At 62.1% G+C, this 57,671-nt stretch carries 48 protein-coding genes (1 of these 48 running past the window's edge); 14 read left to right on the plus strand and 34 right to left on the minus strand.

The window, feature by feature from the left end:
• Positions 1–244: 244 nt before the first annotated feature.
• From pssA to FHS09_RS18865, 4 genes are all read right to left on the minus strand, one after another.
• The gene (gene pssA / locus FHS09_RS18850; RefSeq protein WP_183462823.1) at positions 245–1,105 is read right to left on the minus strand and encodes a CDP-diacylglycerol--serine O-phosphatidyltransferase; all 861 of its coding nucleotides are present in this window, start codon (positions 1,103–1,105) and stop codon (positions 245–247) included.
• A gap of 125 nt (positions 1,106–1,230) precedes the next feature.
• Positions 1,231–2,256: a ketol-acid reductoisomerase gene (gene ilvC, locus FHS09_RS18855; RefSeq protein ID WP_183462825.1), complete on the minus strand. Its 1,026-nt coding sequence runs from the start codon at positions 2,254–2,256 to the stop codon at positions 1,231–1,233.
• Between the two features lie 27 nt (positions 2,257–2,283).
• Entirely contained in the window at positions 2,284–2,775 is a 492-nt protein-coding gene (gene ilvN, locus FHS09_RS18860; RefSeq protein ID WP_183462828.1) for an acetolactate synthase small subunit, read from the minus strand.
• Positions 2,776–2,787: 12 nt separating this feature from the next.
• Positions 2,788–4,524, minus strand: coding sequence for an acetolactate synthase 3 large subunit (locus FHS09_RS18865; protein ID WP_183462830.1), 1,737 nt, complete (start codon positions 4,522–4,524; stop codon positions 2,788–2,790).
• Between the two features lie 456 nt (positions 4,525–4,980).
• Here FHS09_RS18865 and FHS09_RS18870 point away from each other — a divergent pair, with 456 nt between their 5' ends.
• Positions 4,981–5,457: a DUF4124 domain-containing protein gene (locus tag FHS09_RS18870; protein ID WP_183462831.1), complete on the plus strand. Its 477-nt coding sequence runs from the start codon at positions 4,981–4,983 to the stop codon at positions 5,455–5,457.
• Positions 5,458–5,475: 18 nt separating this feature from the next.
• On the opposite strand, the gene FHS09_RS18875 is transcribed toward FHS09_RS18870, so the two are convergent.
• From FHS09_RS18875 to rluD, 5 genes are all read right to left on the minus strand, one after another.
• Complete coding sequence (locus tag FHS09_RS18875; RefSeq protein WP_183462834.1) at positions 5,476–8,541, minus strand: efflux RND transporter permease subunit; 3,066 nt, start codon at positions 8,539–8,541, stop codon at positions 5,476–5,478.
• Positions 8,542–8,714: 173 nt separating this feature from the next.
• On the minus strand, positions 8,715–9,848 hold the full coding sequence (locus FHS09_RS18880) for an efflux RND transporter periplasmic adaptor subunit (protein ID WP_343057526.1): 1,134 nt from the start codon (positions 9,846–9,848) through the stop codon (positions 8,715–8,717).
• Positions 9,849–10,115: 267 nt separating this feature from the next.
• Positions 10,116–12,719 carry an ATP-dependent chaperone ClpB gene (clpB, locus tag FHS09_RS18885; RefSeq protein WP_183462836.1) on the minus strand — a complete coding sequence of 868 codons (2,604 nt, stop codon included), beginning with the start codon at positions 12,717–12,719 and terminating at the stop codon, positions 10,116–10,118.
• A gap of 99 nt (positions 12,720–12,818) precedes the next feature.
• The gene (pgeF, locus tag FHS09_RS18890) at positions 12,819–13,592 is read right to left on the minus strand and encodes a peptidoglycan editing factor PgeF (RefSeq protein WP_183462838.1); all 774 of its coding nucleotides are present in this window, start codon (positions 13,590–13,592) and stop codon (positions 12,819–12,821) included.
• Complete coding sequence (gene rluD / locus FHS09_RS18895; protein ID WP_183462840.1) at positions 13,589–14,563, minus strand: 23S rRNA pseudouridine(1911/1915/1917) synthase RluD; 975 nt, start codon at positions 14,561–14,563, stop codon at positions 13,589–13,591. The genes pgeF and rluD overlap by 4 nt, the downstream gene beginning before the upstream one ends.
• 127 nt (positions 14,564–14,690) lie before the next feature.
• On the opposite strand from rluD, the gene FHS09_RS18900 reads away from it, so the two are divergent.
• A complete protein-coding gene (locus tag FHS09_RS18900; RefSeq protein ID WP_183462843.1) occupies positions 14,691–15,632 on the plus strand; it encodes an outer membrane protein assembly factor BamD in 942 nt (313 codons plus the stop codon).
• Positions 15,633–15,677: 45 nt separating this feature from the next.
• On the opposite strand, the gene FHS09_RS18905 is transcribed toward FHS09_RS18900, so the two are convergent.
• On the minus strand, positions 15,678–17,303 hold the full coding sequence (locus tag FHS09_RS18905) for an NAD+ synthase (protein WP_183462845.1): 1,626 nt from the start codon (positions 17,301–17,303) through the stop codon (positions 15,678–15,680).
• A gap of 117 nt (positions 17,304–17,420) precedes the next feature.
• On the opposite strand from FHS09_RS18905, the gene FHS09_RS18910 reads away from it, so the two are divergent.
• A complete protein-coding gene (locus FHS09_RS18910; RefSeq protein ID WP_183462846.1) occupies positions 17,421–19,016 on the plus strand; it encodes a sensor histidine kinase in 1,596 nt (531 codons plus the stop codon).
• 46 nt (positions 19,017–19,062) lie between these two features.
• Positions 19,063–20,487, plus strand: a complete 1,425-nt coding sequence (locus FHS09_RS18915; protein ID WP_183462848.1) for a sigma-54-dependent transcriptional regulator — start codon at positions 19,063–19,065, stop codon at positions 20,485–20,487.
• 94 nt (positions 20,488–20,581) lie between these two features.
• Here FHS09_RS18915 and FHS09_RS23170 read toward each other — a convergent pair whose 3' ends face one another.
• The 6 genes from FHS09_RS23170 to FHS09_RS18945 are packed head-to-tail and all read right to left on the minus strand — an operon-like array spanning position 20,582 to position 27,976.
• Positions 20,582–20,995: a type IV pilin protein gene (locus FHS09_RS23170; RefSeq protein WP_183462850.1), complete on the minus strand. Its 414-nt coding sequence runs from the start codon at positions 20,993–20,995 to the stop codon at positions 20,582–20,584.
• Between the two features lie 15 nt (positions 20,996–21,010).
• Positions 21,011–25,336 (minus strand): pilus assembly protein, encoded by a 4,326-nt coding sequence (locus FHS09_RS18925; protein ID WP_183462852.1) that lies wholly within the window; start codon positions 25,334–25,336, stop codon positions 21,011–21,013.
• A 22-nt stretch (positions 25,337–25,358) separates the two neighbouring features.
• Complete coding sequence (locus FHS09_RS18930) at positions 25,359–25,901, minus strand: pilus assembly PilX family protein (protein WP_183462854.1); 543 nt, start codon at positions 25,899–25,901, stop codon at positions 25,359–25,361.
• 13 nt (positions 25,902–25,914) lie between these two features.
• Positions 25,915–26,988, minus strand: a complete 1,074-nt coding sequence (locus tag FHS09_RS18935; protein ID WP_183462975.1) for a PilW family protein — start codon at positions 26,986–26,988, stop codon at positions 25,915–25,917.
• Positions 26,989–27,000: 12 nt separating this feature from the next.
• Positions 27,001–27,450 (minus strand): type IV pilus modification protein PilV, encoded by a 450-nt coding sequence (gene pilV / locus FHS09_RS18940; protein WP_183462855.1) that lies wholly within the window; start codon positions 27,448–27,450, stop codon positions 27,001–27,003.
• Between the two features lie 10 nt (positions 27,451–27,460).
• Positions 27,461–27,976 carry a GspH/FimT family pseudopilin gene (locus tag FHS09_RS18945; protein WP_183462857.1) on the minus strand — a complete coding sequence of 172 codons (516 nt, stop codon included), beginning with the start codon at positions 27,974–27,976 and terminating at the stop codon, positions 27,461–27,463.
• 199 nt (positions 27,977–28,175) lie between these two features.
• Between FHS09_RS18945 and FHS09_RS18950 the strand changes: the two genes are divergently transcribed.
• Positions 28,176–28,700, plus strand: a complete 525-nt coding sequence (locus FHS09_RS18950; protein ID WP_183462859.1) for a GspH/FimT family pseudopilin — start codon at positions 28,176–28,178, stop codon at positions 28,698–28,700.
• A 51-nt stretch (positions 28,701–28,751) separates the two neighbouring features.
• On the opposite strand, the gene ispH is transcribed toward FHS09_RS18950, so the two are convergent.
• The 6 genes from ispH to murJ form a co-directional block, all read right to left on the minus strand.
• The gene (gene ispH / locus FHS09_RS18955) at positions 28,752–29,684 is read right to left on the minus strand and encodes a 4-hydroxy-3-methylbut-2-enyl diphosphate reductase (protein WP_183462861.1); all 933 of its coding nucleotides are present in this window, start codon (positions 29,682–29,684) and stop codon (positions 28,752–28,754) included.
• Between the two features lie 82 nt (positions 29,685–29,766).
• Complete coding sequence (locus tag FHS09_RS18960; protein WP_183462863.1) at positions 29,767–30,207, minus strand: FKBP-type peptidyl-prolyl cis-trans isomerase; 441 nt, start codon at positions 30,205–30,207, stop codon at positions 29,767–29,769.
• A 1-nt stretch (position 30,208) separates the two neighbouring features.
• A complete protein-coding gene (gene lspA, locus FHS09_RS18965) occupies positions 30,209–30,724 on the minus strand; it encodes a signal peptidase II (protein ID WP_183462865.1) in 516 nt (171 codons plus the stop codon).
• Complete coding sequence (ileS, locus tag FHS09_RS18970) at positions 30,717–33,521, minus strand: isoleucine--tRNA ligase (RefSeq protein ID WP_183462867.1); 2,805 nt, start codon at positions 33,519–33,521, stop codon at positions 30,717–30,719. The genes lspA and ileS overlap by 8 nt, the downstream gene beginning before the upstream one ends.
• 110 nt (positions 33,522–33,631) lie before the next feature.
• Positions 33,632–34,603: a bifunctional riboflavin kinase/FAD synthetase gene (ribF, locus tag FHS09_RS18975; protein WP_183462869.1), complete on the minus strand. Its 972-nt coding sequence runs from the start codon at positions 34,601–34,603 to the stop codon at positions 33,632–33,634.
• Between the two features lie 90 nt (positions 34,604–34,693).
• Positions 34,694–36,307 carry a murein biosynthesis integral membrane protein MurJ gene (gene murJ, locus FHS09_RS18980; protein ID WP_183462872.1) on the minus strand — a complete coding sequence of 538 codons (1,614 nt, stop codon included), beginning with the start codon at positions 36,305–36,307 and terminating at the stop codon, positions 34,694–34,696.
• A gap of 188 nt (positions 36,308–36,495) precedes the next feature.
• On the opposite strand from murJ, the gene FHS09_RS18985 reads away from it, so the two are divergent.
• The 5 genes from FHS09_RS18985 (at position 36,496) to rpsT (ending at position 41,045) form a co-directional block, all read left to right on the plus strand.
• Complete coding sequence (locus FHS09_RS18985; protein ID WP_183462874.1) at positions 36,496–36,636, plus strand: hypothetical protein; 141 nt, start codon at positions 36,496–36,498, stop codon at positions 36,634–36,636.
• A 155-nt stretch (positions 36,637–36,791) separates the two neighbouring features.
• Positions 36,792–37,478, plus strand: coding sequence for an OmpA family protein (locus FHS09_RS18990; protein WP_183462876.1), 687 nt, complete (start codon positions 36,792–36,794; stop codon positions 37,476–37,478).
• 215 nt (positions 37,479–37,693) lie between these two features.
• A complete protein-coding gene (pdsR, locus tag FHS09_RS18995) occupies positions 37,694–38,383 on the plus strand; it encodes a proteobacterial dedicated sortase system response regulator (RefSeq protein ID WP_183462878.1) in 690 nt (229 codons plus the stop codon).
• Between the two features lie 106 nt (positions 38,384–38,489).
• Positions 38,490–40,517 carry an ATP-binding protein gene (locus FHS09_RS19000; protein ID WP_183462880.1) on the plus strand — a complete coding sequence of 676 codons (2,028 nt, stop codon included), beginning with the start codon at positions 38,490–38,492 and terminating at the stop codon, positions 40,515–40,517.
• Between the two features lie 261 nt (positions 40,518–40,778).
• The gene (gene rpsT, locus FHS09_RS19005; RefSeq protein WP_183462882.1) at positions 40,779–41,045 is read left to right on the plus strand and encodes a 30S ribosomal protein S20; all 267 of its coding nucleotides are present in this window, start codon (positions 40,779–40,781) and stop codon (positions 41,043–41,045) included.
• A gap of 100 nt (positions 41,046–41,145) precedes the next feature.
• Here rpsT and FHS09_RS19010 read toward each other — a convergent pair whose 3' ends face one another.
• The 6 genes from FHS09_RS19010 to rplU form a co-directional block, all read right to left on the minus strand.
• The gene (locus tag FHS09_RS19010; RefSeq protein ID WP_183462884.1) at positions 41,146–41,769 is read right to left on the minus strand and encodes a hypothetical protein; all 624 of its coding nucleotides are present in this window, start codon (positions 41,767–41,769) and stop codon (positions 41,146–41,148) included.
• Positions 41,770–41,789: 20 nt separating this feature from the next.
• Positions 41,790–42,425, minus strand: coding sequence for a LysE family translocator (locus FHS09_RS19015; protein WP_183462886.1), 636 nt, complete (start codon positions 42,423–42,425; stop codon positions 41,790–41,792).
• Positions 42,426–42,620: 195 nt separating this feature from the next.
• Positions 42,621–43,754: a glutamate 5-kinase gene (gene proB, locus FHS09_RS19020; RefSeq protein WP_183462888.1), complete on the minus strand. Its 1,134-nt coding sequence runs from the start codon at positions 43,752–43,754 to the stop codon at positions 42,621–42,623.
• A 101-nt stretch (positions 43,755–43,855) separates the two neighbouring features.
• Complete coding sequence (gene cgtA, locus FHS09_RS19025; RefSeq protein ID WP_183462890.1) at positions 43,856–45,052, minus strand: Obg family GTPase CgtA; 1,197 nt, start codon at positions 45,050–45,052, stop codon at positions 43,856–43,858.
• Between the two features lie 83 nt (positions 45,053–45,135).
• Positions 45,136–45,393, minus strand: coding sequence for a 50S ribosomal protein L27 (gene rpmA / locus FHS09_RS19030; protein WP_183462892.1), 258 nt, complete (start codon positions 45,391–45,393; stop codon positions 45,136–45,138).
• A gap of 17 nt (positions 45,394–45,410) precedes the next feature.
• Positions 45,411–45,722 (minus strand): 50S ribosomal protein L21, encoded by a 312-nt coding sequence (gene rplU, locus FHS09_RS19035; protein ID WP_183462894.1) that lies wholly within the window; start codon positions 45,720–45,722, stop codon positions 45,411–45,413.
• A gap of 236 nt (positions 45,723–45,958) precedes the next feature.
• Between rplU and FHS09_RS19040 the strand changes: the two genes are divergently transcribed.
• Complete coding sequence (locus FHS09_RS19040) at positions 45,959–46,921, plus strand: polyprenyl synthetase family protein (RefSeq protein ID WP_183462895.1); 963 nt, start codon at positions 45,959–45,961, stop codon at positions 46,919–46,921.
• Positions 46,922–47,036: 115 nt separating this feature from the next.
• On the opposite strand, the gene FHS09_RS19045 is transcribed toward FHS09_RS19040, so the two are convergent.
• Positions 47,037–48,422, minus strand: coding sequence for a phosphohexomutase domain-containing protein (locus tag FHS09_RS19045; RefSeq protein WP_183462897.1), 1,386 nt, complete (start codon positions 48,420–48,422; stop codon positions 47,037–47,039).
• Complete coding sequence (gene galU, locus FHS09_RS19050) at positions 48,423–49,271, minus strand: UTP--glucose-1-phosphate uridylyltransferase GalU (protein ID WP_183462899.1); 849 nt, start codon at positions 49,269–49,271, stop codon at positions 48,423–48,425. It lies immediately after the preceding gene.
• Between the two features lie 236 nt (positions 49,272–49,507).
• Here galU and fabA point away from each other — a divergent pair, with 236 nt between their 5' ends.
• Both fabA and fabB read left to right on the plus strand, forming a co-directional pair.
• The gene (gene fabA / locus FHS09_RS19055) at positions 49,508–50,032 is read left to right on the plus strand and encodes a 3-hydroxyacyl-[acyl-carrier-protein] dehydratase FabA (protein ID WP_183462901.1); all 525 of its coding nucleotides are present in this window, start codon (positions 49,508–49,510) and stop codon (positions 50,030–50,032) included.
• A gap of 101 nt (positions 50,033–50,133) precedes the next feature.
• Positions 50,134–51,360: a beta-ketoacyl-ACP synthase I gene (gene fabB / locus FHS09_RS19060; protein ID WP_183462903.1), complete on the plus strand. Its 1,227-nt coding sequence runs from the start codon at positions 50,134–50,136 to the stop codon at positions 51,358–51,360.
• Positions 51,361–51,488: 128 nt separating this feature from the next.
• Here the strand turns inward: fabB and FHS09_RS19065 are convergent, their stop codons facing one another.
• From FHS09_RS19065 to FHS09_RS19080, 4 genes are all read right to left on the minus strand, one after another.
• Positions 51,489–52,334 carry a sugar nucleotide-binding protein gene (locus tag FHS09_RS19065; RefSeq protein ID WP_183462905.1) on the minus strand — a complete coding sequence of 282 codons (846 nt, stop codon included), beginning with the start codon at positions 52,332–52,334 and terminating at the stop codon, positions 51,489–51,491.
• 13 nt (positions 52,335–52,347) lie between these two features.
• A complete protein-coding gene (ssb, locus tag FHS09_RS19070; RefSeq protein ID WP_183462907.1) occupies positions 52,348–52,902 on the minus strand; it encodes a single-stranded DNA-binding protein in 555 nt (184 codons plus the stop codon).
• 126 nt (positions 52,903–53,028) lie between these two features.
• Positions 53,029–54,192, minus strand: a complete 1,164-nt coding sequence (locus FHS09_RS19075) for an MFS transporter (protein WP_183462909.1) — start codon at positions 54,190–54,192, stop codon at positions 53,029–53,031.
• Between the two features lie 100 nt (positions 54,193–54,292).
• On the minus strand, positions 54,293–55,699 hold the full coding sequence (locus FHS09_RS19080) for a mannose-1-phosphate guanylyltransferase/mannose-6-phosphate isomerase (protein ID WP_183462911.1): 1,407 nt from the start codon (positions 55,697–55,699) through the stop codon (positions 54,293–54,295).
• Positions 55,700–55,801: 102 nt separating this feature from the next.
• On the opposite strand from FHS09_RS19080, the gene uvrA reads away from it, so the two are divergent.
• Positions 55,802–57,671, plus strand: the 5' portion of a protein-coding gene (gene uvrA / locus FHS09_RS19085; protein ID WP_183462913.1) for an excinuclease ABC subunit UvrA. It continues 956 nt past the right edge of the window; the window shows 1,870 of its 2,826 coding nt (coding positions 1–1,870); the start codon lies at positions 55,802–55,804; the stop codon falls past the right edge of the window.

Consider the following 57,671-nt stretch of genomic DNA (forward strand, 5'->3'; position numbering starts at 1 on the left):
TGGCAAGCGCTTTTTGAAACAATTTTCTTAAGAAAATCAATCACTTGGCGCTTGCTCCGCGCCGCTTACTCAGCGGCGAGGGCGCGAACTATACGAGCTCGGGTGAGGCCGTGCAAGGCTTTTTTTCGATGCAGCGACAATTTCCGCTCTCGCGCCACTGTCGGTCCCCTTCCACTCTAGCCACCTTCTATCTTAGCCTCGCAAAAACACGATCACCATAAGCCGGAAAGACCCGATTCTCGTCTCAATCGCTGCCCTCGTCTTTATCACCGACACCGGCCTCCCGCCGGGAGCGCAGATGTCGCCACAACCAGATCGCCGGGCCGGAGCAGGTATAGACTACCGCGAGGGCGAGCAGGACTCTCGGCGGGTCGATGGTCACGAGACTGAAGATCAGGATGACCGCCAGCATCATCACAAAGGGGACCCGGCCTTTGAAGTCCAGCCCCTTGAAGCTGCTGTAGCGGAAGTTGGACACCATAAGCAGCCCCGCGGCCACGGTTACCGCTGCGGCGACAACGGCGAGGCCCATTCCCACATCTGCGTCGTGCCCCGCCCATACCATGCTGGCGACAATGGCCGCAGCAGTGGGGCTGGCGAGGCCGATAAAGACATTCTTGTCCACGGTGCCCACTTGGGTGTTGAATCGGGCCAGCCGCAACGCGGCACAGGCCACGTAGAGGAAAGCCGCGGCCCAGCCGAGCTTGCCCAGGTGGCCGAGCGCCCAGCTGAACACCACCAGCGCCGGTGCCAAGCCGAAGGAGACCATGTCCGACAGGGAGTCATACTGCACGCCGAAGGCGCTCTGGGTATCGGTGAGGCGGGCGACGCGGCCGTCCAGGCCATCCAGGATCATGGCCACGAAGATGGCAATGGCGGCAGCTTCGAAGTTGCCGTTCATACCGGCCACTATGGCGTAGAAGCCGCTGAACAGGGCGCCGGTAGTGATCAGGTTTGGCAGCAGGTAGACACCGCGGGCGCGGACCTTTTTGCCGCTGGCGGAAACCTCTTCCTCGATATGCTCATCGATCGGCAGGCGGCTCTCTTCAGCGTCGTCGCTTACCTCAGCACCTGTTACCTTCCTCTCTTCCCCTTTATCGCTCATATCGGCTCCATTAGTGCATTTGCAGGCGGCGAGTGTACAGCGATTGGCAGTGGTGCGCATATACACCCCACACAAACAAAAGCGGCGGGTCTCCCCGCCGCTTTTCAACCTGCCGCCCAGCTTTGTCAGCTGCTGCTTTCGGTCTTGTCGATGATCTTGTTGGCTTCGATCCAGGGCATCATCGCACGCAACTTGGCGCCCACCTGTTCGATCTGGTGTTCGCCGCTGATACGGCGCTCTGCCTTGAGGCGCGGCTGGCCGGCCTGGGATTCGAGGATAAAGTCCTTGGCGAACTTGCCGGTCTGGATGTCCTTCAACACCCGGCGCATTTCCTCTTTGGTCTCGTCGGTGACGATACGCGGACCGGTGACGTAGTCGCCATACTCAGCGGTATTGGAAATAGAATAGCGCATATCCGCAATGCCGCCCTGGTACATCAGGTCGACGATCAGCTTCAGTTCGTGCAGGCACTCGAAGTAGGCCATTTCCGGCGCGTAACCCGCTTCCACCAGGGTCTCGAAGCCGGCCATCACCAGTGCGGACATACCGCCACAGAGCACTGCCTGCTCGCCGAACAGGTCGGTCTCGGTCTCCTCGCGGAAATTGGTTTCGATAATACCGGAACGACCGCCACCGTTGGCGGAAGCGTAGGACAGCGCCAGCTCTTTGGCCTTGCCGGAGGCATTCTGGTAGATCGCGATCAGCGTGGGCACGCCGCCGCCTTCCAGGTAGGTGGAACGCACGGTGTGGCCGGGCCCCTTGGGCGCGACCATGATCACGTCCACGTCCTTGGGCGGTTCGATCAGTTCAAAGTGCACGTTAAAACCGTGAGCGAAGCCCAACACGGCACCGGATTTGAGGTTGGGAGCCACCTGTTCCCGGTAGATTACCGCCTGGTGCTCGTCCGGGGCGAGGATCATCACCACGTCGGCATCCCTGACCGCGTCCGCCACTTCCGCCACACGCAGTCCGGCCTTTTCCGCTTTCTGCCAGGAGCTGGAACCCGCGCGCAGGCCGATCACCACATTTTTAACGCCGGAATCTTTCAGGTTGTTGGCGTGGGCGTGGCCCTGGGAGCCGTAGCCGATGATCGCCACGGTTTTCTGTTGGATCAAAGACAAATCGCAATCTTTGTCGTAGTAAACTTGCATAAAAGCACTTCCTATCTCAAATCAAAGTTAAACACTTAAAACCTTTTCACCGCGGGCGATGCCGGACACACCGGAACGGACCACTTCCATAATGGTGTGTTCGCCCAGCGCCTGCAGAAAGGCGTCCAGTTTTTCACTGGTGCCGGAAACCTGCACCGTGTACATATTGCTGGTGACATCCACTATCTGGCCGCGGAAAATATCCACGCTGCGTTTCACCTCGTCACGCTGGGCACCGGTGGCGCGCACCTTCACCAATAGCAGTTCACGCTCGATATGTGCGCCCTCGGTGAGATCCACCAGCTTCACCACATCGATCAGCTTGTTCAGGTTCTTGGTGACCTGCTCGATCTTGTGATCGTCACCAATGGTTACCAGCGTCAAGCGCGACAGAGTTTCGTCTTCCGTCGGCGCCACAGTGAGGCTCTCGATGTTATAGCCGCGCTGGGAGAAAAGGCCCACTACGCGGGAGAGGGCCCCGGGTTCATTTTCCATCAGGACTGAAATAATTCTGCGCATCTTTGCCTACCCTTACGTCCGCTCCGTTTTGCTCAACCACATATCCCGCATGGAGCCGTTGGGCATCACCTGCATGGGATACACATGCTCGGACGGATCGACGTAGACGTCGATAAACACAGTGCGGTCCTTGATGGCGAAAGCCTCGCGCATTTTGTCGTGCAGCTCGTCACGGCGCTCGATCTTCATACCCAGGTGACCGTAGGCTTCGGCGAGCTTGACGAAATCCGGCAGCGACTCTTCGTAGACGCTGTGGGACAAGCGCCCCTCGTACTGCATCTCTTGCCACTGCTTGACCATACCGAGGGCCTGGTTGTTGAGGCACAGGATTTTCACCGGCAGGTGGTATTGGGTGGCCGTGGACAACTCCTGGATACACATCTGGATACTGCCCTCACCGGTCACGCACACCACATCCTGGTCCGGGTGGGCGATTTTCACGCCCAGCGCCGCGGGCAGGCCAAAACCCATGGTGCCCAGGCCGCCGGAGTTGATCCAGCGGCGCGGTTTGTCGAACAGGTAGTACTGGGCAGCGAACATCTGGTGCTGACCCACGTCGGAGGTCACGAAGGCGTCCCCTCCGGTGACCTCGTACATCGCCTTGATCGCCTCCTGGGGCATGATCATGTCGCCGTCGGTACGGTAGCGCGACGCCGTGTAGATACCGTGGCGCTCGCGCCAATCGTCGATCTGCCGCCACCAGTCGACGATCGCCGACTGGTCCGGCTGCTCCTCGGACGCCTTGAGCATTTCCAGCAGTTCGCCCAGCACCGACTGCACGGTGCCGACGATGGGAACATCGGCGACGATGGTCTTGGAGATAGAGGCCGGGTCCACGTCGACATGGATGATCTTTGCCCCGGGACAGAACTTGGCCGGAGTGTTGGTCACCCGATCATCGAAGCGCGCTCCCACCGCCAGGATCACATCCGCGTGGTGCATGGCGGTATTGGCCTCGAAGGTGCCGTGCATCCCCAGCATGCCCAGAAAGCGTTTGTCGCTGCCGGGATAGGCACCGAGCCCCATCAGGGTATTGGTCACCGGATAGTTCAGCCGCTGTGCCAGTTCGGTCAACAGCTCCGCACCGTCGCCCTGAACCACACCGCCACCGGCGTAGATCACCGGGCGCCTGGCGGACAGCAACAGTGCCATCGCCTTGCGGATCTGGCCGCTGTGGCCCTTGCCCGCCGGCGTGTAGGAACGCATGCGCAACTTTTCCGGATAGCGGTAGGGGAAGCGGTCCGCGGGATTGGTGACGTCCTTGGGCACATCGATCACCACCGGGCCGGGGCGGCCGGTGGTGGCGATATAGAAGGCTTTCTTGACGATCTCGGGGATCTCCTCGGCACTCGTGACCAGGAAGCTGTGCTTCACGATCGGCCGCGAACAGCCCACCATGTCCGTCTCCTGGAAGGCGTCCTCACCGATCTTGTCGCTGGCCACCTGGCCTGAGACCACCACCATGGGAATGGAGTCCATATAGGCGGTGGCGATACCGGTGATCGCATTGGTGGCGCCGGGGCCGGAAGTCACCAGCACCACGCCGGCCTTGCCGGTGGATCGGGCATAGCCGTCCGCAGCATGGGTGGCCCCCTGCTCGTGACGTACCAGAATGTGCTTGATTCCCTTCTGGCGGAAGATGGCATCGTAGATATGTAACGCCGCCCCCCCGGGGTAGCCGAAGATCAATTCCACCCCTTCATCCTGCAGCGCGCGAACCAACATATCGCCGCCGGAGAGTAATTCCACTGAAGCCCCCTTCAAATTTCCTGTTTCATAGGATATTCATCATCCAAAAGCCGGAAAAGCGCCGGACGACGAGAAAGTCAAACGGCGATTGTAAAGGAAAATGGTGACGAATATCAGCCTAAAGCACAATTTATGCCCAACTTTTAGGATAGCTTTGTCGGTACGGAATGTGCGCGCAAGCCGCACGGCCGACGACGAGGGGCCGGGGCGGGCTCGCAGGCCTCCAGGGTTGGGGGGAGACCTTCTCGACGGGGGCGGGGGCTTAACCCGCTGGGAGGTAGAAAACAGAGTCCACGGGGTGTGCGGTGATATCTACTCGCCGAGAGAGGGACTGATTCTGCAAACTGAGACCGGCCTGTCAACAAGAGATGACACAAAGTGTTAAAGCGGTTGTGGGAATGGCCCCGCAGGCCGGTACAATGGCGTGCGACAACTGACAATATAAAGAGGCAACCCATGCGCATCGCTCTCGCAGCTTTGATCACCGGCCTGGCAATGGCCGCCCAGGCGGACGGCATCTACAAGTGGGAAGACGAGAATGGGGTGGTGCATTTCGGTTCGCAACCGCCACCGCAGAAAGAGCAAGTGGAAGTGGTCAAGAAGCCCAAGTCGGACCGCTACAAGCAGTGGGAGTCAGAGCAGCAGGCATTGATGGCTCAGCAGCGAGCGAAAGAGCAAAAGGCCGAAGCCGAAAAGCAGCCCGCGGCAAAAGCCGAAACCAAGCCGGAACCCCAGAAGCAGGCCGGCCCCTCCCCCGCGGAACTCGCGATACGCGCCCAGCGCTGCCAGCAGGCGCGCGGCAACCTGCAGGAACTGCAGACCCACAGCCGAGTGCGCGAGGTGGATGCCAGCGGCAACCTGCGGGTGCTGGGCGAGAAGGAGCGTCAGGAGCGCATCGCGCGGGCGCAGCAGACGATTCGCGAGAATTGCTGACCGGATAAAACCCGGCCCCTACGCCAGTTGCCCGGACTTGTGATAATCCGTGCCCAGGTAGAGATACATCGCCGGCACCACAAACAGGGTGAACAGAGTGCCGATGGTCATGCCCGTGGCCACTACCAGTCCCATCGCGAAGCGCGCACCGCCGCCGGGCCCGGCGGCGATGAGCAGCGGCACCATGGCCAGTACCAGCGAGGCGGTGGTCATCAAAATGGGGCGCAGGCGGATGCTGGCGGCCTCTTCGATCGCTTCGCGCTTGGAGCGCCCCTCTTCCTGCAGTTTGTTGGCGAATTCCACTACCAATATGCCGTGCTTGGATATCACCCCGATCAATGTCACCAACCCCACCTGCGTGTAGATATTCAGGGTGGTGAGGCCGAGGCTGACAAAGATCATCGCCCCGCTCACACTCATGGGCACCGTCACCAGCATGATCAGTGGGTCCCGCCAGGATTCGAACTGCGCCGCCAGCACCAGGTAGATGACGATCAGGGCGAAGAAAAAAGTCACCACCAACTTGGAACCCTCGGTCTTGTATTGGCGCGACTGGCCGGAGTAATCGATGGAATAACCCGACGGCAGTATTTCCGCTGCGGCGCTCTCGAGAATTCCCAGTGCCTCTCCCAGCGTCACACCCGGGCGCGGCACGCCGGAGATGGTCACTGCGTTCAGCTGCTGGAAGTGCTTGAGTTGCCGCGGCTCCACCGATTCACGCAGGCTCACCAGAGTCGACAGGGGCACCAGTTCATCGTTGCCGTTGCGGATATAGTATTGCTTCAGCTGATCCCCGGTGAGGCGCTCCCTGCGCACCACCTGGGGAATCACCTTGTAGCTGCGGTTGTCGAGGGAAAAACGATTCGTGTAGTTGCCGGACATCATCGCACCCAGTTCGCGACCGATATCCACCATGGTGATACCCATGGCGGCGGCCTTGTCCCGGTTTATGACCACTGACAGCCCGGGCTTGTCCAGTTGCAGGTCGGAGTCCATAAAGATAAATTTTTTGCTGGCCCGCGCCCGCTCCATGATTTCGTTGGCAAAGGCGGCCAGGTTTTCCACCGGCTCGGTGGCGCCGACCACGAATTCCACCGGTAATGTACCGCCGGCGGTGGGCAGGCTCGGCGGCACGAAGGCGGCCACTTTCAACCCCGCTATCTGCGCCACTTCGCCACTGATAATTTCCTGCATCTGGGTCGTATCCCTGTCGCGCTTGTTCCAGGACTCCAGCACGAAACCGGCGATGGCGCTATTGCTGGAATCACCGCTCCCGCCGACACCATTCAGCAGAAAAATATTCTCCACCTCGCTGAGGCGCTCGGCAATTTCGTTCAGCTCGCGGGTGTACTGTTCCACGTAGTCCAGGGTCGCATAGGGGTCGGCGGTGGACAGGGTCAGGACCAGGCCGCGGTCCTCCTGCGGCTCCAGTTCCCGGGGGGAAGTGACAAAAAGAAAATAGCAGCTGGCCAGCACTATGACCCCGAACACCAGTATCACCAGGCGGTCACCCAGGGCGGAGTGCAATCTGTTGCGGTAACCCCGCTGCAAGCGGTGGAACTGGCGTTCCAGCCAGATTTCCAACCGCGTACCGCCGTTGTCGTCGTGGGGGCGTAGTATCCTCGACGCCATCATCGGCGACAGGGTCAGGGCGACCACACCGGACAGCAGCACAGCGCCGGCCAGCGAAAAGGCGAATTCAGTGAAGAGTGTGCCGGTGAGACCGCCGAGAAAACCGATCGGCAGGTACACCGCGATCAGGGTAGTGGTCATCGCCACCACCGGCCAGGCGAGTTCGCGCGCGCCTACAATCGACGCTTCCATCGGCGACATGCCCTCCTCGATATGCCGGTGCACGTTCTCCAGCACAATGATGGCATCGTCCACCACTATGCCGATCGCCAGCACCATCGCCAGCAGCGTCAACAGATTGATGGAAAAGCCCATCAGCAACATCAGGAAGAGCGCGCCCACCAGCGACAGCGGCACCGCGATGGCCGGGATCACTACACTGCGCACTGAGCCGAGAAACAGGTAAATCACCAGGATCACGATCAGCACTGCCTCTACGATGGTTTTCACCACTTCATTGATGGAGTCCTGGATGTATTCGGTGCTGTCATAGGGAATCTCGCCGATCATGCCCTCGGGAAGCTGCGGGAATATCTCGTCCTCAAGTTTTTCCCGCACCTGTTTGATCACCTCCAGCGCATTGGCATCCGGGGCGACCCGAACGCCGATAAAGGTGGCAGAACTGCCGTTGAAGGTGACCGAGGTATCGTAGGATTCCGCCCCCAGCTCCACCTCCGCCACTTCACCGAGTTGCACCAATTGATCGCCGTCGGCGCGCACCACCAATTTACGGAAATCCTCCGCCGAGGAGATATCGGTATCGGCTCGAATATCAATGGCCACCCGCATGCCCTTGGTGGCACCCACCGCGGCCAGCACATTGTTGCGCACCAGCGCCTCGCTCACGTCCCCTGGAGTAACTTCCAGCGCGGCCATCTCCGCCGGCTTCAGCCAGATGCGCATGGCGAAAATGCGACTGCCGATAATCTCTGCGCGCTGCACCCCGGCAATGGTGGACAGCTTGGGCTGCACCACCCGGGTCAGGTAGTCGGTGATCTGGTTGTTGTCGAGAATTTCGGAAGAGAAGGACAGATACATGGCCGCGGTGCTCTGTCCCACCGCCATGTCGATGGAGGAGTCCTCCGACTCTTCGGGCATTTCACTGCGCAGCCGGTTGACCTTGGCCACCACCTGGGTGAGCACTTCGTTGGAGTCATAGTCGAAGCGCACATAGGCCTGGATGATGGACACCCCCCGCACACTGGTGGACACCATATAATCGATGCCGTCGGCGGTGGCGATCTCCTGTTCCAGCGGCGTGGTGATAAAACCCTGCACCAGGTCCGCGTCGGCGCCTACATAAACGGTGGTGACGGTGATTACAGCATTTTCCAGTTCCGGATACTGGCGCACATTCAGCTCGGTGAGAGCGCGCAGGCCGAGCAGGAAAATAAACAGGCTCACCACTGAGGCGAGTACCGGTCTGCGGATAAAGATTTCCGTGAAGTTCAATCGCGGCTCCTAGCTTCCCCTCTCCCCCGGCCCCTCTCCCCAAGGGGAGAGGGGAGATGGCCGCCCCCCTCCCCGCTTGCGGGACAAATCCGCCTGGAGCGGATTTGGGCAGCCCTGCTGGCCGCAGGCCGAGCGCCATGGATGGCGCTCGTCACTGGGTTGGGGGAGAGGGCCTAACTGTTCTCCGGCTGTGGATTGGCCTCCGCCGGCGGTTTGTTCGCATTGTCGATATTCACAGGACTGCCATTGCGCAACTTGAGCAGGCCGCTGGTGGCCACCTGTTCGCCCTCGCGCAAGCCCTGCACTATCTCCACCAGGTCGCCGCGCTCTTCGCCGGTCTTGACCACGCGCTTCTGCGCGACGAGGCCGTCTCCCTCTTTACTTCTTTGCAGCACGAATACAGCATCGCCATAGGGGGCAAAGCTGAGGGCGGTGCGCGGTACTACCACTAGGCGCCGCTGTGTCGGCAGCTCTACCGATACTTCGGCAAACATCCCCGGGCGCAGCTTCTGTTCGGGGTTGCGCAGAGTGGCCTGCACCTGGAAATTGCGGCTGTCGCTATCCACCCGCGCGGCAATTGCCGTGATGCGTCCCTGAAAAACCCTCTTGGGATAGGCGTCTGAGGTCAGCTTGACCAACTGCTGCGGCGCGACCCGGGAGAAGTATCTTTCCGGCAGGAAAAAATCCACATAGATGGGATCCAGCTGCTCCAGGGAAACCACTGCCTGACCCGGGTCTACGTTCTGCCCCAGATCCACCAGCCGAATACCCAGCCTGCCGCTGAAGGGCGCAGTGACCCGGCGCTCATTCACGGTGGCGCGCTGCACCTCAATATTGGCCAGCACCTGTTCCAGGGTGCTGAGCGTTTGGTCCAGTTCCGCCTCGGTGGCAACGCCCCTTTCGAGCAGGATACTGGTGCGCCGGTGGTTGCGCCGCGCCAGGCGCAATTCCGCCTGCAGAACCTGCAACTGGGCCTTTTCCGGCTCCGCCGACAACTCCAGCATCAGTTCGTCCTTTTTCACGGTCTGGCCGGATTTGAAGTGGATGGCGCGGACCACTCCCTGGGCCTCGGTGGTGACATCGACGCCGTTGATCGCGCGCACTGTACCCACCGCCGAGAGACTCTCCCGCCAGATCTGTATTTCCGCGGCGGTAGAGGTCACCGTGGCCGGCGGCTGCGGCATGGTGTCGAAGGCCCTGTTCATCATATAGCTGCCGAATATCTTGAAGGCAAAAATACCGCCGAACAGCAGCGCGCTACCGAGCAGCATCAACAGCATGCGTTTGTTCACAACCCTATTAGACACTGAGCCATTCCACCGAATCGCGACTCCGGAATCCGCCAGCGACGCCGACAGCAGAATTCAGTTTATGAACAAATGGCTATTTGCGCCTGCGCCCTGCCGCGGAGTTGCACTCGGCTTGGCGCAAGTTTTTGGGTTGAGATGGTGTGTGGGGAAGGTATGCGGAGAGGATTTTTCTGTAGGAGCGGCCGTTGGCCGCGATCAATCTGTGCTATTGGCTGAGACCGATCGCGGCCACCGGCCGCTCCTACAAGGGTGGACAGGCACCTGTCAGCGGAAGACCGCCTTGTCGCCTTCGACTTCGGCGTGAATCGTATCGCCGGCGGCAAATTTGCCAGCCAGTATTTCCTGGGCCAGGGGATTTTCCAGCCACATCTGGATGGCGCGCTTGAGGGGGCGCGCGCCGTATACCGGATCGAAGCCCACTTCAGCCAACTTGTTCAGCAGGGGTTCCGTCACTTCCAGTTTCAAATCGCGATCCGCCAGGCGCTTGCGCAACTGGTCCAGTTGTATCTCCGCGATGGCGCGCACTTGGTTTTTTGCCAGTGGGTGGAAGACCACCACTTCGTCGATGCGGTTGATAAATTCCGGGCGGAAGTGTTCGCCCACCACCTCCATCACCGCGCCCTTCATCTGCCGGTAGTGAATCTCGCTGTCCAGTTCGTCATCGTCTTTGCTGCTGGCGTATTTCTGGATCAGGTCCGAGCCCAGGTTGGAGGTCATCACCACCACGGAATTGCGGAAATCCACCGTGCGCCCCTGCCCGTCGGTAAGGCGGCCATCTTCAAGTACCTGCAGCAGGATGTTGAATACTTCCGGGTGGGCTTTTTCCACTTCGTCCAGCAGGATCACCGAGTAAGGTTTGCGCCGCACCGCCTCGGTGAGGTAGCCGCCCTCCTCGTAGCCCACATAGCCGGGGGGCGCGCCGATCAGGCGGGCCACCGAGTGCTTCTCCATAAACTCGGACATGTCCACGCGCACCATGGCATCCACTGTGTCGAACAGGAATTCCGCCAGCGCCTTGCACAGTTCCGTCTTGCCGACACCGGTGGGACCGAGGAAGAGGAAGGAGCCGTTGGGACGGTTGGGATCGGAAAGGCCGGCGCGGGAGCGACGCACCGCGTTTGACACTGCCTGTACCGCCTCGTCCTGGCCGATCACCCGCTTGTGCAGGGCGTTCTCCATGCGCAATAGTTTTTCCCGCTCGCCTTCGAGCATTTTCGATACTGGAATACCGGTCCAGCGGGACACCACTTCCGCCACTTCTTCGTCGGTGACCCGGTTGCGCAGCAGGCGCGGCTCCTCGCTGCTCTCAATACTGGCGGCGACCTCGAGCTGCTGCTCCAGTTCCGGGATCACACCGTACTGCAGTTCGGACATGCGCGTGAGATCGCCGGCGCGGCGGGCGGCCTCCATATCCAGCTTGGCCTGCTCCAGCTTGTTCTTGATATCGTGGCTGCCGGCCAGCTGGGCTTTTTCCGCCTTCCATACCTCTTCCAGGTCGGAATATTCCTTCTCCACCTGGTGGATATCCTTCTCAAGTTTTTCCAGGCGCTTCTGCGCGGCCTCATCGTCCTTGTCTTTTTTCACCGCCTCGCGCTCGATCTTGAGCTGGATCAGGCGGCGCTCCAATTTATCCATGGACTCCGGTTTGGAATCGATCTCCATGCGGATGCGGCTGGCGGCCTCGTCGATCAGGTCGATGGCCTTGTCCGGCAACTGGCGATCGGTGATATAGCGCTGGGACAGCTTGGTCGCGGCAATAATGGCCGAGTCGGTGATATCCACCCCATGGTGTACCTCGTAGCGCTCTTTCAGTCCGCGCAGGATGGCGATGGTGTCCTCTTCGGTGGGCTCGTCGATCAGCACTTTCTGGAAGCGCCGCTCCAGGGCCGCGTCCTTCTCGATATATTTTCGGTATTCATCCAGGGTGGTTGCGCCCACACAGTGCAGTTCGCCGCGGGCCAGTGCGGGCTTGAGCATATTGCCCGCGTCCATGGACCCCTCTGCTTTGCCGGCGCCGACCACATTGTGCAGTTCGTCGATAAATAAAATGATGCGGCCTTCCTGTTTGGCCAGTTCGTTCAGCACCGCCTTCAGGCGTTCCTCGAATTCACCGCGGAATTTCGCCCCGGCGACCAGTGCGGCCAGATCCAGCGATAAAAGTCTTTTGTCTTTCAGCCCCTCCGGCACTTCACCGTTGACAATGCGCTGCGCCAGGCCCTCAGCGATGGCGGTCTTGCCCACACCCGGTTCGCCGATCAGTACCGGGTTGTTTTTGGTGCGCCGCTGCAACACCTGGATGGTGCGGCGGATTTCGTCGTCCCGGCCGATTACCGGGTCCAGTTTTCCCGCCACCGCGCGCTCGGTCAGGTCCAGGGTGTACTTGTCCAGCGCCTGCCGCGCGTCTTCGGCGCCGGCGTCGTCGACTTTTTCCCCTCCGCGGATTTTATCCACCGCGGCCTGCAGTTGTTTTACGTCGCCGTTGGCATTGAGGATTTTGGAAATCTCCCCGGCGGCGGCATCGAAGGCCGCCAGCAGTACCGTCTCGCTGGCGATAAAGGTGTCGCCGTTTTGCTGGGCTTTTTTATCCGCCAAATTGAAAAGCCGCGCCAGTTCCTGGGACATACCCACATCACCGGTCGGCGAACTGATGGTGGGGAGGCTGTCGAGACGCTTTGCCAGGTCGTTACGCAGGCCGTTGAGATTGAACCCCGCCTGGGAGAGAAATGCGGGCACACTGCCGCCGGACTGATCGAGCAGTGCCTGCAACAGGTGTTCCGGGTAGATCTGGTTGTGATCGCGGCCCACGGCGAGGGATTGCGCGTCGGCAATCGCGGCCTGCAGTGGAGTGGTCATTCGATCGATACGCACGGTTGCAAACCTCCCTCGATTTATTCGGCGACATTGCCAATCAGTCTAGTCAGCAATGTGCGGCCTGAAAGGAGGTTTTCAATGATCAAGCAACAATGATCAATGGTCATTGATCCAGATCAGTGACGCCATCCGCCCGGTGATCTTGTCGCGGCGGTACGAATAAAAGCGTTCGGGGTCGTTAACCGTACAGAAATCGCCGCCGTAGATTTCGCTGACCCCCAACCGTTCCAGCTCGGCGCGGGCAAGAGCATAGATATCGGCGCGGAAATGCAGCGGCTTTTGCGGATGCGGGCGGAAACATCCGGCCACGGCTTCGGCGTGCCCGCTGTCCAGCGCACTTTCAAAAAACGCCTCCAGCACATCGACACCGGTTTCGAAGGCGTCGGGACCTATCGCCGGGGCCAGCCAAGCCAGCAGTTCTTCTGGCGCGCAGTCCAATGCCTCCAGAGCGCTGCCCACGACGCCGCCGGCCAGTCCGCGCCAACCGGCGTGCACCGCGGCTACGCGGGTGCCGGATTTGTCGCACAGCAGCAGCGGCAGGCAGTCCGCGGTGAGCACGGCACAGACGGCACCCGGGGCGCGGGCAAAACTGGCGTCGGCGGTGCGCACCAGGCCGTCGGCCCGCGCCTCGACGGCCCTGTCGCCGTGAATCTGTTCCAGCCACTGGGGGTCCGCAGGCAATCCGAGCTCGCGACGCAGTTGGGCGCGATTGGCGGCCACCGCTTCCCTGTCGTCGCCCACGTGTTCCCCCAGGTTAAAGGAGGCGTAGGCGCCGACACTCTGCCCGCCGGAGCGCAAGGTGGTCGCGGCACGCACATTCTTCGGCGCGGGCCAATCGGGGAACAGGTAGTGGCCTGCGTTATCTGTCATCTGGCTTCTGGCCCCCCGTCCTCTGAATCGGCGCGCAACAAACCGAGCAGCCGCAGCATATCCGCCGGCATGGGAGCCCGCCAGTGCAGTTCCCCGCCGGTTTTGGGGTGCTGCAGCGCCAGCTCCGCCGCGTGCAGCGCCTGGCGCGGGAACTGCTGCAGCGCTTCCACCAGCTCGGGCGAGGCTTCCGGCGGCAGCTTGACGCGACCACCGTACAGCGGGTCGCCCACCAGCGGGTGGCGGATATGCGCCATATGCACCCGGATCTGATGGGTGCGGCCGGTCTCCAGCTTGCAGCGCAGCAGCGTGTGGGCGCGGAAGCGCTCCTGCACCCGGTAGTGAGTGATCGCTTCCTTGCCACCAAGCTCCAGAACCGCCATCTTCAACCGGTTCTGGCGGTGTCGGCCGATGGGCGCGTCCACTGTGCCACCGCCGGTGACCACACCCTGGGCGATGGCGTCGTACTGGCGGCTGACCGTGCGCGCCTTGAGCTGGGCCACCAGCGCAGTCTGCGCCGGCAGGGTCTTGGCCACCACCATCAGGCCGCTGGTATCCTTGTCCAGCCGGTGCACTATGCCGGCCCGCGGCACTGTCTCCAGTTGGGGGCAGTGGTGCAGCAGGCCGTTCAGGAGAGTGCCATCCGGATTGCCTGCGGCGGGGTGAACCACCAGTCCCGGCGGCTTGTCGATAACCAGCAGGCTGTCGTCCTCGTAGGCGATATTCAGGTCGATGGGCTGGGCAAGCCACTCGCCGCGGGCTTCCAGCTCGGCGCTCAGCCGCAGTTGCTCACCGCCAAACAGCTTGTCTCTGGGCCTGGCCGTGCGGCCGTCCACGGTCAGCTGCCCCCCCTTGATCCAGGTTTGCAGGCGGGCGCGGGAATAGTCGGGAATTAATTCGGCCGCGGCCTGGTCCAACCTGTGTCCGGCCAGGTGTGCGGGTACTTCGATATCCAGTGCCAGTCGGTCGGTCATGATACTTTGGGCAGCTCCGCGACTGTGGTTAAATGGCGGGCCGCCGATTTGGTTGCCTATAATGGCGGCCAGTGTAATCAGGTAGCGGGCAATAAGGTAGAGCGTAATAATGATAGAGCGAGGGGCTATGCAGGCCTGGAAAACACTGTGGTTTGTTGTACTGTCCGCGATCCTGGTCGCCTGCGCCAGCACCGATGAGGAAGACGAAGAGGGCCTGCCCACCGGCAGCCGCACCGAACAGGCCTTTTACGAGGCGGCGCAGCGTCAACTGAGATCCAGTCAGTGGGACTTGGCGATCAAGAACCTGCGCGCGCTGGAGGACAATTTCCCGTTCGGCAGCTACGCCGAACAGGCGCAGCTGGAACTGATCTACGCGTACTACCGCAACAACCAGAACGACGCCGCCATCGCTTCGGCGGACCGCTTTATCCGCCTGCATCCCCAGCACCGCAATGTGGACTACGCCTATTATATGAAGGGCCTCGCCTCTTTTACCGAGGGCACCGGGCTGTTCGAGCGTTTCCTGCCCACGGATATGACCAGCCGCGACCCCGGCTCGGCGCGCGAGTCCTTTGCCTATTTCGCCCAGTTGATGGCCCGCTACCCCGACAGCCGCTACGCGCCGGATGCGCAGAAGCGCATGACCCACCTGCGCAACCTGCTGGCCCGCTACGAGATCCACGTGGCCAACTACTACTTCAAGCGCGGCGCCTACCTGGCGGCCGCCAACCGCGGCCGCTATGTGGTGGAGAACTTCCAGCAGACCCCGGCGATACCGGATGCGCTGGCGGTGATGGTGCAGGGCTATCACATGCTGGAAATGCCGGAACTGGAGGCCAACGCCCTCACCGTGCTGCGAACCAACTATCCCAATTACCCCGCTTTCCGCAGTGACGGCAGCTTCAATTACAACTACTACAAGGGAGCCAGCGGCCGCAGCCTGGCGCACCGCCTGACCCTGGGGCTGTTCGAGAAGTCCGATCCGCGAGGCTTCGACACCCGCGAGCAGTACAACCCGGAGTACCGCCGGGGGGGAGAGGAAGCGCCGCTGCCGCCCGAATTGATGTAATCAGGCTCGAGTGGCCGGTGTAGGTTGCCGGCCACTTACCTCTCCCTACTCCCCCGCCTTCCAGCCATTGGTGATCGGGTAGCGACGGTCGCGACCGAAGCCCCGCTCAGAGATGCGCACCCCCACCGCCGCCTGGCGACGCTTGTATTCGTTGCGGTCCACCAGCCGCACCACCCGCTCCACTGTCTCGCGCTCGAAGCCCCGGGCGATGATTTCCTCGGCGCTGCAATCGCGCTCGATGTACAGGTTGAGGATCTGATCGAGTTGGTCGTAGGGTGGCAGGCTGTCCGAGTCCACCTGGTCCGGTGCCAGCTCTGCGCTCGGCGGACGGGTGATCACCGTCTTCGGGATCACTTGGGAGATGGTGTTGCGGTAGCGGGCCAGTTCAAAGACCAGTGTCTTGGGCACATCCTTGAGCGCGTTGTAGCCGCCCACCATATCGCCGTAGAGAGTGGCGTAGCCCACCGCCAGCTCGCTCTTGTTGCCGGTGGTGAGTACCATGGCGCCCTTCTTGTTGGAGATCGCCATCAGCAGCATGCCGCGGGCGCGGGCCTGGAGGTTTTCCTCGGAGGTGTCCCGCGGACTGCCGGCAAACTCCTCCGCCAGCGCCTGCATGCAGGCGTCGAAAATGGCTTCGATACTGATCACCCGGTAGCGGATGCCGAGCCTCTGCGCCTGGTCGGCGGCGTCGTTCTTACTCAGGTCCGAGGTGTAGCGGAACGGCATCATCACCGCCTCCACCCGCTCCGCGCCCAGGGCGTCCACGGCGATGGCCAGGGTCAGCGCCGAGTCGATGCCACCGGACAGCCCCAGCACCACGCCGTTAAAACCGTTCTTGTTCACATAGTCGCGCACCCCCAGCACCAGGGCCTGGTAGACCGAGGCCAGGTCCTCCAGCGCCGGCGCTATCTCTCCCCGCAGGGTGGCCTCGCCGCCATTCCATTCGACGGTGACCGGCAGCAGGTTCTCGACGAACTCCGGCGCGCGCGCGCGGAGCTCGCCGCGGGCGTCCACGGCGAAGGAGGCGCCGTCAAATACCAGTTCGTCCTGGCCACCGTACCAGTGCGAGTACACTACCGGCATTTTTCCGGCCCGTGCCCGCTCTCCCATCAGTTGCAGGCGCTCACCCACCTTGCCCCGGTGAAAGGGAGAGGCATTGATATTGAGCATCAGTTTGGCGCCGGCGGCGGCGGCCTGCTCCATCGGCTCCGGGCGCCAGAGGTCCTCGCAGATGGTGATCGCGGTGGGGATTCCCTTGATATCCACCACACAGGGCCCGTCGCCGGGCACGAAGTAGCGCATCTCGTCGAACACCTGGTAGTTGGGCAGCTTCTGCTTGGCGTATTCGGCCACCAGCTCGCCGTTCTCGATCAGGCCCGCCATATTGAATACGGCGCCGTCGATCGCGCGCGGATAGCCCACCAGAACCGCGCAGGGCAGCTCCGCCGCCAGCAGCTGGGCCAGGGCGCTTTCGATGCGCCGGTACATACTCGGCCTCAGCAACAGGTCTTCCGGCGGGTAACCGCACAGGGTCAGCTCGGGGAACAGCACCAGGTCGGCGCCGTACTCCCGGTGCGCGCGCCGCGCCACTTCCACCACCTGCGCGGTGTTGCCGGGGATATCCCCCACCAGAGAATTGATTTGTGCCAGCACTAGCTGCAAAGTAGACATCTTCGGACCTCGGACCAGTGAGGCCGCTATTGTAATGGCTGCGTCGGGGTACGACAGTACTGACGGGCAAAACAACGAGAAACAATGCCTTGAGAACTGCGCCTTGAGAACAACACCTTGAACAGTGCGGCACCGGCCACCAGCGGACTCAGTTTCCAGCACCACGAACTGTTGCGGGTCTACGCCTTTTACCGCGTGGCCATCGCCCTGGTACTGCTGGGCATCTTCGCCTCGGACATCGGCAAGGGCGCCGTGGGCGCCGACGCACCGGCGCTCTACCTCAACACCGCCATCGCCTACGCCGCGCTCAACTTCGGCTGGCTGTTGCACCTGCACCGCCTCGCATACCGCGTCGAAGCTGGACAGGTCGGCCTGATCCTGGGTTGCGATATCCTCGTCTTCCTGCTGTTGATACAGGCCAGCGGCGGCCTCAATTCCGGCCTAGGCTACCTGCTGCTGATCACCTGCTCGGTTGGTTCCATGCTGCTGGACCGGCGCATGGGCGCCTTCTTCGCCGCGGTGGCCAGTATCGCGGTGATTGGGCAGCAGCTGTACGGATTGCTGGCGGGGCACTCGGCGACCCAGGATATCGTCTCCGCCGGCAGCCTCGGCATACTGCTGTTCGCCACCGTCAGCGCCCTGCAGTACCTGTCCGGGCGCATCCGCTCCGCCACCTTGCGCGCCGACCAACAGAGCCGCCAGGCGGCGCACCTCCAGCGCCTGGCACAGCAGATCATCGAACGCATGCGCACCGGCGTGCTGGTGATGGACACCGCCGACAGGGCGGAGCTGATCAACCGCGCCGCGCGCCAGCTGCTGGGCGAACAGTTGCAGCCAGGTGGCAGCCGCCAGGCGGAACTGCGGCAGGCCATACGCGAGTGGCGCCGCAACCCGGCCGTCAGCAGCGTACTGCTCACACTGGCGAACGGCAGTGAACTACGGCTCAGCTTCGCCAACCTCCGCCGCGACAACGGCGACAGCACCCTGGTATTTATCGAGGACCACCGCAAGCTCACCCAGGCGGCTCAACAATTGAAGCTGGCCTCCCTCGGACACCTCACCGGCTCTATCGCCCACGAAGTGCGCAACCCGCTCGGCGCCATCAGTCACGCCGCACAACTGCTCTCGGAATCGACAACGCTCAGCGACGAAGACAAACACCTGACGCAAATTATCTGCCGCCATAGCCATCGGGTGAACCAGATCGTGGAAAATGTCATGCAGTTGTCCCGCCGCCGCGCCGCTGCACCGCAGTTACAGAACCTGCGAGAATGGCTGGAACAGTTTATCGTCGACTTCCGTGCCGGCGCGCCGAGCGACGCCAGTATTAAGTTACAATGCCCGCTACAGCCGGTAACCGCGCGCTTTGATCCGCAACAACTCGCCCAAGTGGTCACTAACCTGTGCAACAACGCGCTCCAACACTCCCACGCGGGTGTGGGCCGACGCGAAGTGGAACTCGCCGCTTATTACCAGGAAAGTACGGACTGCGCCGTACTGGACGTGATCGACAGCGGCAACGGCGTGCTGCCGGAACACCGGGACAAAATTTTTGAACCTTTTTTTACCACCGGGCAAAGCGGCAGCGGCCTTGGCCTGTACATCGCCCGCGAACTCTGCGAAGCGAATCAGGCAAACCTGTTTTACTGCCGCAACGCAGACAACAAAAGCTGCTTCAGGGTAGAATTCGCTCATTCGAACAGAGTTTTCTAACCTGGACTTCGAAAGCAACAAGAAGCAACAATAAGAACCTGTATCCATGGCAAACCGCCAATCACTGGCACTGGTCGTCGACGACGAGCCGGATATCTGCGAACTGCTGACCCTGACCTTGCGGCGCATGGAGGTGCATTGCCACACCGCCGCAACTCTCTCCGATGCGCAGCAATTGCTGCGTGACAACAACTATGATTTCTGCCTCACGGATATGCGACTGCCGGATGGCAACGGCCTGCAACTGGTTCGGCATATACAGGAGAGCGGGGGGGACGGTGGATTACCGGTGGCCGTCATTACCGCCCACGGCAATATGGAATCGGCCATCCGCGCGCTGAAAATGGGCGCCTTCGACTTTGTCAGCAAGCCGGTAGACCTGGAGCGCCTGCGCAGCCTGGTACAGCTGGCACTGCGTCTCGGGCGAAAAAAAAACCAGCCACTCCAGGAAAGCGATTCCTCACAGCTATTGCTCGGTGAATCGGACAATATGCATCGCCTGCGCCGACAGATCGCCAAGGTGGCCCGCAGCGATGCGCCCGTCTACATCAGCGGGGAGTCCGGCTCCGGCAAGGAACTGGTGGCCCGCGCCATCCACGCCCAAGGCGCCCGCGCCGAACAGCCCTTCGTTCCCATCAACTGCGGGGCCATTCCCGCAGAACTGATGGAAAGTGAATTCTTCGGCCACAAGAAAGGCAGTTTTACCGGAGCCCATAAAGACAAACCCGGCCTATTCCAGAGCGCCGCCGGCGGCACTCTGTTCCTGGATGAAGTGGCAGACCTGCCGCTGGACATGCAGGTCAAACTGCTGCGCGCCATCCAGGAAAAAAGCATCCGCCCCGTAGGAGCCAGCCAGGAAATTCCCATTGATGTGCGAATTCTAAGCGCGACCCACAAGGATCTGACCAGGGAAGTTGCGGAGGGTAGTTTTCGCAGCGACCTTTACTACCGAATCAATGTAATTGAAATCGCCGTACCGCCATTGCGGGAGCGGACCGGGGATATTCCGCTGCTGGCGGAAACCATCATGCAGCGCATCGCCGATAATGCCGGCGTCGCCCCACCGCAGATTTCCCGCGGGGCGCTCGACGCACTGAAAAAGTACGCCTTTCCCGGCAATGTGCGCCAGTTGGAAAACACCCTGGAGCGGGCCTTCACCCTCAGCGACCAGCGGGTTATCCGCGCGGAGGACCTGCTGCTCGACCGGGAGCCCACTCCCTCGCCGACGCCGACGCCGGAAGACGCCGTCGCAGAGGCGATTCCACAACACTCCACCACTATGGAACTCTACCCGGGTCAGTTCGACCCAAGCCACTACCGGTCTCTGGACGAGTTTCTGCAAAATATCGAGCGGAGTGCGATCGAAGAAGCGCTGGCGGAGACCCGCTGGAACAGGACGGCCGCGGCGCAGAAACTGGGGATCAGCTTTCGGTCTTTGCGGTATCGGTTAAAGAAGTTGGGATTGGAGTAGCCAGAAGAGTCCAGCTGTAAGAGCCTGCTTGCAGGCGAACAAACACGCAAGGACAAAACCCAGTGATATTCGCTTGAAGCAGGCTCTACGGCTACTACCAGCAGTCGCCGGAGCCGGTGGCGTTGCGGGCACCAGTGTGATCCAAGGTCAGGTTACCGCAGCTGTCCGCCGCCTGGGAGCCCTTTGGGGTAGCCTGCAGAGTGTACGTGGTTGCAGTCAGTGTCGTGGCGCCGACATCGTAAAAGCCTTCCGGGGATTCCAGAGTTGCGCCGTCGATCTGGCCCGCCAAGGTGCAGTTCCCACTGTCATAGGCGCTGTAGGCGGTGAAGCAGCGCTGTAGACGCTGCGCATAATCATTCAGGGTCGCCTTGGCATCAGCGCGATTGCTCTTGCGTACCGACTCCTGGTAAGACGGATAGGCAATCGCGGCAAGAATGCCGATGATCGCCACCACGATCATCAGCTCGATCAGGGTAAAGCCGGATTCCGATTTTCTTTTATTTTTCATAGCCACCTCTAGTAATTAACGCAACTGACGCCAGGACATGCGGCCCACCGCTTCCGAAGGCAGAGTTCCCTCGGGGACCTCTATCTTACCCTTGATGTCGCTGGTGGGAAGGTAGGCCTTCTCGCCACCTCGGATGAGCTCCGAATAACCGATTATGGCGTATTCCTGCTCAATACCGTCCTCACCGAATATGGAGTGCCCCACGTACTTGTCTCCCACCGCCACCAGTTCCATCTGCCAGCCACTGCCGCCGAAGGCACAGGGGTTGTTGGATGTGATCAGAGTCGGGAACAGCAGGCGGTCGAACAGCAGCAGAGGCTTGCTGATCACCCGTTCGCCAGTGGGAGTAGCCTCGCCGCTGGGGACCAAATCCATATACCAGCCACGTTTGCTCTCCCACCAGGTGGTATCCGTATTACTGGAGACTGTGCGCACGCCATTGCCCTGCGTTATAGTTTTCTCCAGCAACTGGGAATCGCGATCCGGCACACCATCAGTTACCGTCAATTCCACACGCTCACCAGTATCGGCGATGGCATAAAAGCTGTTGATAACAGTATTCTCGTCCACAAGATTATCGCTACTGGTCAGGTAACGGCCAGTGCCGAAATAGACCATGATCGCGTTGTTCATCTGGGAATTGATACCCAACGTGGGGGCAGAGGTAATCGGCTGGTTGTTGCCGCTGTCGTCCTGCGCCTTAAACAAAGGATATTTATTCTGTCCCTGGGTATAGGCCAAGCCCCAGCTGCCATTGTTAGCAACGGCGAACTTCCACATATTGCCCACCAGGTCGCCCGCATAGGCCGCCGTTACAACGCCCTCGCTGTTGGTCAACAATGAAGGGCCGGCGAGACCGTTGCTGGTGCTGCCGTCAGTGGCAATGACCTCGATATCCGTTGGATCATCCAAGTCCACAATGATCAGTTTTGCCTGCCCATTACCGGAATTATAACCGTTGCCAAGAATAACCTTCCAGCCGTCAGCGGTCGGCGCCACCAGCGGTTGCCCCAGGATATTGCCGATATCCAGATTGGTTCCGTCCAGCTCGAACAGCAAACTCGGGCTGGCGGGATTAGTCACATCCAGCGCGAACAGGCCCTTGGCGCCAGCGCCGTAGGTGCCCACCAGAACGGTGTGCCACGCCGAATTAAAATAGGCGTCCCCCACAAACAGAGGTCCATCCACACTGTACTTGTGCGGATTGTTTGCAGAGCCATAATTGACCTCCGTCATACTCTTCAGCTTGGGATAGGCTCCGGAGGGAATATAGGCAAACAACTCGTTACCATTCGCAGCGTTGAATCCATGCAGCATGCCGTCATTGGCGTTTACATAGAGTACTTCGGGGCGGTTCGCATCCTGCTTGCTACTTACGTGAGCGGCATAGGTGGTACCACCGAGCTCCTCCGACAGGCGATCGAAGCGGTAATCCTGCTGTCCCGCATATACCGGGCTGGAGTTGACGATGTCTCCGAGCACCGTCGTTCGTGCGCGCATGTCCGATACATTTTTGCCGCGGACCCACTCCAGCCGCTCCTGTCCTACCGCATCCCCATCGTTGCCGGACAAGAGAGCCTTGTGGGTAGTGCTTAGGTTGTCCCATGTGAACGGAAGGTACTCTGGGGTTCCGTCCCCGTTTTTATCGGTGTAGGTATATATGTTTCGCGTGCCGTAGGCAGCAAAGGTGTCCGCATCCTTGGTGCTCCAGGTGGGGCTGCTGGCGAGGCTGCCATTCGCCTGCAGCTGTACGGCCTTGATTTCCCCGCTCCATTTTGCGCTGTCGAACAGCGCCTGGTAAATCACCGTATCGGTACCCAGGCGGGTGGAGTTGGCGGCCACGGAAGATGCTGAGCCAGCGCCACCGATCACCTGATCCAACGCATTGCCCAGATCCTCTTCCAGTTGTGCCGGATCGATCGCGTAGAAATAGGTTCCCGCCTCGCTTGCGGCAATTTCTGCATCGGTGGGTGAAACGCCCTCAACGGAGTCGCTGTAGCCGCCCCATTTGGCGGCATAGTAGAGGGGCAGCTCCAGCAGTTCGGCAGTGGAGGCTCCAACGCTATATTGAGCACTGCGCGCCGTGGCAATGGTGCAGGCGCTATCGCTATCCCAACCATCACCTTCGTCAGTTCGCCTACAAGTACAATCATCACCGTTGCAGGACCCGTAGGAAAACTCGTTCACTCCAGAGTGCACATGGAAACCATCATTGGTGGTACCGCTGATCACATAGCCGAACCCCATGGAATTTGGGGTGGACTGGGCCATTACCTCGGTGGTAACGGTAACCGTGGTGGCAGTTACCGCGTAGTCGATCACGCCCCACATATCCTGGTCGAAGTCGCCGCCCTGCTCGCTGTCCTCCCAGTTCACGTACAGCTTGCCGCTGGTGCCGTCCGCGCTCTGCTCGGCGATCTTGAAATCCACGATGGCGCAGTTGCCACTGACACTACTATTGCGGCAGGCAGGCAGGATAGTAACTTGCTGCGCGCTGCCGGGTACCTTGACTGTGACCTTGGGCACCGCCGGTGCCAGGGCCACGCCGTAGGTTTGCACTGTGACCGGAGCGGGGAGGTCGTCGCGGATACCCTCCTTGCGGGCGTAGTGGGCGAGGCCGGCAATCTGGTAGGACCCCTGAAGGCGCGGCGCGTCCGGGCAGGTACCGCGCACGGAGGAGAGATTGCCCACTTGCTTGTCGGTGCAAAGCTGGTTGTTGTCGGTACCGTTTTCGCCGACAAAATAGTTACTGCCGCGAATGCCCTCAGCGGCGCCCACAAGGTCGGTCCAATGGTTCACGCTCGCGATGCCCAGGTCGCTGGCACCGCTCAACTGATCCGCGTCGTAGGAACTGGTGGAGGCGTTAAACTGAAGAACACTCACCGCGGCGCAATAATTCTGCGAGGAGATGGGGTCATTCCAGGAGGCGCTGGTGAGGCCGCTGATGCGGCCGGAATCGTCGCTGGCGAAATCCGGTGCCTCCTTACCAGCCAGATAGCGCAGGGATTCCAGGTAAATCTCCGACTGCGGGTTGCCCCAGTTGGAACAACTCCCATCGGTAAAGCTGTTCATGCCCCAATCGCAATTATCGTTATCGCCATCGGTATCGGCGTTATAGGTGCCCTCGCCATAGGAATAACCGTAAATGCGCAGCCGGTTTAGCGTGTCGATGATACCGCTCGCTTCGGTAAAGGTGCCATCGCCGTCTACCGCCACCTCATTTGCCATGCTACCGATCTGTTTGCGCAGCACACCGCCGGATTTGTTCTGCCCATAGGAGCCGGTCATCAGCCCGAAGTGGATGTCGCCGTGCTCGCCGTAGCGCTGCAATAATCCGGAGGGTTTCTTGGTGCCATCGGGATAATCGCGACAGTTGTCCTCCTCCAGGCCATTCCTGCAGACCTGAACCCGGGCGGTATAATCTCCCCCCCCTAGTTTGCTGCCAAGGACAGTTTCCCAAGCCCCACAGAAACCGTTATTCCACCGCCAAACGCACACTCTCGTGTCGTCCTTTGTGGGGCTGTTGGGGTAAGCGTAAATCCCCGACTTGGCCGGGTCATTGTCGTTATGTCCGTCTTGCTCCTCCGCCCACAAACACTGCCAGCGCTCGTTGCTGGCCCAGAGGGAGAAATTACCCTGCGCCACCCGGATCGTCGGCGCTGCGGTGGCAGCCTGTGAATAGCCACTGGTGGCCGGAGTGGTATTGCAAAGGGTGATGCCGGTATCCGCGGTATCTGGCAATCCGCCCGTCACAGTAAAAGGTGTCAGTTTAGCGATATCCGTACCGTTGTAATACTTGGCAAAGGAATGCGCATCGCTGGGCAGGAAGGCGCGTTCCAGCACTGTTTTGACTTCGGCGCTCGGGTTAGCCTCATTGTAGGCTTCATCAGTGGAACGGAAGCCGCCGTACAGAATCTTGCGTACTGCATCCATCCGCGTCATGGTGGCCCAGTTGAGGAAGTTGCCGCTCCAGTCCCCATCGACCGCATCACAGTAGTGATCTGCCGTTATCGCCTTGGGCACAAAGACGCCGGATTCATAGCTGTAACACTTGCCGCTATCGAAGTAACCGTAATAGCTATAGCTATTAATGTAAGTGGTCTCCGCCACCCCATCCCGCTCGCCTCCCGGTCCAGTGAGATCCGTGTAGTCATCATAGGCCTTGAAGTACAACTGGTGATCATTGGACATATTCAACATGACAATGGGACGCACCGGCTGCGACAGGAACAGCGGCGTCTGCGCCAGCTCCAATGACACAGCACTGTGAGCAACACCCAGGCTGAAAACGGCCGCCGCCAGCGCGGAGCAGAATTTTGTTTTTATTGCCTTATAAAACATGAATATTCTTCCTCAGCCGGATCTATCGCTTGAAGGTGGACTGCACTATCGCCACCGCATTGCTGGTACCACCGACGCCGCGGCTGGTCACTCTGTAAAAAACAATATCCTCGGCTTTCAGGCTGCTCGCAAAATCAATGGCACCGCCCTCGGAACCTGCATTTACAACCGTATTAGTCACTTCTTCGATCACAAAACGCGGCTGGCCGGCCACATCGGGAAGGCTCATATTGGTTGTCGCCGAGGCGTTCCAGCTGTAATCGTCCCAGAAGCCGGTTCTCCGGCTGCCGACCAGATCTTTCACATAGCCGTTCGTATTGGTGGCGCTGAACGTGGGCAGAGTAGCCCCGTTCAATACATCCTCTCCCGCTCGTAACCCTGCCTCCGCAGCCTGGAAGGCTTGGTTGCGGTCGCGCATATTACCCGCCATCAGTTCCTGCATTCCGCTCCCGCGCATGGCGGCGAGGCCGATTACGGTCATCAGTAGCAACATGATCAGGCCGACCAGCAGGGTGGCGCCGCGCTGGACTGTAATCTTAGAGGACGGTAGTAATATTTTTTTCATGACGAACTCCCTATCAGGGCAGGCGGCTGCGGATGCCGATAGTGTTGATAAAGACCTGGCGCAGGCGGCGATCGCCGGGATCGTTCACAGCGGTGCCGTTGAAGGTATAAGGCTGCTGCTCCTGCAGCACATTATCGTCCGTGCTGGAAACCAACAGCTGAATGCGCACACTGGCCACAGAATCCCAATCGGTGCCAACTTCCGTAGCCGTGTCGTAGTCGTCCGGAACACCATCGTTGGACGTATCGCGTCCATACAACAATTGCATATCCTCGACACCTTCCAGCAGCTCCAATGTTTGGCTTCCTACCTGCTGAAATAGACTGTTACGCCCTGAAGTACCCTGAGCGATATAGTAGACAGTAGTATTGACCCTGATGATTTCCGAGTCCGGACCGAAGGTTTCTTCCGGATTGGAATTCCCCCCCCAGGACGAAATTTCATTTCCAGGAGTGGCATCAGCGTTGGAATGAACCACGTTGATTGAAGTGCCCGCAGAGCCCGTCTGCTGCAGATTTGTAGTCTGGAATACCCGCGCTTTCTGACAGTCGGAAACTACAAGTATGTCGCCTATACACATACCGCTAAAACTGCTTTGTCCCGCTCCACAACCATTGGCAACCACACCGGTATCCTCGGCAAATAGTTGTGAGGAATCATTATTTTGCACAACTCCGATGGCATTGCCATTGGCACTGCGCACGACAAGTACGTCGGTCCCGGAAATAGCGGCTGGATACCCAGTTGGCAGGGTTGCATCACCACTGTCGTTATCAGTGCCGAAATCGAAACCTTCAATTCCCACATCAAAGCTGTACAGGGCTCCAGCATTCGCACCACTCATATCCAGAGTATTGGTGAAGCTCAGATTCCGACTCATGCAGCCCATATAACCGGCCATGCGGATATCCTGCCCCATAAACTCCATCGCCAGACGCCCCGTTTCCTGCACCCGCGAAATGGCCTGCTGGGTGGTAAAGGTGGCCCGACTGGAAAGGAACAGCTGCACTACCCCGGTCATCAGTATCAGGCCGATGGTAATGGAGATCATCAATTCTACGAGCGATATACCTCGTTGCTTGCGCATAACCGGCAACCTTTAAATCCGCGTTGTGTATTGGAAACTGCTTAAACCAGCGTCAACCAGGCCGTTCGCATCGGCCACACCCGAGCCATCCTGTTCGGACCACTGAATGGTTACCGTGCATACGCGAGCCGCAGTGCAGTTGATGCCGCCCACACCACTGGGCAAGGCGCTTGCAATGTTCTGCCGCCATTCGCGCAGGTCTTCCTGCACCAACAAGCTGCCTGTTGGCGGATCTGCATCGATTGCAAGCGCGTAGCTACCGATATTCTCGCGGTTGATGCGAATGCGGTCGAACAGGTCATAGGCGAGGATATTAGCCTGGGAGCGCAGGTAGGCGCTGTGGTTGTACTGCAGCGAGCGGTTCTGCAGTGCGGCCAGCCCAAGCAGGGAAGTGGACAGGATCAGCACTGTGACCATCACCTCGATCAGGCCGGCGCCACGCTGGCTGGATATGAAATTCATATTCACTCCCTTATGAGCAGTTGCTACGGGCCACATTAATCAGTCCCGCCGGACCAATAGTAATAGTGCGTGCGGCATTGCTGCCGCAACCATTGATGCTGGAGACAATATTCACTTGCGTAGCTGGGTCCAGGGTGCCGAGGCGGGCATAACTTATAGAGGTGATGTTATTGCCACCGCGGGTGACCGCAATGGCTGCACCGGCATTAGGGGCCTGCCAGTGGCGCAGCACATTGTCATCGATATCGGCCACTATCCAGCCGTCGGTCCAGGTGCCCGTGCATGTCGCACCATCACTGCTCGCACAGATGGATACGCTCTGTCCACGCTTTACCGCTTCGGCGCGCGTGTAGTTGAGCGCGGTAACCAGCTCCTCACCCAAGGCGATGGAGCGGTTGTTGTTGATCATGGTGGTAAAGCTCGGGGCTGCGATGGTGACGACGATGGCGAGCACCGCGATGGTTACCATCAGTTCGATCAGGGTAAAGCCCCCCTGCCCTTGCAGTACCTGTGGTTTTTGTCCCATAAGACAGCTCATTTTTGCTTAATTACTAATCAAACTTGTACGGTCATGGCTGGATGCCCGCGCGACGGTGGCGTTATAGTCCCCGAAACCTATCAGAGCTTTATCAGGCGAACTACGAAGATCCGACAGGCGGCTACATAACAGGATCAAACGGGAATCAAACTGAGACATAGGTCTAAAATCCAAAGAGGGGGATGGGATGCGTGAACAGGGATTGACGCTGCTCGAACTACTTGTCGCTTTGGCGATACTGGCAATTCTCCTTGCTGTCGGGCTGCCCGGTTTTTCCAAGGTTATCCAGAACAGTCGACTTTCGGCCAACACCGAGGAACTGCGCAACGCTATCCAACTGACCCGCGCTGCTGCGGTGAGTCGCAATCAGCGGGTGACGCTACGCAATCTCGGCAGATGGGAGTCGGGATGGCAAGCGTTTGCCGACGACAACAACAATGGGGTGTTCGATGACGGAGAACAGCTTTTGTTTTCAAGCGGGTCATTGCAATCGGTGCGCTTCGAGGCCAATACACCAGTGAGCAATTATGTGTCGTTCATCGGGACTGGAGAGAGCCGGAAGGTGGGGTCGGCTATGGGAGCCTTTCAGGCAGGAACCATAGAGGTCTGTACTGCTGATAACAGCCAGGGGTATTCGCTGATACTGTTTCGCAGCGGGAGATTGCGTACCGGTAAACTGGATGCAAATGACTGTTCCCCTCCCGACAGCTGACAGGCGAGCCTGCGGCCCGCGAGCGGAGCTGGAGTTCCGCGGTCCCGGGTATTAGCGCAGTTCTTTCGGTAGGGAGAAGCGGATATTTTCCTCACATCCGGCCATCTCTTGCGGCAGTTCCGCGCCCAACTGCTGCAGCCGCTCTATAACTTCCTGCACCAGCACTTCCGGGGCCGAAGCGCCGGCAGTAATGCCGATGGAGCGCACATCATTCAGCCAGGCGGGATCAATATCGGCGGCGCCGTCGATCAACTGGGCGCTGGCCCCGCAGCGTTCGGCCAGTTCGCGCAGGCGGTTGGAGTTGGAGCTGTTGGGGCTGCCCACCACCAGCACCAGGTTGTTCTCCAAGGCCAGTTGTCTGACCGCATCCTGGCGATTCTGGGTGGCGTAACAGATGTCGTCCTTGCGCGGGCCGCGGATATTCGGGAAGCGGGCGCGCAGGGCATCGATGACTTTTGCCGTGTCATCCATGGAGAGGGTGGTCTGGGTGACGTAGGTGAGGTCGTTTTCATTCCTTACCTGCAGTTTCGACACGTCCTCTTCGTCCTCCACCAGGTAGATGTTGCCACCGGCACTGGTGTCGTACTGGCCCATGGTGCCCTCCACTTCCGGGTGACCCTGGTGGCCGATCAGGATGCACTCGGATCCGTCGGTGCTGAACTTACTCACTTCCATATGCACTTTGGTGACCAGCGGGCAGGTGGCATCGAAGACCTTCAGGCCGCGCTCGCCGGCTTCTCGCTGTACCGCCCTGGATACACCGTGGGCGCTGAAGATCACGATCACGTCGTCGGGCACTTCGCAGAGTTCGTCCACGAATACGGCACCGCGCTCGCGCAGACTGTCCACCACGAACTTGTTGTGCACCACCTCGTGGCGCACATAGATGGGCGCACCGAATACGTCCAGCGCGCGATTGACGATATCGATGGCGCGGTCGACGCCGGCGCAGAAGCCGCGGGGATTGGCGAGACGTATTTGCATATTTGGTTCAATACTCCGGCTTCACCTCGGGCGGGCCTTTGGCCCGCGTGCGGAGCTGGAGCTCCGCGTTCCCGGGAAGCTCCTACTGGATCGAGGCCACCTCGATAATTTTTACGTGAAAGTTCAGCGTCTGCCCGGCCAGCGGGTGGTTGAAGTCCACGGTGACTTCATCTTCGCCCACCTCGCGGACTACTCCAGGCAGTTCGCCGCTACCGTTGTCGAAAGAGATTACCAGACCCGGCTCCAGTTCGATATCCGGAGAAAAGTGGTCCCGGCGCACTTTCTGGATATTGCTGGGGTTGCGCTGGCCGAAGCCCCGCTCCGGGGGAATTTCGATCTCCGCCTCATCCCCGGTTTTCAGCCCGAAAAGCGCCCGCTCGAAGCCCGGCAGCAGGCTGCCGTCGCCCACCAGGAAGGTGGCCGGATCGCCCTCGAAGGTCGAATCCACTTCGGTGCCGTCGTCCAGTTGCAGACTGAAATGCAGGGTCACCCGGCTGTGTTCGCCGATCACATTGTTGCTCATCTCAGACTTCCGCACTCTCATTCGAGTCCTTGCCGCGTTCGGCGAAGAACAGCAGTTCGATCACAAGCATGGCGGCACCAACACTGATGGCCATGTCCGCCACATTGAATACCGGGAAGCTCCAGTTGCCGTAATACACGGAGATAAAATCCCGCACATAACCCAGCAGCATCCGGTCCCAAAGGTTGCCGACAGCGCCGCCCAGAATCAGCGCCAGGGCAAAAGGCTCCCAGCGCTTCGCCGCCGGCAGGCGCCACAGCCATATGCTGACCATGGCGCTGAAGCCCAGCGCGATGGCGCCGAAGAACCAGCGCTGCCAGCCGCCGGCGTCGGCGAGAAAACTGAAGGCGGCTCCGGTGTTTTCCGCATAGGTGAATTGCAGCAAACCGGGAATAATCTGCAACGGCGGGCCGAAGCGGAACTGCTCCACTGCCCACACCTTGGTGGCGATATCCAGGCCGATCACCACCAGCGCCAGCCAGTACCAGCGCCAGGGCGGCATCAGGATTTTACGCATAGCGTCTCACCTCGCCCTCGCCCGCGACGTTTTCCACACAGCGGGAGCAGATTTCCGGGTGTTTCGGGTCAGCCCCCACATCCTCACGGTAGTGCCAGCAGCGCGCGCATTTGGGGTGATCCACCCGGCGCACATTAACTTTTAGTCCGGCCAGCTCGGTGGCCTCGGCGCCTGCGGCGTCCGTGAGCCTCTGCACCGAAGTGGAGGAGCAGATCAGCACGAAGCGCAGCTCGTCTTCCAGTTCGCACAGTTTTTCCCGCAGGTCGTCGTCGGCAAACAGGGTGACCGCCGCCTGCAGGGAACCGCCGAGCGCTCCGGCGCCGCGCTGCTCTTCGAGCACTTTGTTCACTGCGGTCTTGACCCGGGCGATGGCGGCCCAGTAGTCCGCTCCCATGGCCGCATCCGCCGGCAGTTTCGGCAGTGGGTACCACTCCTCGAGAAATACGCTGTCGCGGTTGTTGCCGGGAATAAACTGCCACAGCTCCTCGGCGGTAAAGCTGAGGATCGGCGCTATCCAGCGCACGAACGCCTGCACGATATGGTAGAGCGCCGTCTGCGCCGAGCGGCGCGCGGCGCTGTCGTCCCGCGTGGTGTACTGGCGGTCCTTGATGATGTCGAGATAAAAACCGCCCATCTCCACCACGCAGAAGTTGTGCAACTTCTGGTAGATCTGGTGGAACTGGTAGTTGTCGTAGGCAGCGATTATTTCGTCCTGCAGACGCGCGGCCGCGTCCAGCGCCCAGCGGTCCAGCGCCAGCAGCTCTCCCTCCGGCAACAGGTCCTTCTGCGGATCGAAGCCCGCAAGGTTGGAGAGGAAGAAGCGAGCGGTGTTGCGCAAGCGCCGGTAGGAGTCGGCGGTGCGCTTCAGAATTTCCTCGGATACCGCCATTTCTCCACTGAAATCGGTGGCCGCCACCCACAGACGCAGCACATCCGCGCCCAGCTTGTTGATCACGTCCTGGGGCGCGACTGTGTTACCGATGGACTTGGACATCTTGCGGCCCTGGGCGTCCACGGTGAAACCGTGGGTGAGCACTTGCCTGTAGGGCGCGGCATCGTTGATGGCGATGGAGGTTTTCAGCGAGGACTGGAACCAGCCGCGATGCTGGTCGGAGCCCTCCAGGTACAGATCCGCGGGGAAGCGCAGGCCGTCGCGGCGCTCCAACACCGCGTAGTGAGTGACACCGGAATCGAACCACACATCCAGGGTGTCGGTGACTTTCTGGTAGTGCTCCGCGTCGTCGCCCAGCAGTTCGCGCGGGTCCAGGTCGAACCACACATCCATACCGCCGGCTTCCACGAGTTCGGCAACCCTGTCCATCAGCGCCGGGGTATCCGGGTGAATCTCGTGGGTCTCTTTGTGCACGAACAGCGCGATGGGCACGCCCCAGGTGCGCTGACGGGAAATACACCAGTCCGGGCTGGCATCGAGCATGGCGTCGATGCGCGCCTTGCCCCAGCCGGGAATCCAGTGCACTTCGTCCGCGGCTTTCCGCGCGTGATCCAGCAGGTCGTTCTGCTGCATGCTGATAAACCACTGGGGCGTCGCGCGATAAATCAGCGGCGTCTTGGTGCGCCAGCAGTGGGGGTAGCTGTGCACCAGCTTGTCCTGATGCAACAGCACGCCTTTTTCCCGCAACAGCGCGACGATCTTTTCGTCCACCTTGTACACGTGCTCGCCGGCAAAGATGGGCACGCTGTCGCGGTAGACGCCGTTCTCATCCACGTAATTGAGCGTATCGATACCGTACTTCTTGCCCATCACGAAGTCATCCGGACCGTGGTCCGGGGCCGTGTGCACGCAGCCGGTACCGGCGTCGGTGGTGACGTGGTCGCCGAGCACGATGGGCACCAGCTTGTCGTAGAAAGGGTGGTGCAGTTTCAAATGTTCCAGTGCCGCGCCGCGGATATGGCCCACCACTTCGCCTTGCAGGCCCGCGCGCTCCAGTACCGCGTCTTTCAGATCCTTGGCCACCAGCAGTCGCCGGTCGCCGGCCTGCACCACCACGTATTCCAACTCGCCGTTGACTGAAACCGCTTGGCTCGACGGCAGGGTCCAGGGAGTGGTGGTCCAGATCACCACGGAGAGTGGACCGTCGCCCGCGTGGCCACCGGCCGCGTCGGCGATCGCCAGCGCGGTTTCCTCAGTGACCGGGTAGCAGACGTCGATGGAGTAGGAGGTCTTGTCCTGGTACTCCACTTCCGCCTCCGCCAGCGCAGAGGCGCCCACCACGCTCCAGTACACCGGCTTGAAGCCGCGCGCCAGGTGGCCGTTTTTCACCACACGGCCGAGGGCGCGGACGATGTCCGCCTCGAACTGGAAATCCATGGTGCGGTAGGGATTGTCCCAGTCGCCGAACACGCCCAGGCGAATAAAATCCTTTTTCTGCCCCTCCACCTGCCTGGCGGCGTAGTCGCGGCACTTCTGGCGGAAGGTTTTGTAGTCCACCTTGGCGCCGGCCTTGCCGATTTTCTTTTCCACCCGGTGCTCGATGGGCAGGCCGTGGCAGTCCCAGCCGGGCACGTAGGGAGCGTCGAAGCCGCTCAGGGTTTTCGACTTGACGATAATATCCTTGAGAATCTTGTTGACCGAGTGACCGATATGGATATCACCGTTGGCATAGGGCGGGCCGTCGTGCAGGATAAACTGCTCGCGACCGGCGCGCGCCGCGCGGATCTTTTCGTAGAGCTTGCCCTGCTGCCACTTCTGCAAAATCGCCGGCTCCCGCTGCGGCAGATTGCCGCGCATGGGAAACTCGGTATGGGGCAGGTTCAGGGTCGTTTTGTAATCGGTCATCGGGTGTATTGCTTAGCTCTGTAGGATGGGCAAAGGAGCGCAGCGACGTGCCCATCTTCGGCGGTTTTGATGGGCACGCTGCGCTTTGCCCATCCTACTTTCTTCCACCCTTATGGGTGATTGGCGAACCACTCTTTGGCATCGCGGATATCCGCGGCGATCTGCGCCTTCAACAATTCCAGGGAGGCGAATTTCTCCTCGTCGCGCAGCTTGTGGCAAAACTCGACAGCGATTTCGCGGCCGTACAGGTCGCTATCGAAATCGAACAGGTGCACTTCCAGCAGCGGTTGTGCACCCTCGCCCTCCACTGTGGGACGGAAGCCCACATTGGCCACGCCGGCGAGCTCCCTGCGTTCCCTCTCCAGCGGCCTGTCGTCGGTACGCCGCGCCTTTACCGTGTACACCCCCACCAGCGGCGAGCGATAGCGGTGCAGGCGCACATTGGCGGTGGGCGCATCCAACTGGCGGCCCAAAGCGCGGCCGCGGGCCACCCGCCCGGTAATCCGGTAGGGTTTGCCCAACAGCGCCTCCGCCAGGGCGAAATCGCCGTCCTCCAGCGCCTCGCGAATGCGTGTGCTGCTCACCCGCGCGCCCGCCACTTCCACCGTGGCTGTGTCCTCCACCGAGAAGCCGGCGTCGGCACCGGCCTCTCGTAACAGCTTATAGTCGCCGCTGCGATCGCAGCCGAAACGGAAATCGTCGCCCACCACCAGGTGTCTGATTCCCAGGCCGTCCACCAGTATGCGTTGGATAAACGCCTCGCCGCTGAGGTTGCGCAGCTTTTCGTTGAACTGCAAGCACAGCACCCGGTCCACCCCGGCGTCGAAAAGCGCCAGCACCTTCTCCTTGAAACGCATCAGCCGCGCCGGCGCGCGCTCGCCGGAAAAGTACTCGTGGGGCTGGGGCTCGAAGATCACCGCCACAGAGGGCAGCCCGGACTCCCGCGCCCGCTGGTTGAGCTGCGCGATAATCGCCTGGTGGCCCAGGTGCACACCGTCGAACGAGCCGATGGTGGCCGCGCAGCCGCGGTGCCGGGGACGCAGGTTGTGCAACCCGCGAATCAGTTCGCGCTCGGGGGCCAAGGTGCTCTTCCCATCCTCATAAAACAAGCGGCGCAGTATAGCGGATTAGTGGTTGGTGGCGTAGGGTGCACCGTGCACACCGACAGCCCCTTACGAGGTGGCGCGGAAGTGGCGCGGTCGCAACCCCGATGCCAACAACACCAGTACATAGGTCCCGGCGCCGGCGGCCACCAGCAGCCCCATCCGCCAGGCGCGCTGCCACCAGGACCAGTCGCTCCACTCCGGCCAGTAGTGCAGCGCCACCAGCAGCAGCGCCACCATCGCCAGGTTGGCCAACAGCAGGCGCAGCAGATAGCGGCCCCAGCCGGCTTCCGGGCGGTAGACGTCGTCCCGGCGCAGCCCCTTGTACAACAGCCATGCATTGATCGCCGCCTGCGCCGCGGTAGCCAGGGCCAGCCCCATATGTCCGAGCCGGAAGTAATAGTTGAGGGGAATCACCAGAGCCAGGCTCAGCACCATCTTCGCGGAAATGGCGATCAGCCCGAAACGCACCGGCGTATAGGTATTCTGGCGGGCGAAATAACCGGGGGCCAGCACCTTGATTAACATAAATGCCAGCAACCCCAGGGAGTAGGCGCGCAGGGACCAGGCAGCCATCTGCATATCCCGCACGGTCATCTCGTCGCCGTGCAGGAACAGGGTGGTGAGCAGCGGCTCCGCCAACACGATCAGCGCCACCGCCGCCGGCAGCGAGATCAAGGTCACGCTGCGCAGGGCCCAGTCCAGGGTGTGGCGGAAGCGCCGCGGATCGCCGTCCGCGTGCTGGCGGGACAGGCTGGGCAGGATCACCGTGGCCACCGCCACGCCGAAAACCCCCAGTGGCAGCTCAGTCAGGCGGTCGGAATAGTAGAGCCAGCTGACACTGCCGCTGGGCAGGAATGAGGCCAGAAAGGTGTCCAGCAGCAGGCTGATCTGGGTCACCGACACACCGAAGATCGCCGGCGCCATCAGTCGCAGAATCTTGCGCACCCCCGGGTACTCCCAGTCCCAGCGCGGCCGCGGCAGCAGTCCCTGGCGCACCAGGAAAGGCACCTGGAACAGCAGCTGCACCACCCCGGCGGCAAACACTCCCCAGGCCAGGGCCAGCACCGCCGGCTCGAACCACCCCGCGGCCACCGTGGCGGCGGCGATCAGCACCAGGTTGAGCAATACCGGTGTCAAAGCCGGCACCGCAAAACGGTCGAAACTGTTCAGCACCGCACCGGCGAAACCGGTCAGGGATATCAGCATCAGATAGGGGAAGGTGATGCGCAGCATCTCCGTGGCCAGGGCGAACTTCTCCTGCTCGGAGCCGTGCCACCACCAGCCGAAGGCGAACAGGCCGGTGACCAGCGGCGCGCATACCACCGCGAACAGGGTGACCATCAGCAGAGAGCCTCCCAGAGCCCCGGCCACCCGGTCGTTCAGCTCACGGGCCGCGGCGATACCGCCACGCTTGCGATACTCCGCCAGCACCGGCACAAACGCCTGGGCAAAGGCCCCCTCGGCAAACAGGCGGCGGAAGAAATTGGGAATCTTGAAGGCCACGATAAAGGCGTCGGCGGCATCGCTGGCGCCCACGAAGCGGGCCACCACGATATCCCGCGCCAGCCCCGCGATCCGCGACAGGAAAGTGGCGCCCCCGACGATAGAACTGCCGTGCAACAGCCTGGCGGCGCCGGACTTCTCGCTGGGCTTCTGCGGCGTGTCTGGGGGCTGGGACAAAACGGGCTTTCCTTAATCGGGTCACTGTTCGGTGGCCGGCAAGTCTACCGCAATTCGGCCCGGCCTGGCGTGGCGTGGCCCGGCCCGGCGTGGCCCGGCCCAGTTCCCTACTGGAAACGTATACGGACACTATACTCACAGTGAGCTAGTGGCGCGTCCCAATGGAATGGCGGCGTAAGGAGATACGGATGACCATCAACGCACTGATTATCGCTCTGGCGCTGGCAATTCTGCTGTATGCCGCGGTAGCGCTCGGACCCCGCCCTCAACGTGTGCGCGTGCGCATCGAAGCCCCCCGGGACCGCCGCTACCGCCGCCGATACCGCTGACATCCCCATCGCCATATTTCGCCACAATTGAGCGCAGATTTGTCCCACTGGCGCCACGCCAGTGCCGTCTTGCGGCTTTTAAATAAGCCTCGACCGGGCCGGAATACAGAGTTGGCCCAGATCGAGAGAGACAAAAGACCGCAAGGAGACAAATCATGAAAAAAGCACTGATGGCCGTAGCTCTGGGTTCCCTGATCACCACCGGCGCCCAGGCGGAGGAATTCCAGGGATCGAAACTGACACAGGCCAAGCAGGCCACCGTATTCACCGGCGCCGCCATCGCGGGCGCCGCCGTGGGAGGCCCGGTGGGATTTATCGCCGGCGCCCTGGGCGGGGCCTGGCTGGGCGAGCAGATTGAACAGGCAGAAGAGGCGACTATGCTGGCATCACAACTCACCGAAAGCCGCGCAGAGCTGAGCACCCTGGCGCAACAACTGGACGCAGCCCGCCTGTCGGCCAACGACGCCAGCGAGCTGGCTGTGGACTCCCTCCAGTTCCAATTGCTGTTCACCACCGGTGACGACCAATTGCAGGAGGGGCAGTTACACCAGCTGTCTGCGCTGGCGGATTTCCTCCAGCGCCACCCGCAGGTCGAAGTGCACCTGGAGGGCCGCGCCGACCCCCGCGGCAGCGACGGCTACAACAACGTCCTCTCCGACCAGCGCGCCCTCTCCGTGCAGCGCGCCCTGGAGACCTTCGGTGTGCACTCCGGCCGCATCAACCGCCGCGCCCTGGGTGCCAGCCAGTCCCAGGCCCCCCGCGGGGACGCGGACGCCTACGCGATGGAGCGCCGCGTGGATATCCACTTCAGCCTGCCGGAGTCCATGGCCGGGAATTTTTAAACCCCCGGGACCGCGGAGCTCCAGCTCCGCAAGCAGGCCGCAGGCCTCGAGGAGCCACAAACTTGCCGGGGACTACAAATCCCCCTCAACCGCTCTTGTCCAAACCCCTGTTGTACTTGCTGTATTTTGCGGGCGCCTGGCGCCCGCCTTTTTGTATTTCTTCCACGACTTCAGGCATGATTTGCGCCAGTACAAAAATTCCACGGGTCCAGCCAATGACTGCCACCATCGCCATCGTCGAAGACGAGCGCGCCATCGCCGAGAACTACCGCGACGCCCTGCGACGCAGCGGCTACCGGGTCGACCTCTACAGCTCGCGCCCCGAAGCCCTGGGTGCCTTCCGCCAGCGACTGCCGGACCTGGCGGTGATCGATGTCGGCCTGGGCGCGGAGATCGAAGGCGGTTTCGAGCTGTGCCGGGAACTGCGCGCCATGGCCCCCACCCTGCCGATCCTGTTCCTGACCGCGCGGGACTCCGAACTGGACATCATCTCAGGGCTGCGCCTGGGCGCCGACGACTACCTGACCAAGGACATCTCCCTGCCCCATATGCAGGCGCGCATCAACGCCCTGCTGCGCCGGGTGAGTGTGTTGCGGGACCAGAGCGACGACGGCGAGACCCTCGCCCAGGGCCACCTCGACCTGGATATCTCCCGCCTGCACTGCCGCTGGCGCGGCGAGCCTGTGGACCTGACCGTCACCGAGTTCTGGATAGTGCACGCCCTGGCGAAAAGGCCCGGTCACGTGAAATCCCGCAGCCAGTTGATGGAGGCCGCGCGGGTAGTGCTGGACGACAACACCATCACCTCCCACGTCAAACGCATCCGGCGCAAGTTCCAAGTGCTGGACGAGAGTTTCGACGCCATCGGCACCGCCTACGGCATGGGTTACCGATGGCAGGTGTGAGTTCTCCCTTGTGGGAGCCAGCCCTGCTGGCGATTGATCGCACCCCGAAATCGCCGGCAGGGCTGGCTCCCACAGCAGTGGTTCTCACGACATCCGGTGGAAAGCCGTGAAACTCCGCCGCCAACTCCTGTTCGTCAGTCTGGTCTCCCTGGCCCTGCCCTGGGCCGGCTGCCAGTACCTACGTCAGGTGGACAGTGCCCTGGCCCAGGGGCAGATGCAGGCACTCGAAGCCACCGCCAGCGCCGTGACCGCCAGGCTCGCCAGCGCGCCGCAACTGATCGCACCGGACCCGGAGCGCCAGGGGCGCCCCGCCGGGGCGCAGCTCTATTTGAATCCCCTATCCCAGGCACCGATCGTGGACGGCTACGGCGATGACTGGCGCCACTGGCGATTGCCACCCCGCACCCTGGCCGACGCCCATGGCGAGCCCCTGGCCCATATCACCCTCGGCCGCTTTGGCGAACGCATCTACCTGCTGCTCACCGTGCTGGACAGCACACCCAGCCACCACGATCCGCGCACCGGCCTGCTCGCCAGCGGCGACGCCGTCCAGCTGTATACAGCGACGAACCACTACACCCTGCCGGTGGCCAGCCAGGGCGCCGCCCACGCCCTATGGCACAACTTCCGTCGCGGCACCCGCGAGCGCGAATTGCGACTGCGGGGCCGCTGGACCGCCTCCGCCGGCGGCTACCAGATGGAGTTGGCGCTTCCTTACACCCTGACCGGCGGCGAGTTGGCGATCGTCGTCGAGGACCGCGACGCCAGCGACGGCGGTACCCCGCAGCGCAGCGCCGGCACACTGCCCGGAGACGGTCTGCCGGGCAAACTGGTACAACCCCTGGCCCCGCTGCAGGAGGAGCTGGAGCACTTCGCCCGCCCGCAGTTGCAACTGGCGGTGGTGGACGGTGAAGGCTTCCTGCTCGCCGCCGCCGGACAGGTGGAACCCGCAGTCGGTGCCGGCGGCGAAGAGCACTGGCTGCGCAACTGGATCTACCGGCGCCTGCTGGCGCGGGAAACCCTGCCCCCGGCTCCCGAAAGCGGACTGCCGCCATCCATGACCGAAAACCGCGCCGCGATCCGACAATGGTTCCGAGGCCCCCGGAACAGCCGTATTGGCGCGGTGAGCGTGCCGGTGATCACCCGCGCGGACGATATCGTCGAGCGCCCGCTGCTGGGCCGGGTGATCGCCATACAGTCCGGTGACGCCCTGCAATCGCTGACCGGCTCCGCCGCCCACCGCCTGTGGCTGATCACCTGCGCCGCCGCGGGTACCGCGCTGCTGCTGTTGCTGGGCTACGCCAGCTGGCTGTCCTGGCGCATCCGCCGGCTGCACCGGGCGGCGCGCAACGCCGTGGATGCCAGCGGCAGGCTGCGCGGCGACTTTCCCCGCGCCCGCCTGGGAGATGAGATAGGAGCGCTGAACCGGGCCTTCGCCAGCCTGCTCGCGGAACTGGACCAGTATCACCAGTATCTGCGCACCCTGGCCGGCAAACTTTCCCACGAGTTGCGCACGCCCCTGGCGGTGGTGCGCTCGTCCCTGGACAACCTGACCGCAGGAGAACTGGACGGCGACAGCCGCCGCTACGCGGAGCGGGCCATGGAGGGAGGCGCGCGCCTGTCCGGGATACTCAACAGCCTCTCTGCCGCCAGCCACCTGGAGGCGAGCATCCAGCAGGCGGAGAAGGAAGATTTCGACCTGGCGGACCTGCTGGAGATGCTGGTGCAGAGCTATACCGATGCCCAGCCGCAGCACCGCCTTGCCCTGGACAAACCCGCGGGAGAACTGCCCTGCCACGGCGCACCGGAGCTCCTGGCCCAACTGCTGGACAAGCTGGTGGACAACGCCTGCAGCTTCGCGCCGCCGGAAAGCGAAATACAACTGGCGCTGGTCCGGGAAAGCGGCAAATACCGCCTGTCGATCAGTAACGACGGGCCCCTCCTGCCAAAGGGCTTCTCCCACAAGCTGTTCGATTCACTGGTCTCGGTGCGCGACGACGGCGGCAGGGCCGGCCACCTGGGACTGGGACTGCATATCGCCCGGCTGATCGCCGACTTCCACGGCGGCCGCCTGGGCGCCACGGACCGGGAAGACGGCAGTGGTGTGGTCTTCACCCTGGAGCTGCCGCGCTGACTTGCCTCCCCAAGGCCCCAGCCCCCATCCGGATAAGCTGTGGCGGTCCTGCTACCGGGGGCCATTCGCTCAACAGCCTCATCGGCAAATGTTTCACGAATGACCCCCGGCAGCAGGACCTTCGCATCAGGCTCCGGCGTTCTTTTTCGGGACCTGGCCCCCCATGGTTGACAAACGAACGGCCCTGGGGATAATGTCGCGTCCCGATCGGGCCCCGGGCCCGCAGATACAGATTTCAGAGATTCCAGACAGGAGCAACCGGTGGCCAACTCACCCCAAGCGAAGAAACGCGCGCGCCAGAACGACAAGCGCCGCCAACACAACGCCAGCCTGCGCTCCATGGTGCGCACCTACATCAAAAAGGTAGTTGCGGCCATTGATGCAGGTGACGCGGAAAAAGCCAAAACAGCCTACGCGGAAGCGGTGCCGGTGATCGACCGCATGGCGGACAAAGGCATTATTCACAAGAATAAAGCCGCCCGTCACAAGAGCCGCCTGAACGCGCAGATCAAGGATCTGGCTGCGTAATCGAGCGCTAGCGAATCAAATCGAAAGCCCCGCCATGTGCGGGGCTTTTTTGTTATCAGCACGTAGGGTGGAATGAGCTCCGCCACTCACATGCCCCTGTTTACTTGAGGGCGACCTTTGCCCCGCCCTCGCCTGTTTCTCCGGAGTAGCGGGCCAGGAACTTCTCGTATTCCGGCACCATATGCTCCGCCCACCTCAATTGCTGCCGCATGATCGCTTCGGAAACATTCATTGCGACATGGATCTTGTCCGGGGAGACGAAGATTTCGGAGTAGACAAAATCCTGGATCTGGCTACTCAAGCTGTCAAAGTGTTTGTTGACGCTGTACAAATCAAAGGCGTCCTGCAACAGTTCGGGATCGACGGAATCCGCCAGGGCGCTGCGGGACAAGTACTCCCAAGAAGCAGAGTTCAAGTCGACAAACCAATAGCCGTGGAACCGCGGGAGCAGGTCGTTCATGCTTTTGCCAGCAGGGAGGTCCTCGCGCAGCTCACGGAACAGAGATAAACGCCGCTCCATCACTTCTCGGGCATCTTGCAAAGATTCGGCGTTGCCCGCCACTTCTTGTAACAGCCGCTCGGTGGCGATCCGCGCGGCTCGCTCCGCCACCATATCCTCGCGGATATTGTTCAACACCAGCGCCGCCAGCACACCGATCAGCACTACCAGGGTATCCACCAGCAGCCTGCGCCAGTCCCCCTCACGAATCGCGCTCAATTTCATAGTCATCCTTTTTTATCGAATCAGGCTCGCCGTTGCTCCGCCGCCAGCCGCACCGCCAGCCCGGCCAGCACAAAACCCATCACATAGCGCTGCACCGCCAGCCACAGGGGGTTGCGGGCAAACCAGCGGGAAACGCCCGCGGCCGAAAGTACGATCAACAGGTTCACGGAAAAACTCACAGAAATCTGCGTCAGGCCGAGCAGCAGCCCCTGCACAAACACTCCTCCTCGCTCCGGGTCGATAAACTGCGGAAAGATGGACAGGTAGAACACCGCGGCCTTGGGATTCAGCAGGTTGGTGAGGAAGCCCATGGCAAACAGCCGGGTCGGAGTATCAGGCGGCAGTTGCCTGGGGTCGAACGGCGAACGGGAACCCGGGCGCAATGCCTGCCAGGCCAACCACAACAGGTATGCGGCCCCGGCCCATTTCAGCAGCTCGTAGGCCAGCGGCACCGCCAGTAGCAGCGCGGTCAACCCCGCGGCGGCAGCGAGGATATGCACCAGAAATGCGGCGATCACCCCCAGCAGCGAAATGAACCCGCCCCTCCTGCCCTGGCAAACCGCCCGGGAAACCAGGTAAATCATGTTCGGACCCGGCGTCAGCACCACCAGCAGCGCCGCGCCGGCGAATACCAGCCATTCGGTTAGAGAAATCATCGATGCCTCCGTTATCGCAGATTGCAAGAACCTGTAGGAGCGGCCGTTGGCCGCGATCAAATGGGCCAGGATAGCGGATTTGGGCAGCTTCAGTTGGCCAAAAGCCGAGGCACACAGATGTGCGAGTCATTCGCGAATCAGCGGGCCTGCGGCTCGCAATGCCGAGCTGGGGCTCGGCGTTCCCAGCGGCCGGTCCTACAGCAGGATCAGGTTGTCGCGGTGGATCAGTTCCTTGTCGTCGCGGTAGCCCAACAGCTCGGTGAATTTCTCCGACGGCTGGCCGAGAATTTTCCCGGCTTCTTGGCTGTCGTAATTCACCAGCCCGCGGGCGATTTCCTCGCCGGAACTGTTGCAGCAGGAGACCAGCTCTCCGCGGCGGAAGCGCCCCTCCACTCCGGTCACCCCCACCGCCAGCAGGCTTCTGCCGCCGGTGCGCAGCGCCGTCTCGGCGCCGGCGTCCAGGGTGAGCCTGCCGCGGACCTGCAATTGGCCGGCGAGCCAGCGTTTGCGCGCGGTGAGCGGGTCCGCCTCCGGCAACAGCAGCGTGCCCAACGGCTCGCCGCCGCACACGCGCTCGATAATATTTTCCGTGGCGCCGCCGGCGATTACCGTGCAGGCGCCGGAGCGCGCCGCCAACTGGGCCGCGCGCACCTTGGTGGTCATGCCGCCGCGGCCCAGACCGCTACGCGAGCCGCCGGCCATCGCCATCAGTTTGGGATCCGCCGCCGAGGCCTCGCGGATCAGTTCGGCGGCGGGGTTGTCCCGCGGGTCCTGGGTGAACAGGCCGCCGGCGTCGGTGAGGATCAGCAGTGCATCCGCCTCCACCAGGTTGGCCACCAGTGCCGCCAGGGTGTCGTTGTCGCCGAAACGTATCTCGTCGGTGACCACTGTGTCGTTTTCATTGATAACGGGCACGGCGCCCAGGGACAGCAGGGTGCGCAGGGTGCTGCGCGCGTTGAGATAGCGCGTGCGATTGGAGAGGTCGTCGTGGTCGAGCAGTATCTGCGCGGTGCGGCAGTCGAACTGGCCGAAGGCGTGCTCGTAGATCTGCACAAGGTGGCTCTGGCCGATGGCGGCGGCGGCCTGAAGCTGATGAATTGAATCCGGGCGGCGGCGCCAGCCGAGGCGATCCATGCCCGCGGCCACGGCGCCGGAGGAAACCAGCAGCACCTCGATACCCCGTTCGCGCAGGGCGGCTATCTGCGCCACCCAGTTGAAGATGGCGGCGCGGTTGACACCACGGCCGTTGTCGGTGAGCAGGGCGCTGCCGATTTTGATGACCCAGCGTTTGCTGGCAGTGAGGCGCTGACGAGCGGATGCGGAACCCATTTTTCCCCCGAAACAATTCAACAGCGGGCCTTCGGCCCGCGTGCCGAGCTGGAGCCCTCAGCTCAAGGTAGACAACCCGGCGCTCCCGGCGGGGCCCCGTTTCAATGGCGGTATTCTATATCGACGCCGTGATCGTCGTCGTCCCAATCTTCATCATCCTCACCAGCCGCGCGGCGCTTGGCCCGCTGGGCCTCACGCAACTCGTCGATGCGCTCGCGAGCCTCGCGCTGCATTCGGCGCTGGGATTCCAGTTCCGCCTCTACCAGCCCGGGGTCTGCGATCTCCTCCTCCTTGCGCTCTTCCAGGTAGTCCATCAGCCGGCCGCCGAGGACGTCGGTGCCATCGCCGCGGATTGCGGCTACCCGGAACACCGGCCCCTGCCAATCCAGTGCTTCGACGATGGTGTTGCAGCGCTGGTCCAGCTCCGCCGCCGGCACCAGGTCGGTCTTGTTCAGCACCAGCCAGCGCTCGCGGCCGGCCAGGGTGGGACTGAAGGCGGCCAACTCGCGCTCGATGGCTCGGGCGTTTTCCACCGGGTCGGAGCCGTCGAAGGGCGCCAGGTCCACCAAGTGCAACAACACCCGGCAGCGGGTCAGGTGCTTGAGGAAGCGGATACCCAGCCCGGCGCCCGCGGCGGCCCCTTCGATCACGCCGGGGATATCGGCGATCACAAAGCTGCGATGCCTTTGCACCTGCACCACGCCGAGATTGGGCACCAGGGTGGTAAACGGATAGTTCGCCACCTTGGGCCTGGCCGCGGAAACGGCGCGAATAAAGGTGGACTTGCCGGCATTGGGCAGGCCCAGCAGACCCACGTCCGCCAACACCTTGAGCTCCAGTTTCAGGCTGCGCTCTTCCCCCTCGGTGCCCTTGGTGGTCTGGCGCGGAGCACGGTTGGTACTGGACTTGAAGCGGGTGTTGCCAAGGCCGTGGAAACCGCCCTGGGCGACCAAGAGGCGCTCACCGGGCTCGGTCATATCGCCCAGGGTCTCGCCGGTGTCCACGTCGATCACCGTGGTGCCCACCGGCACCTTCAGCACCAGATCCTCTCCCTTGGCGCCGGTGCAGTTGCGCCCGCGACCCGGCTCGCCGCTCTCGGCGCGGTAGCGTGGCTGGTAACGGTAATCCACCAGGGTGTTGAGGGAATCGTCCGCCAGCAGGTACACCGAGCCGCCGTCACCGCCGTCGCCGCCATCCGGGCCGCCCTTCTCGACGAACTTTTCCCGGCGGAAACTCAGGCAGCCGTTGCCGCCTTTGCCGGCCTGGACGTGAATGGGGGCTTCGTCGACAAATTTCATGGTGTTTCCAGTTTAGTTTCGGGGCCCGGCGCCCGATACAAAAAACCCCGCACTAGGCGGGGCTTTCCAGGCTACGCAACCGCTCAGGCTGTTTCAATAGAAACGAACTTGCGGTTGTTGGGGCCCTTTACCTCAAACTTCACCACGCCGTCGGCGGTGGCGAACAGGGTGTGATCCTTGCCCATGCCTACGTTGACGCCAGCGTGGAACTTGGTCCCGCGCTGGCGAACGATAATGCTGCCCGCCGGTACGGACTGGCCGCCAAAGCGCTTCACGCCCAGGCGTTTACTTTCGGAATCGCGACCGTTGCGCGTACTACCGCCAGCTTTCTTGTGTGCCATGAGTCGTTACTCCTCTCTTATGCTTTGATGCCAGTAATCTTGACTTCGGTGTACCACTGGCGGTGGCCCTGGCGCTTCATGGAGTGCTTGCGGCGGCGGAACTTGATGATTCTCACCTTGTCGCCGCGGCCGTGGCTTACCACTTCGCCGGTCACTTTGGCGCCGCCAACCAGGGGCGCACCGATGTTGATGGTGTCGCCATCCACAACCATCAGCACCTTGTCGAAATCGATGGTTTCGCCGGTGGCTACTTCCAGCTTCTCCAGGCGAAGCACTTCGCCCTCTTCTACGCGGTGCTGTTTGCCACCGCTCTCGATAACAGCGTACATATCTCTATGCTCCGATATGGACGACACGAAGCAGCGGGTAGGACCATTCAGTCACTGCTCCGCATTTCGGGAGCTTGCGCCGTGTGTTTTAGGAATTACCGCCACCGCGAGCCTAAAGGGCCCGGTTACAGCGGGGCGCAGATTCTAATCAATTCGCCGGGTTGATACAATAGCCGCCCTTCGCCACTCCGGAGCCACCGGACAGGCCCCTACAAAGCAGTATAAGGAATCCATGCATGTTGCCTTTCCACCGGGTCGCCGCCGAGGATTTTACCGCGGTCAACCAGCTGATTATCGACCAACTGCACTCGGACGTTCCCCTGGTGGAAAACATCGGCCACTACCTGGTGGAGGCCGGCGGCAAGCGGCTGCGGCCGCTGCTGGTACTACTCTGCAGCCGCGCCACCGGCTACCGGGGCCGCGACCACATCAGCCTGGCGGCGATCATCGAGTTTATCCACACCGCCACCCTGCTGCACGACGATGTGGTGGACGTCTCGGAGATGCGCCGCGGGCGCCTCACCGCCAATGCCAAGTGGGGCAATGCACCCAGCGTACTGGTGGGCGACTTCCTCTATTCCCGCGCCTTCCAGATGATGGTAGCGCTGAAGGATATGGACATCATGGCCATTCTCTCAGACACCACCAACACTATCGCCGAGGGAGAGGTCCAGCAGTTGGTTAACGCCGGCAACCCGGAGGTGGGCGAAGACAACTACCTGACCGTGATTCATAAGAAGACCGGCGCCCTGTTCGAGGCAGCCTGCGAGGCCGCCGCGGTGCTGGCCGGCTGCCCGGGAGAGGAGCGCGCATCGCTCAAGTTCTACGGCCGCCACCTGGGCCTGGCCTTCCAACTGGTGGACGACGCACTGGACTATCGCGGCGACCCTTCGGCCCTGGGCAAGAATGTGGGCGATGACCTGGCTGAAGGTAAACCCACGCTGCCGCTGATCCATACCATGGCCAACGGCAGCGCAGCGCAGGCAGCGTTGGTGCGCGAGGCGATCGAGCAGCGCAGCAGGGCCCGGCTGGCGGAGATTGTCGAGGCAATCGAGAGTTGCGGCGCGATAGATTACACCCTGGAACAGGCGCGGGCGGCGGTGGGCAAGGCCCGGGAGTATCTGGCGTTTCTGCCGGAGGGGGAGCACAAGACCGCGCTACAGCAATTAGCGAGTTTTGCGGTGGAGAGAAGCGGGTAGGCGGCCCCCGGGACCGCGGAGCTCCAGCTCCGCTTCGCGTCTTTCATTTTTTCACTTTAGCGGGCCTGTGGCCCGCAAGCGGAGCTGGAGCTCCGCGGTCCCAGGAACGCCAAGATTAACCGCGGATCAGGTTCAGCAGTTCCTCGGTCTTCTCCCGCATCAACAGTTCGTTCCCGCGCGACTCCACATTCAAGCGCACCACCGGCTCGGTGTTGGACATACGCAGATTGAAGCGCCAGTCGGCAAAGGCCACGCTGAGACCGTCCACATACTCGACGCTCTCGGCGTCGGGCCCGTACTTCTCTTCCGCCGCCTTCAGCAGCGCCGCCGGGTCTTCCACCTTGGAATTGATTTCACCGGAACAGGGGAAGGCGGCCATACGCTCGCCCACCAACTGGGACAGAGGCATACCGCTGCGGCTGACCAGCTCCGCCACCAGCAGCCAGGGGATCATACCGCTGTCGCAATAGGCGAAGTCCCGGAAGTAGTGATGCGCGCTCATCTCACCGCCGTAGATGGCGTCCTCCGCGCGCATGCGCTCCTTGATAAAGGCGTGTCCGGTCTTGCTCTGTATCGGCACGCCGCCGGCGGATTCGACGATATCCCGGGTGTTCCACACCAGGCGCGGGTCGTGCACTATTTTCGCCTTTTCGCTGTGGGCATCTTTTGCGCCAGAGTACTTGGCCAGGAAGGCCGCCGCCAGCAAGCCGACCACGTAATAGCCCTCGATAAAGGAGCCGCTCTCATCGAAAAAGAAGCAGCGGTCGAAATCACCATCCCAGGCGATGCCGAAGTCGGCGCCGCTCGCACACACCGCCTGCGCGGTGGAAGCGCGGTTTTCCGGCAGCAGCGGGTTGGGAATGCCGTTGGGGAAGCTGCCATCCGGCTGATGGTGAACGCGCACGAATTCAAACGGCAGGTGTGGGGCCAGGGCGTCCACCACCGTGCCGGCGCCGCCGTTGCCGGCATTGACCACCAGTTTGAGCGGCTTTAGCCGGGCCACGTCCACATAGCCGAGCAGGTGTTTGACGAAATCCGCGCGGTGTTCGTAGCGCTGCAGCTCGCCACGCTTCTCCACCGGGCCGAAGTCGTTTTCCTCAGCCAACCGCTTGATGTCCAGCAGGCCGGTATCGCCGCTGATCGGGCGGCTGCCGGCGCGCACGAATTTCATGCCGTTGTAGTCCATCGGGTTGTGGCTGGCTGTCACACAGATACCGCCGTCGAAGCCACCTTGAGATCTCCCGTGGAAGGTAGCGAAGTAGACCTCCTCGGTGCCACACTGGCCGATATGGAACACATCGGCGCCGGCGTCGCGCAGGCCCTCGACCAGGGCGTCGGTGAGTTCGCCGCTGGTAAGGCGGATATCGTGCCCCACTACCACCCGGCGCGCGCCCAGAAACTGGGCGAAGGCGCGGCCCACGCGGTATGCGATATCGGTATTCAGTTCGTCGGGCACACGACCGCGCAGGTCATAGGCCTTGAAACAGGTCAGCTCTGTCACTTACTTCTTCTCCAGCTCGGCCTGCTCCGGCAGGTAGACATTCTCGTAGACGTAGTTGGTGGCCTCGATAAAGCCGTCCACGGAGCCGCAGTCGAAGCGGCGCCCCTTGAAGCGATAGGCAAGAACGCAGCCGCGCTGGGCCTGGGCGAGCAGGGCGTCGGTGATCTGCACCTCGCCGTTCTTACCCGGGGGGGTCTCGCGGATCAGCTCGAAGATATCCGGGGTGAGAATATAGCGGCCGATAATGGCCATGTTGCTGGGCGCTTCCTCCGCCGCCGGCTTCTCCACCATGTCGGTGACCTGATAGAGGCCCGGCTTGATTTCGTTGCCGGCAATGACGCCGAACTTGTGGATCTGCTCCTGGGGAACCTCTTCCACCGCAACGATGCTGCAGCGGAACTGTTTGTAGAGCTGGACCATCTGCCCCAGCACACCCAGTTCGCCGTCCAGGCACAGATCGTCCGCCAGCACCACGGCGAAGGGCTCGTCGCCCACCAGACGCTGCCCCTGCAGGATGGCATCACCCAGGCCACGCATCTCCCCCTGGCGGGTATAGGAGAAGCTGGCGCTGTCGATCACCTTGCGCACACAGTCCAGATAGCGCTCCTTTCCGGTGCCGGCGATCTGGTGCTCCAGTTCGAAGTTGGTGTCGAAGTGATCCTCGATGGCGCGCTTACCGCGCCCGGTGACGAAGCCGATCTCGGTCAATCCGGCTTCGATGGCCTCCTCCACGCCATACTGTACCAGTGGCTTATTTACCAGCGGCAGCATCTCCTTGGGCATGGCCTTGGTGACCGGCAGGAACCGGGTGCCATAGCCGGCAACCGGAAACAGACATTTCTTTAGCATTCCTAACCCCGATAGTTTCTTTCAGCGCTTCCCCGCGCCAATGCAACTTACCATAAAATCCCAGCAACGAGCAGCAAGGCCCATGCCAGTCTGCCGACTGGCGTGATTCGTGCTTCTGTCACCGGTCACAAAAACACTTATGACTGACTGGACAAGCTATTCTCAGTCTTTAGAATGCCCTGCTCTTACAAAAACGCCCACTCTTTATTGCCCAGATACCCAACAACGGGAACAAAATGAGTAATTTCGTTCAAAAAAGCAGCTATAGCCGTGAAGAGCTGCTGGCCTGCTCTCAAGGCGAGATGTTCGGCCCCGGCAACGCCCAGCTGCCCGCCCCCGATATGCTGATGCTCGACCGCATCACCCATATCTCCAAGGAAGGCGGCGCCTACGGCAAGGGCGAACTGGTCGCGGAACTGGATATTCACCCGGCCCTGTGGTTCTTCGAATGTCACTTCCCCGGCGATCCGGTGATGCCCGGCTGTCTGGGACTGGACGCCATGTGGCAGCTGCTGGGCTACTTCCTGGCCTGGAAGGGCAATCCCGGACGCGGTCGCGCCCTGGGTTGCGGCGAGGTGAAATTCACCGGCCAGATTCTACCGACCAATAAGAAGGTCACCTACCATATTCAAATGAGCCGGCTGGTGGAACGCAAGCTGGTCATGGGTATCGGCGATGGCTCGGTATCGGTGGACGGCCGCGAGATCTACATCGCCAAGGACCTGCGGGTCGGCCTGTTTACCCGCACTGACAACTTTTAACCCAAATCCGCGGCCGCGAGGTCGGGGACACAGGTTTAAGTCCGCTGCGAACCACAAGAATAACCGCGTTACACTGTCGTAAAGTTTTACTGGAGATCACTATGCGCCGGGTTGCTATCACCGGAATGGGCATCACTTCCTGCATCGGCACCGACACTGAAGCGGTCACCGCCGCATTGAAGGCGGGCCGCAGCGGCATCCGCTTCCAGGAGGAATACCGGGAACTGGGCCTACGCAGCCAGGTGGGCGGCGAAGTGGATATCGACTTCAAGGAGCATATCGATCGCAAGCATCTGCGCTTTATGGGCGACTCTGCCGCCTACGCGTATGTCGCTATGCAGGAGGCGATCCGCATGGCGGGACTGGAGGAGAGCGATATCTCCAACCCGCGCACCGGCATAGTAATGGGCTCCGGCGGCACCTCCACCGCCGCCATTATCGAAGCGGCGCAGATACTCAAGGAGAAAGGCGTGCGCCGTGTGGGCGCCTACCGTGTGCCCCAGGTGATGGGCAGCACCGTGTCCGCGTGCCTGGCCACCCCCTTCAAGATCAAGGGAGTCAACTACAGCATCTCCTCCGCCTGCTCCACCAGCGCCCACTGCATCGGTAACGGCGCCGAGCTGATCCAGATGGGCAAGCAGGATATCGTTTTCGCCGGTGGCGGCGAGGAACTGGCCTGGAGTCTCACCCATCTGTTCGACGCCATGGGCGCCCTGTCCACCAAGTACAACGACGAGCCCACCAAGGCCTCGCGCCCCTACGACGTGGACCGGGACGGCTTCGTGATCGCCGGCGGCGGCGGCTGCGTGGTACTGGAGGAACTGGAGCATGCAAAGGCCCGCGGCGCCACCATCTACGCCGAACTGACCGGCTACGGCGCCACTTCCGACGGCTACGACATGGTGGCCCCCAGCGGCGAGGGCGCGGTGCGCTGTATGCAGCAGGCCCTGGCGGGCATGGACGGCAAGGGACTGGAGGGCCCGGTGAACTATATCAACACTCACGGCACCTCCACCCCGGTGGGCGATGTGGCGGAACTCAGGGCCATGCGCGAGGTTTTCGGCGACAAGGTACCGGCCTTCTCCTCCACCAAATCCCTCACCGGTCACTCCCTGGGCGCTGCCGGCGTGCAGGAGGCCATCTACTGCCTGCTGATGATGCAGAACGACTTTCTCACTGCCTCCGCCAATGTGGAGCACAGAGACGAAGCGGCAGAGGGAATGGACCTGGTAACAGAGCTGCGTAGTCAGAAGGTCAAGCGCGCCATGTCCAACAGCTTCGGCTTTGGCGGCACCAATGCCTGCCTGATTTTCGACAAAGCGGAATAGGCACGCGGACAAATTTGTCTGGAACAAATTTGGACGCCGAAGGCGAGGCCATGGATGGGCCGAGTCGATGCGGAATTTGACGGCCAAGCCAGCTTAGGCGTGCCCCCGTTAGTTAGTCCTCGTATTCATCATTCCGCATTCCGCACTCTCTCCCCCTCCAGCTTCTCCAGCCACAGCTCCACCTGCCGGGTGAGTCCCTGGCGCCAGCTGCGCTGCTGAATACCGAAAACGTCCCGCAATTTATTACAGGCCAGCACTGCGCTGCGATCCTCCGCCGCGGGCAGCGCGCTCAGCTGCGGTGAGAGGTCCTCGTCGTAGAAGGATTGCGCGCGCTCCACCACTTCATGGGCAAACTCCAGTGCGGTGCAGGTGTCGGCGGCGCCGTAGTGGTAGACACCGAAGGTCGGCGCGCCGCTGGCCAGTTGCTGGACCACAGCCACCGCAACGCGGGCCATATCCGCCACTGTCACCGGGCTGCCGCGGCTGCGGTCGTCCAGGGCGATCGGCTGGTGCGCCGCCAGGCCGCGCAACACCCGCCCGAGCAAGGCGTCTTCGCTGCGGTCCAGCATCCAGCCCAAGCGCAGCACGCTCACATTGTCGCGTCCCGCCAGGGCATGTTCGCACTCCAGCCACTGGCGCCCGGCATCGGTGGCCGGCGCCGGCTCGTCCTCCTCGTCGTAACGCTTGCGCGCCCCGCCGGCAAAAACCTGGTAGGAAGAGAGGTGCAAAAGCGGGTTGAGGGATTTTTGCGCCAGCTCGCGGCATGTCCATAGGGCCGCAGACATGCCCTTGCCCCCGGCGCAGCAGGAAGCATTGATCACCAGCGCGCCGGGGCGCAGCTGGTCCAATTGGTCCGGAGTCAGCAGTTGCACACGAAAGCCGGCGCGCTGCAGGCGTTTCTGCAGCGCGCTGTCGATATCGTTGCCGGCGCCGATAACGGCGACCGATTCCGGTGTATAGCCGGTGTCTGGCACGGCGTGCGGATTCTCAGAAAGGGATGTCGTCGTCGAAACTGTTATCGAAACCGCCGCTCGTCGGCGCCTGCTGGCTCGGTGGCTGCTGGCTTGATGGCTGGGACGGCGCCATGGAGGAAGGTGCGGAGCGACCCTGGTTGCCCGGACCGTAGGGGTCGGACTGGCCGCCGCCCTGCGGCTGGTAGCCCTGGTCGTATCCGCCGCCCTGGGGATAGCCGCCCTGGTCCCCGCGGCTGTCCAGCATCTGCATTTCGCTGGCGACGATTTCTGTGGTGTAGCGGTCCTGGCCGGAGTTCTTGTCCTGCCACTTGCGGGTGCGCAGCGAGCCCTCGATGTACACTTTGCTGCCCTTGCGCAGGTATTCGCCGGCGATCTCCGCCAAGCGGTTGAAGAACACCACCCGGTGCCACTCGGTGCGCTCCTGCTGCTGGCCGGTCTGCTTGTCCTTCCAGGTCTCGGAGGTCGCCAGATTCACATTGGTCACTGCGCCGCCGCTGGGCATGTAGCGGGTTTCCGGGTCTGCGCCCAGATTGCCGATCAGAATGACTTTGTTGATACCCCTGGCCATGGCCCTCTCCTTTCGATAAGCCCGGATCTTCTCCGGAAATTTACAATTGTGAACATTTCAACGGTCGCCGCCTGCGGCAACCAGTGTATTTTTATCCAGCAGCATACAACAGCCGCAACCGCCCTGTCAGGCGGCTTTCGGCGCACGGGCGTCCATCCGCCACCAGAGTGCGGCCCACATCAGGACCACCGCAATTCCCAGCTGCGCTACCGCACCGGCACCGCCGAGACCATACAGCCAGCCGCCCAGGCTGCCGCCGGAAAAGGCGCCGAGAAATTGCACCGTGGCGTACAGCCCGGTTGCGGCGCCGCGGGCCTCCGCCGGCGCCGCCCGGGTGAGCTGCGCCGGCATCAGGGCCTCCAGCAGGTTGAAGGCGACAAAGAATACCGCCAGCAGAAATACCAGAGACAGCTCGGAAACGGCCCACAGTGCGACGCTGCCGGCGGCCAGCGCCAACTGCGCGCACATCATCGCCGCCCGCGCCCGGCCGCTGCGCTCGGCTGCGCGCATCAGCGGCAACATCACCACAAAAGCCCCCAGCATCACCGGGCCGTAGATTTTCCAGTGCTCGCTGCCGGGCAAGCGCAGTGTGTCCACCAGCACCAGCGGCAGGGGCACGAACAGTGCAGTCAACAGCAGGTGCAGGAAGAAGGCGCCGGCGGCCAGGCGCCGCACTTCGGCACAGCCCAACACCCGGCGGAAACCGCCGCGGTATACCGCTGGCCGCCTCGGACTCTGCGGAGTCGGCACCAGGCGCCACAGCAGTAGAATGCCCAGCAGGGCCAGGACCGCAGTGAGCCAGAACACCGCCGACAGGCCGCCGAACCCCGCCAGCACGGGCCCCAGAACCGCCGCCAGCATAAACGCCAGGCCGATGGCGGCGCCGATCACCGCCATGGCCACACCCCGGCTCTCGTCGCGGGTCAGGTCCGCCACCAGTGCCATGGTGGCCGCGGCGATGGCGCCGGCACCCTGCAGCATGCGCCCGGCGACCAGCCCGTAGACCGAATCCGTCTGCGCCGCGAGCAGGCTGCCCAGGGCGAACACAGCTAGCCCCGTGTATATCACCGGCTTCCGCCCCCAGTGGTCGGACAGCATCCCCAGCGGTATCTGCAACAGCGCCTGGCTCAGGCCGTAGGCCCCGAGCGCCAGCCCCAGCAGTGCCGGCGTGCTGCCGCGATAGTCCGCCCCGTACACCGACAGCACCGGCAGCACCATAAACAGGCCGAGCATGCGAAAGACGTACAGGGAAGCCAGGCCGGCGAGGGCGCGGCGTTCGGTGGAATTCATCAGCAATCCGGGGTGCTACTTCAATGGGCGCGCATTGTAACAGTGGTGAGTGGCCAGTGGTGAGTGATGAGAGGTGACCACACACCAACCGCCAATCCCTTCAAGACCGCCCGTAGCTGTCATCGAAGCGGACGATATCGTCTTCGCCCAAGTAGCTGCCCGACTGCACCTCGATCAGCTCGAGGGGGATGGTGCCGGGGTTTTCCAGCCGGTGCACCACCCCCAGGGGAATAAAGGTGGACTGGTTTTCCGTGAGCAGCAGTTCCTCTTCGCCCCGGGTCACCTTGGCGGTGCCGCGCACCACCACCCAGTGCTCGGCGCGGTGGTGGTGCATCTGCAGCGACAGCTGTTGCCCCGGCTTGACCAGGATACGTTTAACCTGGAAACGCGGCCCGGCGTCGATGGAATCGTAGTAGCCCCAGGGGCGGTAGACCTTGCGGTGGCGCAACGCCTCGCTGCGCTCCGAGCCCTTCAGCCGCTCCACCAGCTTTTTCACGTCCTGCACGCAGTTTTTATCCGCGATCAACACCGCATCGTCGGTATCCACCACCACCAGGTCGCGCACGCCGAGCAGACCCACCAGCCGGCTGTCGGCGCGCACCAGGCAACCCTCCGAGGACTCCGCCAGCACATCGCCGTGCAGCAGGTTGTTGTCGCCGTCCCGCTCGGCCAGCTCCCAGAGCGCATCCCAGGAGCCCACATCGCTCCAGCCGGCGTCCAGGGGCAATACCGCGGCGGATTCGGTCTTTTCCATCACCGCGTAGTCCACCGATTCGGAGGGACAGGCGGAAAAGGCCCCGGCGTCGATGCGGGTGAAATCCAGATCCCGCACCGCCTTCTCGAAGGCGGTGCGGCAGGCGGCCAGTATATCGGCGCGGTAGTGACCCAGCTCCTCGATATAGCGGGAGGCGCGGAACAGGAAGATACCGCTGTTCCAGGAATAATCGCCGCTGGCCAGGTAGCGCTCGGCGGTGTCGGCATTCGGCTTTTCGACAAACTCCGCTACCTTCCAGGCGCCGCCGCCCAGATCCTCACCGCGGCGGATATAGCCGTAGCCGGTCTCCGCACAGTCGGGCACTATGCCAAAGGTCACCAAGTGGCCTCGCTGTGCCAACTCGCCGGCGGCCTTCGCAGCGCGCCGAAAAGCCACCGCATCCGCCACCACGTGATCCGCCGGCAGCACCAGTAGCAGCGGGTCCTCCCCGCCGGCGAGCGCATCCAGTGCCGCCAGCGCTATGGCCGGCGCGGTATTGCGGGCGCAGGGTTCCAGCAGGATCGAGCGGGGTTTGCGGTCGATCTCCTGCAACTGCTCGGCGGCGGCGAAGCGGTGTTCTTCATGGCACACCAGGATCGGCGCCTGTAACCCTTCCAGGCCGTCGAGGCGCAGCGCGGTGTCCTGCAACATGGTCCGGCTGCCGGCGAGCGGCAGGAACTGTTTCGGGTAGCACTCGCGGGACAGCGGCCACAGGCGCGAGCCGGTGCCGCCGCAGAGAATAACGGGGATCATGTGAAATCGATTAATGGTTGGAAATTTCCGGTGGGGAATTTTGGCACAGTTGACAGCCAGATTATACTTGCCTGTTTTTCCGGCCAAAGTAATAGGTAGAGCGTGGACACGATTTACGTACGGGGTGCGCGCACCCACAATTTGAAGAATATCGACCTGGATATTCCCCGCGACAAGCTGATCGTGATCACCGGCCTGTCCGGCTCCGGGAAGTCCTCGCTTGCGTTCGACACCCTCTACGCAGAGGGCCAGCGCCGCTATGTGGAGTCCCTATCCACCTATGCGCGCCAGTTCCTGTCGATGATGGAAAAGCCGGATGTGGACACGGTGGAGGGCCTTTCCCCGGCCATCTCCATCGAGCAGAAATCCACCTCCCACAACCCCCGCTCCACCGTGGGTACCATCACCGAGATTTACGACTACCTGCGCCTGCTGTTCGCCCGGGTGGGCGAACCCCGCTGTCCGGAGCACGACGAGCCACTGCAGGCGCAGACGGTCAGCCAAATGGTGGATCAAGTACTGGCGCTGCCGGAAGGCACCAAGCTGATGCTGCTCGCGCCGGTGGTGCGGGATCGCAAGGGTGAACACCTGCACGTATTCGAGCAGCTCCGGCGCGACGGCTTCGTGCGCGCGCGCATCGACGGCCTGGTCTGCGACCTGGATGACGCACCCAAGCTCGACAAGCGCAAGAAGCACACCATCGAGGTGGTGGTGGACCGTTTCAAGGTGCGCGAGGATCTGCAGCTGCGCCTGTCGGAATCCTTCGAGACGACACTGGCCCTGACCGACGGCATCGCCTCCATCAGTTTTATGGAAGGCAAGCAGGGCGATCATCTCTTCTCCGCCCGCCACGCCTGCCCGGTGTGCGACTACTCACTAAACGAGCTGGAGCCGCGGCTCTTCTCCTTCAACAACCCCGCCGGTGCCTGCCCCAGCTGCGACGGCCTGGGCGTGAAGCAGTTTTTCGACGAGGAGAAAGTCATCCTCGACCCGGAGAGCAGTATCTCCGAAGGCGCCATTCGCGGCTGGGACAGGCGCAATATCTACTACTACCATATGCTCGACTCCCTGGCCGAGCACTACGGCTTCGACCTGGACAAGCCGTGGAGGAAACTGCGCAAAACGCACCGCGAAGTCATCCTGTACGGCAGCGGCGACACCCCGATCGATTTCAGCTACGTGAACGACCGCGGCGATGTCACCATCCGCCGCCATACCTTCGAGGGCATTATTCCCAACTTCCAGCGCCGCTACCGGGATACCGAATCCCAGTCGGTGCGCGAGGAGCTGGCCAAATACCTGAGCACCCAGAAGTGTCCGGAGTGCAACGGCACCCGCCTGCGCCGCGAGGCGCGCCACGTGTTCGTGGACAACCGCACCCTGGCACAGATCACCGAACTGCCGGTGGGCGACGCCTTCGACTACTTCGCCAACCGACTCAAATTCCAGGGAGCCCAGAAGGAAATCGCCGATAAAATTCTCAAGGAGCTGCGCGACCGCTTCCGTTTCCTGGTGGACGTGGGCCTGAATTATTTAACCCTGAACCGCAGCGCGGAGACCCTTTCCGGCGGCGAAGCCCAGCGCATCCGTCTTGCCAGCCAGATCGGCGCCGGGTTGGTGGGCGTGATGTATATTCTCGACGAACCCTCCATCGGCCTGCACCAGCGCGACAACGAGCGGCTGCTCAATACCCTCACCCACCTGCGCGATATCGGCAACACCGTGATCGTGGTCGAACACGACGAGGACGCCATTCGCAGCGCCGACTTTATCGTGGATATCGGTCCCGGGGCCGGCGTACACGGTGGCGAGGTAGTGGTAGCCGGCACCCACGAACAGATTGCCCAGTGCAAGCGCTCCCTGACCGGGCAGTACCTCTCCGGCAAAAAGAAAATCGCCGTACCCGAGGAACGCTACGTGTCGGACCCCGACTATATGCTGCGCATCGAGGGCGCCACCGGCAACAACCTGC

This window comes from Microbulbifer rhizosphaerae (assembly GCF_014191725.1).
GTDB classification, from domain to species: Bacteria; Pseudomonadota; Gammaproteobacteria; order Pseudomonadales; family Cellvibrionaceae; genus Microbulbifer; species Microbulbifer rhizosphaerae.

Excerpts from the sequence above, each read along its gene's own strand:
- pssA (WP_183462823.1), bottom strand. The coding sequence starts at position 1,105 with ATGAGCGATAAAGGGGAAGAGAGGAAGGTAACAGGTGCTGAGGTAAGC.
- ilvC (WP_183462825.1), bottom strand. The coding sequence starts at position 2,256 with ATGCAAGTTTACTACGACAAAGATTGCGATTTGTCTTTGATCCAACAG.
- ilvN (WP_183462828.1), bottom strand. The coding sequence starts at position 2,775 with ATGCGCAGAATTATTTCAGTCCTGATGGAAAATGAACCCGGGGCCCTC.
- FHS09_RS18870 (WP_183462831.1), top strand. The coding sequence starts at position 4,981 with ATGCGCATCGCTCTCGCAGCTTTGATCACCGGCCTGGCAATGGCCGCC.
- pgeF (WP_183462838.1), bottom strand. The coding sequence starts at position 13,592 with ATGACAGATAACGCAGGCCACTACCTGTTCCCCGATTGGCCCGCGCCG.
- rluD (WP_183462840.1), bottom strand. The coding sequence starts at position 14,563 with ATGACCGACCGACTGGCACTGGATATCGAAGTACCCGCACACCTGGCC.
- FHS09_RS18900 (WP_183462843.1), top strand. The coding sequence starts at position 14,691 with ATGCAGGCCTGGAAAACACTGTGGTTTGTTGTACTGTCCGCGATCCTG.
- FHS09_RS18905 (WP_183462845.1), bottom strand. The coding sequence starts at position 17,303 with ATGTCTACTTTGCAGCTAGTGCTGGCACAAATCAATTCTCTGGTGGGG.
- FHS09_RS18915 (WP_183462848.1), top strand. The coding sequence starts at position 19,063 with ATGGCAAACCGCCAATCACTGGCACTGGTCGTCGACGACGAGCCGGAT.
- FHS09_RS23170 (WP_183462850.1), bottom strand. The coding sequence starts at position 20,995 with ATGAAAAATAAAAGAAAATCGGAATCCGGCTTTACCCTGATCGAGCTG.
- FHS09_RS18925 (WP_183462852.1), bottom strand. The coding sequence starts at position 25,336 with ATGTTTTATAAGGCAATAAAAACAAAATTCTGCTCCGCGCTGGCGGCG.
- FHS09_RS18930 (WP_183462854.1), bottom strand. The coding sequence starts at position 25,901 with ATGAAAAAAATATTACTACCGTCCTCTAAGATTACAGTCCAGCGCGGC.
- FHS09_RS18935 (WP_183462975.1), bottom strand. The coding sequence starts at position 26,988 with ATGCGCAAGCAACGAGGTATATCGCTCGTAGAATTGATGATCTCCATT.
- pilV (WP_183462855.1), bottom strand. The coding sequence starts at position 27,450 with ATGAATTTCATATCCAGCCAGCGTGGCGCCGGCCTGATCGAGGTGATG.
- FHS09_RS18945 (WP_183462857.1), bottom strand. The coding sequence starts at position 27,976 with ATGGGACAAAAACCACAGGTACTGCAAGGGCAGGGGGGCTTTACCCTG.
- FHS09_RS18950 (WP_183462859.1), top strand. The coding sequence starts at position 28,176 with ATGCGTGAACAGGGATTGACGCTGCTCGAACTACTTGTCGCTTTGGCG.
- ispH (WP_183462861.1), bottom strand. The coding sequence starts at position 29,684 with ATGCAAATACGTCTCGCCAATCCCCGCGGCTTCTGCGCCGGCGTCGAC.
- FHS09_RS18960 (WP_183462863.1), bottom strand. The coding sequence starts at position 30,207 with ATGAGCAACAATGTGATCGGCGAACACAGCCGGGTGACCCTGCATTTC.
- lspA (WP_183462865.1), bottom strand. The coding sequence starts at position 30,724 with ATGCGTAAAATCCTGATGCCGCCCTGGCGCTGGTACTGGCTGGCGCTG.
- ileS (WP_183462867.1), bottom strand. The coding sequence starts at position 33,521 with ATGACCGATTACAAAACGACCCTGAACCTGCCCCATACCGAGTTTCCC.
- FHS09_RS18985 (WP_183462874.1), top strand. The coding sequence starts at position 36,496 with ATGACCATCAACGCACTGATTATCGCTCTGGCGCTGGCAATTCTGCTG.
- FHS09_RS18990 (WP_183462876.1), top strand. The coding sequence starts at position 36,792 with ATGAAAAAAGCACTGATGGCCGTAGCTCTGGGTTCCCTGATCACCACC.
- pdsR (WP_183462878.1), top strand. The coding sequence starts at position 37,694 with ATGACTGCCACCATCGCCATCGTCGAAGACGAGCGCGCCATCGCCGAG.
- FHS09_RS19010 (WP_183462884.1), bottom strand. The coding sequence starts at position 41,769 with ATGAAATTGAGCGCGATTCGTGAGGGGGACTGGCGCAGGCTGCTGGTG.
- FHS09_RS19015 (WP_183462886.1), bottom strand. The coding sequence starts at position 42,425 with ATGATTTCTCTAACCGAATGGCTGGTATTCGCCGGCGCGGCGCTGCTG.
- proB (WP_183462888.1), bottom strand. The coding sequence starts at position 43,754 with ATGGGTTCCGCATCCGCTCGTCAGCGCCTCACTGCCAGCAAACGCTGG.
- cgtA (WP_183462890.1), bottom strand. The coding sequence starts at position 45,052 with ATGAAATTTGTCGACGAAGCCCCCATTCACGTCCAGGCCGGCAAAGGC.
- rpmA (WP_183462892.1), bottom strand. The coding sequence starts at position 45,393 with ATGGCACACAAGAAAGCTGGCGGTAGTACGCGCAACGGTCGCGATTCC.
- rplU (WP_183462894.1), bottom strand. The coding sequence starts at position 45,722 with ATGTACGCTGTTATCGAGAGCGGTGGCAAACAGCACCGCGTAGAAGAG.
- FHS09_RS19040 (WP_183462895.1), top strand. The coding sequence starts at position 45,959 with ATGTTGCCTTTCCACCGGGTCGCCGCCGAGGATTTTACCGCGGTCAAC.
- galU (WP_183462899.1), bottom strand. The coding sequence starts at position 49,271 with ATGCTAAAGAAATGTCTGTTTCCGGTTGCCGGCTATGGCACCCGGTTC.
- fabA (WP_183462901.1), top strand. The coding sequence starts at position 49,508 with ATGAGTAATTTCGTTCAAAAAAGCAGCTATAGCCGTGAAGAGCTGCTG.
- fabB (WP_183462903.1), top strand. The coding sequence starts at position 50,134 with ATGCGCCGGGTTGCTATCACCGGAATGGGCATCACTTCCTGCATCGGC.
- ssb (WP_183462907.1), bottom strand. The coding sequence starts at position 52,902 with ATGGCCAGGGGTATCAACAAAGTCATTCTGATCGGCAATCTGGGCGCA.
- FHS09_RS19075 (WP_183462909.1), bottom strand. The coding sequence starts at position 54,192 with ATGAATTCCACCGAACGCCGCGCCCTCGCCGGCCTGGCTTCCCTGTAC.
- FHS09_RS19080 (WP_183462911.1), bottom strand. The coding sequence starts at position 55,699 with ATGATCCCCGTTATTCTCTGCGGCGGCACCGGCTCGCGCCTGTGGCCG.